We start from the raw sequence: 57,671 nt of genomic DNA on the forward strand, positions 1-57,671 counted from the left end.
TACAGGGCTCCCAAAGCCTCACGTTCTTGAGGGATACCTTGCGGTAGCGGGGGGCGTTTGGGGTTTCTGAGGATTCTGGGCTGGCATGGCAGGCTCTTACAGAAGAGGTGTCTGTCCATTGAAGTCCAGCTCCGGGGTAACGTCAAATTACCGGAGTTCACGCGTAGTTCTGCACTTTGACCGTGTGCAACGTGATGTCGACCACGTCGCCATCGGCGCCGACTTGTGGCATCTCGATCCAGTCGCCGACCCGCAGCATGTCGTTGCTGGTCAGTTGCACGCTGGCAACGAACGACAGCAGCGTGTCCTTGTAGACCAACAGAATCACTGCCGACATCGCACCCAGGCCGGACAATAGCAACAGCGGCGAACGGTCGATCAATGTAGCGACGATGATGATCGCGCCGAACACGTACAAAACCATTTTCGCCAGTTGCACGTAGCCTTTGATCGAGCGTGTACGCGCATGCTCGGTGCGCGCGTAGATGTCGAGCAGGGCGTTGAGCAGTGCGCTGACCGCCAGCAGCAGGAACAGAATGGTGAAGGCCAGCGCGACGTTGCCGAGGAAATTCATCGCGGTTTTGCTCAGCTCCGGCACCAGGTGCAGGCCGAACTGGATCACCAGCGACGGCGTCATCTGCGCCAGTCGTTGAAACACCTTGTTGTGGCGAAAATCGTTGATCCAGTGCAGCGCCGGCTGGCGGCCGAGCATGCGGCTGGCGTGCAGGATCAGGTAACGCGCCACTCGCCCGAGCACCAGCGCGATGACCAGCAGCACCAGCAGCGCCAGTCCCGATTGCAGAAGTGGGTGCTCTTCGAGCGTGCCCCAGAGGCCTTGGGCTTTGAACCAGAGCTGTTTGATATCCATGAGCGAAACGTTTCTTCTGTAAGACGCGAGGGCCGATTAGAGCATTTAAGACGCTGTGTATTGCAGCGAGTGACAAATCGGGCAACAAAAAAACCACTGATTGTCGGCGTTTGCACAAAGAAACTCGGCCTGAGCGCTCGAAACCGGTAACCTATGCAGCTGTTTTTTTGCATATCTTCGAGGTAGCACCCGTGTTTTCCCAATTCGCCCTGCACGAACGCCTGCTCAAAGCCGTGGCCGAGCTGAAATTTGTCGAGCCAACGCCAGTGCAAGCCGCGGCCATCCCGCTGGCGCTCCAGGGGCGTGATCTGCGGGTGACGGCGCAAACCGGTAGCGGCAAAACCGCCGCTTTCGTCCTGCCGATCCTCAATCGCCTGATCGGCCCGGCGAAGATCCGCGTCAGCATCAAGACGCTGATCCTGCTGCCAACCCGTGAGCTGGCCCAGCAGACTTTGAAGGAAGTCGAACGCTTCTCGCAGTTCACCTTCATCAAGTCCGGCCTGATCACTGGCGGCGAAGACTTCAAAGTCCAGGCCGCCATGCTGCGCAAAGTGCCGGACATCCTCATCGGCACCCCGGGACGGATGATCGAGCAACTCAATGCCGGCAACCTCGACCTGAAAGAAGTTGAAGTGCTGGTCCTCGACGAAGCCGACCGCATGCTCGACATGGGTTTCGCCGAAGACGTGCAGCGTCTGGTCGATGAGTGCCCGAACCGTCAGCAGACCATGCTGTTCTCCGCCACCACCGGCGGTTCCGGCCTGCGCGAAATGATCGCCAAGGTCCTGAACAACCCTGAGCACCTGCAGCTCAACGCGGTCAGCCAGCTCAACTCGACGACTCGTCAGCAAATCATCACCGCCGACCACAATCAGCACAAAGAGCAGATTGTGAACTGGCTGTTGGCCAACGAGACCTACCAGAAGGCCATCGTCTTCACCAACACCCGCGCCATGGCCGACCGCATCTACGGCCGCCTCGTGGCTCAGGAATACAAGGCGTTCGTGCTGCACGGCGAGAAAGACCAGAAGGATCGCAAACTGGCGATCGATCGACTGAAACAGGGCGGTGTGAAGATCCTCGTCGCTACCGACGTTGCAGCCCGTGGTCTGGACGTCGACGGTCTGGATCTGGTGATCAACTTCGACATGCCACGCAGCGGCGACGAGTACGTGCACCGCATCGGTCGTACCGGCCGTGCCGGCAACGATGGCCTGGCGATCTCGCTGATCTGCCACGGCGACTGGAACCTGATGTCGAGCATCGAGCGCTACCTGAAGCAAAGCTTCGAGCGCCGCACCATCAAGGAAGTCAAAGGCACCTACGGCGGGCCGAAAAAGGTCAAGGCCTCGGGCAAAGCCGTCGGCGTGAAAAAGAAAAAGACCGACGCCAAGGGCGACAAGAAGAAAACCGCCGCCAAGACGCCGACCAAGCGCAAGAGCGTCAACCGTCCAAAGCCGGATTCTCTGGTGAGCAGCGACGGCATGGCCCCGCTCAAGCGTCGCAAGCCAGCAGAACCTGCGGCTGAGTAAGCTTTAAAACGCGCATAAAAAAACCGGACAATGTCCGGTTTTTTTTCGTCCTCAACTGTCGGCTTTTTTCTCCGCCGATCCCAGTTCCTTCAAACGCTGATCGATCAACTGGCACTTGTCCGGCAGATCGGCGCTGGCCGTGCCCAGATCCATTTTCTGCAACTCGGCGTTAATCTCCTTGGCTTTTTCCGGATTCTGCTCGGTGAGCTTTGAGACTTCCTTGGCCAGTTGTTCGCGTTTGATCGTCGCCTCTTCCGGCGTGCAAGCCCAGACGGGCAGGGCGCAGGCAAGGGTGGCGGCGAGGGAGAGCTTGATCAGGATTTTCATGGGCAGGCCTCAGTTCCGGTTAAGGCGGGTTAACCGGTTGAGGGCTGAAGCGTGGCAAAAGTTCAGTAAGCTTCGCAGGAGGAATGCGGATCAAAGTCCACAGCTACGTTTCAGCTAATTGCAAGATAGCTTTCAACGCGGCCTCTCGCGTCGGCAGCTTGATCTCGCCTTCACAAGCAGACGGAACGAAACCTTCAAGACGCAAACTCGCTGCGAAGTTGGCTTTGCGATGCTTGGCAAACAAGATTTTTTTGGTTTCTAAACTGAGCTTTTGCATTGGCGCCTGTCCATGTCAGAACCTCGTATTATAGCGGACGCACATCCGCAGAGCCCTGTCGGCTTAATACGGCACAAACGATACAGCGTTGAACAACATTTCGACGTGCGTGCCAAATTCCCAACCAGACATTGTTCTCCTTGGGAGCGAGCCTGCTCGCGAAACAGGCGACACGTTAGCACCGCCTTGTCGTGTAATCGTTTTTCGCGAGCAGGCTCGCTCCCACAGGTCCTCGTGTGTTTTCTCCACAGTGAACTCAAGATCGCTGCTCACCATGACAGCAACCCGACTTCGGCACACCGTCATACCGATCATGATGTCGCACCCATTCCATGATCTCGTCTTCATTCCGGCCCTTGGGCGTCAGATCAAGGTAGTGGTAAGCGCCGACCAGCATGTCCAGACCGCGTGCGTACGTTGAATAGGTGTGAAAAATCTCGCCTTCGTCATTGCGATAAAACACGCTCAGCCCCGGCATTTCTTCCTCGGCGCTGTCGGTTTTTTCGTAATTGTAGGTAGCCTTTCCCTCGGCGACGTCTTCAGCCCGGGCGCAGACGCCGAAGTCGTAATTGAAATCGCAACCTTCTGACGAAACCCAGTCGAATTTCCAGCCCATGCGTTGTTTGAACGCCTGAAACTCGCGCAACGGCGCGTGGGAAACGGCGACAACTGCGACGTCGTGATGGGCCAGGTGCTGGTTGGCGCCATCAATGTGGTCACTGAGGAACGAGCAGCCCTGGCAGCCTTCTTCCCAGCCTTCAGCAAACATGAAGTGGTAGATGATCAACTGGCTGTTGTTGCCAAACAAATCGTTGAGCTTCAGTTCGCCGTTCGGACCTTGGAAGTGATAGTCCTTGTCGACTTTCACCCACGGCATGGCGCGGCGCTCGGCGCTGAGGCGATCGCGGTCTCGGGTGAAGGCTTTTTCGCGGGCCAGATGCTGCTGGCGGGCAGCGAGCCATTCTTCGCGTGATACCACCGGATGGTTTGCAACGTTCATGACCATGTCTCCTGCGGGTTGAACCGGCTGTTTCAGACTAGTCGTTTAACCAGCGAGAGAATCGACAGACCGCCGGTCGGTCGCCGCGAAGATATGCGGCTGAACGGCTGCGCAGCGCTTGGGTCACAACCTTTGAAAGCGGCACAAATCACCCGCACCGGAGGTTGAACCAGGATGACAACTTATAACTGGGATTTGATTGAACGTTTGCTGCATGAAGTGCAGAACAGCGCTGGACAGAGCTTCGCTCCCCGCGCTTATGCCGAAGCCTACGCGGCCGAGAAAGCCAGCGCCGGCGAGCCGATCGAGAATCTCGACCATTTGAAAACGCTGGCCTGTGAGTATGAAAGTCTGCTGCTTGACCGTGGTTATATCGAGCCGCGTCCGGATCATGAAGGCAGTACCGGCAACAATTTCATTCTGACGCAGCGCGGCTCCAGCCTGCTGAGCCTGATCGACAGCAGCATCCCCGGCAACGACCACCCGCGTCAGGTGCTGGATGAGCAGGAGGATGCGCTGGATGAGGTGACATTTGATGAAGTCGCTTCAAAGGCTCAAATCGCCTGAGCCAGCGAAATCTCCCTGTGGGAGCGAGCCTGCTCGCGAATACGGTTTGTCAGTGACATTGAACTGTCTGATACACCGCTTTCGCGAGCAGGCTCGCTCCCACATTGGATTTCAGTAATCTCAAGGTTTCTGAGCGGCCTTCAGGCATTTCAGGTCATTGAAGTCCTTGCGCACTCTCTCGATTTTCTTCAACAAGCGCTCACGCTGTTGCGGTGTGCTCTGCGCCATCAGATCGACAAACAGCGAGCGTGCCTGGGCTTCAGTGTTGGCGTAGGCCTTGCGGTAATCTGCTGTCCATAAGCGCTCGCGGTTGACCAGAAGCGTCTCGATGCGTTGTGGGAATTCGGGGCTTTGGCGTTGCGCAACGGCGGCACTGAACTGTTGCTGCCAGTGCGCGCGGTTGGCGATCCATTGGGTGTTCTGGTCGCCCAAGGCATTGGTCCAGGCCACGACGCGTTGTTTCTGTGAATCACTGAGCGGTCCTAGCCAATCGTTCAGGCGTTTTTCCATGCGCTCGCCGCGTTCCTTGATCTGTTGGGCCAACGGCGGTTTCACGTATTCCTGCTGACGTTTGCGCAAATCCTTGGCAAACGCGTCGTTCATTTCTGCCACCTGTCTATCGTCCAGACCTTGTAGCAACTCGATGGCCGAAGGGGTGATTTCCCGGGCGGTTTCGGCAATGGCCTGCTTGGCTTCGGCGGTGCGCTCCTGCAGGGCGGCGTCGCTGACCTGATTGCTCTCGACCATGGCCTGCAATCGGTCCAGCCAGTCGAGGTAACCCGGTAACTGCGTGGTGCAGTGCCAGCTCAGGTGTTCTTTGAGCCGGTCGTTGAACCAGTCTTTCTGCTCGCCGTTCATGTCCACGTAGTCACTCAGCGACCATGGAATAATCACGTCGAGGTTGCGGTAGGCCAGGCCCACGCGGCTGCAAGCGCCGAGGGCGAGGGTGAAGATCAGCAGGGCGGCAATCTGTTTGAACCAGCGAGACATGGGCAAATCCTTGCGAGAGCCTGGCGTCGGAAATCTGATTCTTATGTGATGCAGGATGCGCGCGGCAGTTCAGCCGATCAATAGAACGTGCGTACAGCCTTGAGGGTGACGAGGCCGTCGCACTCGCTGTTGTGCCCGGAATAGGCCGAGCAATCGCTGCCGCTGAGGCTGGAATTGCTGTAGATCAGATCGAGATCGACACCCATGAATGGTCGCGACAGCTTCACCGACCAATCGGTGAAACTGCTGACATAACCACCGTCCACCGCCACCGGTGTGTTCAGTTGATGGGTGGTGTATTTCATGCTCACGCCGATGCCGAACGGCTGATTGCCAGTGAGGTCGGCAAACAAGGTGTTGTTCTGTTTATCCGGGTCGTTGCTCAATGCGATGCCGAAGCGACTGCCGAGCAGAGTCAGACCGCCGAACAGCTCCTGGCTGTCGAGGGTGTCCACGCGGGGATAGCTGTAATGGATCATCCCGACTTCATAGCCGAGCACCTGATCGAAAGGCTGCTTGAAGCCGACGTAGGAATCGATCTCGAGGTTTTTGCCGGGGGTGATGCCCATGCTCGGCGCGTACTGACCGAAATACACGCCGCTGTCGTGGCTCAGGTCGAGGCCGCCGTGAAACGAGCCGACCGCCGCCGGTTTCACCAGACCCTGGGCCATGCTGCGGCTGGGCGTGGTGCCGAGCTTGAGATCGAAGTCGCCCAGTTCACCCTGAAAAACCTGCGCGTGCGCGGTCGCGCCTGACAGCAGGCTGACGAACAATAAACAGGAAAATGGGCGCATGCGTCACTCCATGAACCGCGAGCGCAGGGCGAAGGCCTGCTGAAACGCTTGATCTAGACGCGTGCAAGGATACCGGCGAATAACCGGCATTGATGGCCGTTCGTCGATTTTTGAGGATTATTGTTTAAAGCGAAGGGGGATTGCGCGGTGCCAGTCCAGGCGCTTCGAAGCTCAAAGCGCCTCTGGACGGGGTAAAACCGGTGTTACTTCTTGCCCAGGCTGATCTGCTTGGACGGGCCGAATGTCTGGCCACTGACGCCTTTGGCAATTTGCTGGATCTCGCCGCCGGACTTGAGGAATGCTGCGATCTGATCGTTGATCGATTCGCTGGTTTCAACGGCTGGAGCTGGCTTTGCTTTGCTGGTGGATGCTTTTACACGCATGGCGGCCATTAACCTTTAGAAAAGTAACTCGGCCAGGCATCGTACAGGAATAACTTGACAATAGCTTGGTAAATATCCCCCGGAATAACCAACCGCAGCGCTGCATTATTGCCGGTTCGACACTATTAATGTTTCGCTAACTCCCTGTTTTAAATAAGAACATCGCGCGAGTGTGAGGCGATTGCGCACAGCCGCAAGCCGCCCGACCGGACTGACGAGCGGCACCTCACCGGGCAGTGCTCAAGCAAAATCAACAGGTTGACGCAGATTTTCCGCTGCGAGGATCTGTCGCCCGACGTCTGCGGCAAAAACGGGTAGAATGCCGCCCACGTATTGAGGGTTTCGGAAATGGCTTTAGTCGGGCGTTACAACAGTTTGCAAGTGGTTAAACACACTAACTTCGGTTTATATCTGGACGGCGGTGCCGATGGCGAAATTCTTTTGCCCAACCGTTATATCCCCAAAGATATTCCCAGCGAAGATGAAGACTGGCTCAACGTATTCATCTATCTGGACAGCGAAGACAAACTTCTCGCCACTACGGAAAAACCCAAAGTTCAGGTCGGCGAATTTGCCAGCCTGAAAGTGGTTGAAGTCAACAGCATCGGCGTGTTCCTCGACTGGGGGCTGCCGAAAGATCTGTTGCTGCCGTACTCGGAAGAAAAGCGCCAGATGACCGCTGGCGAATACTGCGTGGTGCACGTCTACCTCGACAAACACACGCGCCGCATCACCGCCACCGCGCGCCTCGATCGTTACCTGGACAAGACCCCGGCCACCTACAGCCCGGGCCAGGAAGTTGATCTGCTGGTGGCCGAAGCCACCGACATGGGCTTCAAGGCGATCATCAACAACAAGCACTGGGGCCTGATCCACAAAAACGAAATCTTCAAGTTCATGCGTTCGGGCATGCGCGAGAAAGGCTTCATCAAGGAAGTGCGCGCCGACGGCAAGATCAGCCTGAGCCTGCAACCGGTTGGCCAGGAAGCGGCGAGCAGCCTGAGTTCGAAGATCCTCGGCAAGTTGCGCGAAAACGACGGCACCCTGGCGGTCAGCGACAAGAGTGATCCGGCGTTGATCAGCAGCCTGTTCGGCGTCAGCAAGGGCAACTTCAAGAAAGCCATCGGCTCGCTGTACAAGGAAGGCAAGATCGTCATTCACGCCGATCGCATTGAACTAACCTGACTCACCGCAGGCCCATGTAGAAGCTGCCGAAGGCTGCGATCTTTTGATCTTGATCTTGAAAGTCGGCGGCTCCCACATCTAAAGGGGTGAGCCAATGAAAAAGGCGCTGATCGCATACGTCTCGACGCTACTGACGTTTCTGCTGCTCGATGGGATCTGGCTCGGGCTGCTGATGGCGCCGACCTATCGCGAACTGCTCGGTTCGCTGATGCTGGATAAACCGCTGCTGTTGCCCGCAGCGGTTTTTTATTGCCTGTACGTTATTGGCTGCGTGGTATTCGTGGTCTTGCCGGCGCTGAGCTGGCAGCGAGCGGCGAAGCTTGGTGCGCTGTTGGGGCTGGTGGCGTACGGCACTTATGACCTGACCAATTGGGCGACATTGCGCGACTGGTCGGTGCAGGTGAGTTTGATGGATTGGGCGTGGGGGACAGTGGCGACGGCCGTTGCTTGCACGGTGGGTTATTTGGTGGCGAAGCGGTTTGCCTGAGCTGCTCCGGCAGTTGTGTTGGCAATGCTGCCTCTTCGCGAGCAGGCTCGCTCCCACATGTTCACCGAACCCTCTGTGGGAGCGGGCTTGCCCGCGAATGACGGCGCAGCCGTCAACCATTCAGCGCTGACGCCACTGACCAAATAAAGGTCTTTTCCAGACGGCTTTTTCCGCGCATCTGATTGATAATCCCCGACACTGTTTCCTGACCAATGGATGGCCTGCCATGTTGTGTGTGTTCGAGGTGTTGCGGTGAGTGCCGAGCGGCGCAATGCCGACGGTTTTGCCCTGCAAGTGATGATCGGCCTGTGCCTGATCTGGGGTGTGCAGCAAGTCCTGATCAAATGGGCGGCGACTGACATCGCGCCGGTGATGCAAGCGGCAGGGCGTTCAGGAATCTCGGCTTTGCTGGTCGGTTTGCTGATCTGCTGGAAGGGCGGTTGGGATCAGGTCGGCAGCACCTGGCGCGGCGGTTTGCTGGCCGGTGCGCTGTTTGGTCTGGAATTCCTGTTCATCGCCGAAGGCCTGCAACTGACCACCGCCGCGCACATGTCGGTGTTCCTCTACACCGCGCCGATCTTCACCGCACTCGGCGTGCATTTCCTGCTGGCCAGCGAGCGGTTGCGCCCGTTGCAATGGCTGGGGATTCTCCTGGCGTTCATCGGCATCGCGATTGCCTTCGCCGGCGGTGTGTCGTGGGACAACCTTGATCGGCGCATGCTGCTGGGCGATGCCTTCGGCGTATTGGCCGGCGCTTGTTGGGGCGCGACCACCGTGGTGGTGCGGGCCTCGCGACTGTCGGAAGCGCCGGTGACATTGACCCTGTTCTATCAATTGCTGGTCGGTTTCATCGGCCTGCTGTTGATCGCGTTGTTCAGCGGCCAGATCACCCACGTCAGCCTGACCACCGTGGCGGTGGCCAGTGTGCTGTTCCAGGGCCTGGTGGTGTCGTTCTTCAGCTACCTGGTGTGGTTCTGGCTGCTGCGCCGTTATCTGGCGGCCAACCTTGCGGTGTTTTCGTTCATGACGCCGTTGTTCGGCGTGACCTTCGGCGTGCTGCTGCTCGGCGAACAGTTGAGCCTGAACTTCGTCATCGGCGCCGTGCTGGTGCTGCTCGGCATCACTTTCGTCAGCGCCGAGCAGTGGCTGCGTCGGCGTTTGCGCAAGGCGCTGGGCCAGTAGCCTTGGCCTGCATCGCCAGCGCGCCGGCCAGCAACAGGCCGGCACCGGCGATCAGCAGCGCCGGCTGCAAACCGCCGCTGAAATGGCTGCTCAGCGCCGCCAGCAGCGGGCCGCTCAGCTGGCCGACGGCGAAGCACGCCGTGAGCATCCCGGCGTTGCGCTGAGTGGCGTGGGGCGCCAGCTCTCGCGAACGCTGCATGACCAGTTGCATGCAGGCCAGAAACGGCGTGCCGCAGAGGATCACCCCCAACGCCAGGCCGAGGCCGCTGCCCAGCAGACAGGCGAACACTCCGGCCGCTTGCAGCCACAACGTCGCCATCAGCCAGTGCCGCGTGGTCTCGGGATCATGTCGGCGCAGACTCACCAACCACACACCGATTGCCGCGCCGAGGCCAAAGCACGGCCAGAACAGATCCGCCTGCCACTGGCCATGAAACTGTGCGTTGGCCATCTGCGACAGGAACGTTGCCGGAATGATATAGCCGATGCCGTACAGCGCATACACCAGCGCCAGCCGGCCAATGCCTCGATTCGCTGTGTTCATATGCATTGTCACTGGCCTCGCAACCGCCGTGGGCTGCGGCAATAATCGCCAGACGCCGAGCATCATCAGCAGCGCAGCCGCCGCGTAAATCAGCCACAGGGTTGCCGATGTCTGCTGCAATCGATGTGAGACCAGCGCCAGCAAGCCTGTGAGAAAAATCCCCAGACCCGGCCCGGCAAAAACCAGGGCACCCCAGCGCGGGCGACCCGCTGCCGCCGCCAGCGGCTGGCTGAGCGAAGTAATCATCACCAGCACCCAGGCACTCGCCACCCCGGTGCCAAAGCGCAACAGCAGGTGCGACCAGAAACCGTTGGCCCTAGACGACGCCAGTGTCAGCAGCACGCACAGCCACAATCCGCCATGCAATCGCCGCTGCACCTGCTGCGGCCGCTGCGCGAACATCGCATCCACAGCACCAAGCAGATAGCCGAGGTAGTTGGCCGCCGCGATCAGCCCGGCGGCGGTGAGGTCGATCTGCCCTTCGCTGAGCAGGTGCGGCATCTGTGGCGTCAGGGCGAAACGGCCGATGCCCATGGCCATCATCAGGGCAACGAAACAGGCGGATAAACGTATCAGCGGCGACATGGTCGGGCTTCCTTCAAAGCAGCAATGACCGTCAGGCTAGGATCGATTGACTTTCTTTAAAATTGAATAATAGTGAGTAACTTGTTCTGTTCAGGAGAAGATTGTGGAATTCAGCCAGCTGCGGATATTTCAGGCGGTCGCCGAGGAAGGCTCGATCACCCGCGCCGCCGAGCGCTTGCATCGTGTGCCGTCGAATCTGTCGACGCGCCTGAAACAGCTCGAGGAGCAGCTGGGTGTCGAATTGTTCGTGCGCGAACGGCAGCGTTTGCAGTTGTCGCCGGCGGGCAAGGTGCTGCTCGACTACACCGGCAAACTCTTCGCTCTGCGCGATCAGGCCAGTGCGGCGGTGATGGGCGGGCAACCGGCCGGGGATTTCGTGCTGGGCACCATGTACAGCACGGCGGCGATCCATCTGCCGGCGCTGCTGGCGCGTTATCACAAGCAATACCCGATGGTGAATTTGCAGGTGCAATCGGCGCCGACCGGCGAACTGCTTGAAGGGTTGCTCACCGGTCGCCTCGACGCGGCATTGGTCGACGGACCGCTGGAACTGGCCGGGCTTGATGGCGTGCCGTTGTGCGAGGAACGGCTGGTGCTGATCACTGAAATCGACCATCCGCCGGTACGCACCGCGCGGGACGTGGAAGGGCGCTCGGTGTTCACTTTTCGCCAGGGTTGTTCATATCGCATGCGTCTGGAAGCGTGGTTCGCCCACTACCATGCCGCAATGGGCCGGCCGATGGAGATCGAGTCGTATCAGGGCATGCTCGCCTGTGTGATTGCCGGCAGTGGTGTGGCGTTGATGGCCGAGTCGATGCTCGCCAGCCTGCCGGGTCGCGAAAGCGTCGCGGTGCATCCGTTGGCCGAGCCGTTCGCGGGTGCGACAACGTGGCTCATGTGGCGCAAGGGTATGGCCGGGGCCAACCTGAATGCCTGGATCGACGTGCAGCAAGCGGTCTATCCCGTGGCTTTGCATGAAGTGCGGGAAACCGCGTGAACCAATCGCAACAGATTCTGTTCAATTCAGTAACAGATCATTGCGGATTTGGCCGAGCATTGCGTAGGACTTCGGACTATTATCAGTGCGAAGCGGCCTCAGAATTCCGGCCGCTCAGCACCACCCTGAAGGGGGCATGACGATGAAAGAGAAAATCCAGAACTGGCTGCACGATTTGGGAGTTGCCCTCGGTTTGATCGAACCGCCTCTGCAACCGGTACCGATTCGCACGGACGACGAACAGCGTCGGCGCCAGCCACGTCGCCGTTAATACCTCCGATCAGAGATTTCAGGATCGCAGCCGTCGGCAGTTTCTACAAATGGTAGGAGCTGCCGAAGGCTGCGATCTTTTGCTTTTCGCCAAGCGAAAAAAACGGGTGTGGCCACCGACGCCACACCCGCTGAAGAAAACATCACCTCGTTACTGTCGATTCACACCGCAGTGGCCACGGTCGCCGGGCGCGGCGAGAACAGGCTGACCAGTACGAAGCTCACCAGGCTGACACCCAGGCTGTAATAGATCGGCGTGTTCGCGTCCATGCCGTCCTTGACCATGAACACCAGCGCAGTGACAAAGCCCAGCGTCATGGCGCTGATCGCCCCGGCAGTAGTCGCACGCTTCCAGAAAATCGCCCCCATCAGCGGAATCAGCATGCCACCGACCAAAAGGTTGTAAGCCAGGGTCAGCGCACTGATCACGTCATTGACGACCAGAGCAATGCCCAACACCGCGATCCCTGTCAGCAGCGTAAACAGGCGGCTGACCGCGATATTGGACTGTTTGCCACCGCGCAGTTTCGGCAGCAGGTCTTCGGTAAGCGTGGTGGACGCGGCGAGCAGGCCGGCGCTGGCGGTGGACATCATCGCCGCCAGTGCGGCAGCGATCACCAGGCCACGGATGCCGTCGGGCAGCGAGACTTTGACGATGGCGGCGAACGCGTTGTTGACGTTGTCCAGATCCGGAATCAGCACATGCGCAGCCATGCCGATCAAGGCGCAGACCAGACCGTAAATGATGCAGTAGATCCCGGCCGAGGTGCCGGCGTACTTGGCGACCTTTTCGCTTTTGGCGGTGAACACCCGCTGCCAGATGTCCTGGCCGATCAGGATGCCGAAGAAGTAGATCATGAAGTAGGTAATGATCGTGTCCCAGCCGATGCTGGTGAAGTTGAAGCTGGCCGCCGGCAGTTGCGCGACCAGTTGATCCCAGCCGCCTACGCGGTAAAGGCAGATCGGCAGCAGCAGGAACATCAGGCCCACCGTCTGGATGCCGAACTGGACGATGTCCGTCAGGGTCAGCGACCACATGCCGCCGATCGTTGAATAAGTCACCACGATACCGCCGCCCAGCAGTACGGAAATCCAGAAGGGCAGACCGAACAACACTTGCAGCACGGTGCCGATCGCCAGAATCGAGGTCACGCCGATCATCAGCGCGTAAGCGAGCATGATCGTCGCACTGGCGGTGCGCGCCATCGGGTTGTAGCGCTTCTCCAGGACCTGGGTGACGGTGAATACCTTGAGTTTCAGCAAGGGTTTGGCGAGGAACAGGTTCAGCGCGACGATGCCGCAGCCCAGTGCCGCGCACAGCCAGAAACCGGAAATGCCATGCACGTAGCCCAGACGCACAGTGCCGACGGTGGACGCGCCGCCGAGTACGGTTGCTGCCATGGTGCCCATGTACAGCGACGGCCCCAGGTTACGCCCGGCAACCAGATAGTCTTCGTGGGTCTTGGCCTTGCGCATGCCGTAGTAGCCGAGAATCAGCATCGCAGCGGCATAAATGAGTACGACGAATAAATCCAAAGCCATGATGGCGTGTCTCCGATTGTCTTTTTTATGGTCAAGCAAATGGGGTCTGCAAGGCTTCCTGTGGGAGCGAGCCTGCTCGCGAAGGCGGTCTGTCAGTCACACCAATGTTGGATGTGCTGAAGTCTTCGCGAGCAGGCTCGCTCCCACAGGGGATTCGTGTCAGGCGGCCTGACGCAGTTGAGGTTTTATTGCGGCTTCGCTGCGCACATCCGTTGGCCCAAACACCTCCCGAGGCTCAGGAAACAAGCGCAGCAGCGTCAGATACACCACCGACGCCAGGCCCAATGTCACCGGCAGGCTGATGTCGATGCCGCCGGCCAATTCGCCCAGCGGGCCGACGAACTGCCCCGGCAGGTTGACGAAGCACAGGCCGACCAGTGCGCTGGGGATCCACGCGCCGAGGCCGCGCCAGTTCCAGCCGTGGTTGAACCAGTAGCGTCCGCCCTGTTCACCGCGGGTGAACACTTGCAGGTCATCCGGGCAGTAGAAGCCGCGCCGTACCACCAGGCCGATGATCATGATCACCATCCATGGGGTGGTGCAGGTGATGATCAGCACGGCGAAGGTCGACACGCTCTGCACCAGGTTCGCCGCAAAACGGCCGATGAAGATAAAGGCGATCGACAGCACGCCGATCAGCAAGGTCGCCTTGACCCGGGAGAGCACGCGCGGGAACACGCTGGACATGTCCAGCCCGGTGCCATACAGCGATGTGGTGCCGGTGGACATGCCGCCGATCACCGCAATCAGGCACACCGGCAGGAAGAACCAGCTCGGCGACACGGCCAGCAAGCCGCCGACATAGTTGTTCGCGGCGATGTAGTCCGGCGCCTTGATCGCGACGATGGTGGCGGTGGCAAGGCCGAACAGGAATGGGATCAACGTCGCCAGTTGCGCGGCGATCACCGCCAGCATGATCCGGCCCTTCGGCGTCTCACGCGGGATATAGCGCGACCAGTCGCCGAGGAACGCTCCGAAGGAAATCGGGTTGCTCATCGCCACCAGCGCCGCGCCGATGAATGCCGCCCAGAACCCGGCCTGCCCCAGCGCCACGCTGCCGGCGTACTGGCTGTCGAAAGCGGGGGCGAAGGCGAAGATGCCGAGCAGGAACAACAGGCTCGCGGCCCACACGGCGATGCGGTTGACCCACAGCATGATGCGGAAACCGTAGATGCACACGGTCAGCACCAGCAGCGCGAACAGACCGTAGGCCAGGCCCAGGGTCAGGTCGGTTTCCGGCAAATCGACGAGGCGTTTGGCGCCGCCGACCAGCGCATCACCCGAGCTCCACACTGACAGCGAGAAGAACGCGATCGCCGTCAGCAACGACAGGAACGAACCGACAATCCGCCCGTGCACGCCGAAGTGCGCACCGGAAGACACGGCGTTATTGGTACCGTTGAGCGGGCCGAACAGGCCCATCGGCGCGAGGATCAGCGCACCGACCACCACACCCAGGACAATCGCCCAGACACCGGCCTGAAACGACAGGCCGAAGAGCACCGGGAAACTGCCGAGCACAGCGGTGGCAAACGTATTGGCGCCGCCGAAGATCAAGCGAAACAGGTCGCTGGGTCGGGCGTCGCGCTCATGATCCGGGATCTGCTCGACCCCGTTTGTTTCGATGCTGCTAAGGCTTTTTTCGTTGTTGTTGTTATTCATGATCTGCTCCGATCATCAGGCGCGCTCATCGTGCGTGAGCGTCACCGTTGGCTAAGGGGGTGGCAGCCCTTCCGGCATTGCGGACAAATGTTCGTGACAGGCCAGCCATAGGCCTTGTTGTTCTAGGCTCGACGCTTGTTTTCTGAAAACAATCGTCTCGCGCTCCTGGCTGAAATGTTGCTCCCCTTGCATGCGCAGCTCGGTGGCCACGTCATGGATGAAAACCGCCACGTCACCCTGCAGGCTGACAAAGGCGTTGCTCGAGGTGCACGACAGCACCTCGAAACCATCCTCGGCACGCCAGCGGTCCCACAACGCCTGATAGGCATCGCGCGACAGCAATGGCTGGTCGAGGGTGTAGAAGACGAAGCTGGCATCGGCGCTGAACGCCCCGAAGTAAGCTTCGCGATCGTTACGCGCAAACGCGGCGACCAACTCGGCGGCCGCGTGCAAAACCTGATCACGTGCGTGCATGACCGACCCTCAGCGATGAACCACGCCAGGCAGTACGCAGAGCATTTCGTACAGCAGGTTGGCGGCCAGCAGCGAGGTGTTGCCGGTGGTGTCGTAAGCGGGCGAGACTTCTACCAGATCGCAACCGATCAGGTCGAGGCCCTGGCAGCCACGGACGATTTCAATCGCCTGAATGGTGGTCAGGCCGCCGATTTCCGGGGTGCCGGTGCCGGGCGCCCAGGCCGGGTCGATGCCGTCGATGTCGAAACTCAGATACACCGGACCGCCACCGACCTTCTCGCGCACTTCCGCCATCAACGGCGCCAGCGACTTGTGCCAGCACTCTTCGGCTTGAACGACGCGGAAGCCCTGGTCGCGGCTCCAGTTGAAGTCGTCAGCGGTGTAACCCTGGGCACGCAAACCGATCTGCACCACGCGATCGCAATCGAGCAGACCTTCTTCGACTGCACGACGGAACGTGGTGCCGTGGGCGATCTTCTCGCCGAACATGTGATCGTTGACGTCAGCGTGGGCATCGATGTGCACCAGGCCAACCTTGCCGTGCTTTTTATGGATCGCGCGCAGGATCGGCAGGGTGATGGTGTGGTCGCCACCCAGTGTCATCGGAACAACGTTGTGCTCGAGAATGTTGTCGTAGGCTTCTTCGATGATGCGCACGGCGTCGAGCAGGTTGAAGGTGTTGATCGCCACGTCTCCGATGTCGGCCACCGACAGCGAGTCGAATGGCGCGGCACCGGTGGCCATGTTGTACGGGCGGATCATCACCGATTCGGTGCGGATGTCGCGCGGCCCGAAGCGGGTGCCGGGGCGCAGCGAAGTGCCGATGTCCAGCGGCACGCCCACAAAGGCAGCGTCGAGGCCGGCAGCGGTCGTTAGATGGGGAAGTCGGAGCATGGTGGCGATGCCGCCGAAGCGCGGCATTTCGTTGCCGCCCAGTGGTTGGTGAAGAATCTTGTCCACGGGTAGGGCCTCATCGTCGTTGTTTTATTTATGCCGGCGCGCCGTTGAGCACAGGTTCGGACGCCGCTGTGGGGCCGATCATGCGAAATGTAGTGATGGGGAAGAATCGCTACGGGCAAAAACTTAGTTCAGATTTTTCTAAACTAATGGGAGAGGTGGGATTAGACTTTGGTGGGTTCGAATGAAGTGTAGGGCTGAAGATTGTTGCCCTCACCCCATCCCTCTCCCAGAGGGAGAGGGGGCCGACCGAGTTGTTGGCGGAATCTGCATCGACCTGAAAAATCGAGTCGAACTCAGGATTTGAAAGCCATGGAGATCGGCTCCCTCTCCCTCGGGGAGAGGGCTGGGGTGAGGGGCTTTTCCCACATACACACAGTTGCAAAGCCCGGAGTAGACATGGCCAACGCTTTACCCGACCTGAAACTCCTGCGCATCTTCGTCAGCGTCGTGCGTCATCAGGGTTTTGCCAATGCGCAGCAGGAACTCAACCTGTCGACCTCGGCGATCAGCACCTACATGAGCCAGCTCGAAACCGCGCTCGGTCTGGTGCTGTGCCATCGCGGGCGCGGTGGCTTCAGCCTGACCAGCAAGGGCGAGCTGTTCCATCAGGAAACCCTGCGCCTGCTCGCCGAGCTTGAAGGCTTCGAGCAATACGCCGCCGCGCTGAAGGGCGAACTGCGCGGCACGCTCAACCTTGGCGTGATCGATTCCACGGTCAGCGACAAGGCCCTGCCGTTTGCCGAAGCCATCGGCGCCTACAGCCAGGAACACCCGGCGGTGCATCTGCACCTGTCGGTGATGAGCCCTTATGAATTGCAACTCGGCGTGCAGGACAATCGCCTCGATCTGGCCATCGGTGCGTTTTCCACGCGCATGAGTGGTCTGGTCTACATGCCGCTGTACCGCGAGCAGCACTGGCTGTATTGCAGCAGTCGTCACCCGTTGTTCAACGAGCGGCGCATCCCCGAGCAGGTCATCACTCAGCAACGAATGGTCGGGCGCGGTTACTGGAGTCAGGCGGAACTGGCCCGGCACGGTTTCAAACACAGTGCCGCGACCGTGGAAAGTATGGAAGCGCAGCTGATTCTGGTGCTCTCCGGCGCCTACATCGGTTATTTGCCGGAGCACTACGCGCAGGCCTGGGCCGACAAGGGCGATCTGCGCGTTCTGCTGCCGGCGACCTTCGGTTATCAGGCGCCGTTTTCGATGATCATGCGCAGGGGCCGCAGCCGCGAGCCGCTGATCCAGACCTTCCGCGATTTGCTCAAAGCGCAGCTCAATCAGGCTTGAGAAAAAAATGTCCCGACCCCAATGCCCGCGCTGCCTGCGCCCCCAGACCCATTGCCTGTGCCCATTGATTCCGCACCTCGATAGCCGCACCCGGGTGTTGCTGCTGCAGCATCCGAGCGAGGTCAGTCACGCGCTCAATACCGCGCGGCTGGCGGCGCTGGGACTGAGCAATGCCGAGCTGATTGTCGGCGAGGTATTCGAAGATTTGCCGAAACTGTTGAACCGGCCGGGTTATCAGGCGCGCTTGCTGTTCCCGGCTGACGATGCGCAGTCGTTGCAGGTTTACGCGCCAAATGATCAGCCAATGTTGCTGGTCGTCCCGGACGGCACCTGGCGCAAAGCGCGCAAGATGCTGCACCTCAATCCGCTGCTGGCAGCACTGCCACGGGTGACCCTGGCCGAGGGCGGCGTGTCGCGCTATCGCCTGCGCAAGGCGCCGGGGCCGGGAGCGCTATCGACTATCGAGGCGATCGTGCAGGCGCTGGAAACCCTCGAAGCACCGACGACGTTTGCGCCGTTACTGAAACCGTTTGAAGCGCTGATCGAAGGGCAGATTGCGGCGATGGGGGAGGAGACCTTCCAGCGTAACCATGGCGACAAATGATCATTGTCTGTGCGGGCCTCTTCGCGAGCAGGCTCGCTCCCACAGGGGAACGCATTCCAATTGTGGGAGCGAGCCTGCTCGCGAAAGCGCCAGATCAATCACCGCAATTCAAAGATCACTAGCGCTCGCGCATCGCCTCGGTCCGCGCTTTCAGCACCGGTTTTAGCAGGTAATCCAAAACGCTTTTCTCACCGGTAATAATGTCCACCGTCGCCACCATCCCCGGGATGATCAGCAGCGGTTTCACGTCGCCGCCCAGGTGATTCTTGTCGGTGCGCACCTGAATCAGATAGAAGCTGTTGCCCTTGTCATCGGTGATCGTATCGGCGCCGATCAGCTCGAGTTTGGCGCTCAGCCCGCCGTAAATCGTGTAGTCGTAAGCGCTGAACTTGACCATGGCTTTCTGGCCCGGATGCAGGAACGCGACGTCTTGCGGGCGGACCTTGGCTTCGATCAGCAGGTTGTCTTCCAGCGGCACGATTTCGACCATGTCGCTGCCCGGCTGGACCACGCCGCCGATGGTGTTGACCTTCATCTGCTTGATCACGCCACGCACCGGCGACGTCACCGTAGTGCGGCTGACGCGATCGTCGATGGCGATGCTCGACGCGGTGATTTTCGACAGGTCGGTGCGTTTCTCATTCAGCTCTTTGGCGGCCTCGGAACGGAAGGTCTGCTCGGATTCGTCGATCTTGCTGCGGATCTCGGCGATCGCCGATTCGGCCCGGGGAATCGCCAGCGTGGTGGCGTTCAGCGAACCACGGATCTCCACCGCGCTGCGCCTGAGCCGGAGGATTTCCACTGGTGACACGGCGCCGGTTTTTACCAGCGGTTCGGACATGTTCATCTCTTGTTGCAGCAGCGCCAGGCTCGAGCTGAACTGGCCTTGCTTGGAACGAAACTCGGCCAGTTCCTGGGTTTTCTGCCGCAATTGTTCGCTGAGGGTGCGCTGTTCGCTGGCCAAGCGGCGTTGGCGTTGCTCGTACAGCGAGCGCTCGTCCTCGGCGACTTGCGGCGCCTTGGCGATGACTTCAGCGGAGAGTTTGAAGGGGCGTCCCTCGGCCTCGGCTGACAGCCGTTCAACCTGTGCGGTCAGCGCGTAACGGTCGGCCTCGCTCTCGCCCTTGTTCGAGCGAAAGCGCGTGTCATCCAGACGCAGCAGGGTGTCGCCCTTGCCGACCATCTGGCCTTCGCGAACGAAAATCTCGGTGACGATGCCGCCCTCAAGGTTCTGGATTACCTGAACCTTGCTTGACGGAATCGCTTTGCCTTCGCCCATGGTCACTTCTTCGAGCACGGCGAATTTGGCCCAGACCAGGGCGGCGATCAGCAGCGCTGCCGCCAGCCATACGGTGATCCGCGATTTGCGCGGCGAATCCTGCAACGCCGCGCCGGCGGTTTCCGGCATGAACTCGGCTTCGGCACTTTTGCCGAAGCTGTCGAAGTAACCGCGCTTGTTGCTATCGGAGGAAGCAGGCATGGCGTAACTCCTAGACCGCCGCCGAGCCGACACGGCCCTTGCGCAGTGCATCGATGACCGCTTCTTTCGGGCCGTCAGCGACGACCCGGCCGTTGTCCAGCACCAGCAACCGGTCCACCAGGCTCAGCATTGAGGTGCGGTGGGTGACCAGCAGCAGGGTTTTGCCTTGCACCCAGCCATGCAGTTTCTGCCGCAGCGCATCTTCGCTGCTGTTGTCCATGGCGCTGGTGGGTTCGTCGAGCAGCATGATCGGTGGATCGAGCAGTAACGCGCGCGCCAGCAACACCGCCTGGCGCTGGCCGCCGGAAAGCAATTGCCCGCGTTCGCCCACCGGTCGGTCGAAACCTTGCGGGTGTTGCCGGGCCAGTTCAGTGACGCCGGTGAGTTCGGCGACTTCGAGCATGCGTGAGTCGCTGATGTAACGCGCGCCCAGGGTCAGGTTGTCGCGCAGGCTGCCAGCCAGCAGCGGCAGGTCGTGGGCGACATAACCTATCTGCTGGCGCAGGTCAGCTACGTCCAGTTGGCGCAGGTCGAGGCCGTCGAGCAGCAGTTGGCCTTCCTCAGCTTCATAAAAGCCCATGACCAGCCGCGCCAACGTGCTTTTGCCCGAACCGCTGCGGCCGATGATACCGACCCGCTCGCCGGCTTTCAGGCTGAAGCTGACCTCGCTCAGCGCCGGCGCATTCTGGCCGTTGTAGTGAAACGTCACGCCGCTGACGTCCAGTGCGCCTTGCAGCTGCGTGCGTTCCAGTGGCCGTTGTTTGCCGTCGCGTTCCTGCGGCAGGGCCATCAGCGCATCGGTGCTTTTCATCGTCAGTTGCGCTTGCTGGTAGCGGGTGATCAGCCCGGCGATCTGGCCGAGCGGGGCGAGCACGCGGCTGCCGAGCATGTAAGTGGCAACCAGCGCGCCGACGCTGAGGTTGCCGGCAATGATGCTGTAGACCCCGGCAACAATCGTCGCCATCCCGGAAAACTGCTGGATGAACAGCGTGCCGTTGGTGGCCAGCGCCGACAGGTTGCGCGCATGGCTGTCGAGGCGGGTGAGGGCGCCGTGGGTGCTTTCCCATTTGTGCTGACGCTCGCTTTCGGCGCCGCAGGCCTTGAGGGTTTCCAGGCCACCGAGGGTTTCGATCAGCACCGCCTGACGCTCGGCGCCGAGGCTCAGGCTTTTCTGCACGGTGTCACGCAGGCGCACCTGAATCACCATGGCGAAAATGATCGTGATCGGAAACGCCAACAGTGGAATCACCACCAGCCAGCCGCCGAGCAGGCCGATCACCACCAGCATCAACACCACAAAGGGCAAGTCGATCAGGCTGGTCAGGGTCACGGCAGTGAGAAATTCACGCAGGCCCTGGAAATCGTGAATGCTCTGCGCAAAGCCGCCGATGGTCGCCGGCCGCGCTTTCATCGACATCCCGGTGATGCGCTCGAACAACGTCGCCGAGAGGATCACGTCGGTTTTCTTGCCGGCGGTGTCGAGCAGGTGCGCACGGACCACGCGCAGCACCAGTTCAAAACCGGTGCCGATCAACAGGCCGATCGACAGCACCCACAGCGTCGAGGTCGCCTGATTCGGCACGACGCGATCATAGGTCTGCATGACGAACAGCGGCACCATCAGGCCGAGCAAATTGATCAGAAAACTGGCGAGGATCGCATCGCTGTACAGCCATTTCGACAGTTTGAGAGTGTCGCGAAACCACGCATTTACCCGTGGCACCAGCGGCGCGCGCAGGTCTTCGAGTTCGTGACGCGGACGGGCGAACAAGGCCTGGCCGCTGTAGTGTTCGCCAAGCTCTTCGCGGCTGACCCATTGCTCGCCGCCGTCGGCTTCGCTGGGCAGCAGCAGGGCTTTGCCATCCTCGCCAAACCGCCGCAGCACAGCGGTGCGGCCGTCGTTGAGCAGCAGCAGGATCGGCAGGTTCAGCGGTGAAATGTCTTTCAGGTCACGGCGCAACAACCGCGCCTGTAATCCGGCCCGCGCTGCTGCGCGGGGCAGCAGATCGAGGCTCAGGCGTTGTTTGTTCAGGGGCAGCCCGGCGCTCAGGCTGGCACGACTGACCGTGGCGCCATGCAGTTTGCAGAGGATCAGCAGGCCGTCGAGTAACGGGTCGTCGAAGCTCAGGCGCGGATCGACCCCGGTGGCGCCGGGTTCCATGCTGGTCATAGTGATTGCCTCTGTTGAACGGGCTCGGTTATCGGATCGTTCCCACGCTCTGCGTGGGAATGCAGCCCGTGACGCTTCGCGTCACTGGACGCGGAGCGTCCCTTGAGGCATTCCCACGCAGAGCGTGGGAACGATCAGGGCAAAGTCAGTTCCTGCACCGTTTATTTCAGTTCCGGCAGGCGCGCCTGGTTTTTCACTTCGGTCGTGGCAATCGCATCAGCCGGCAGCACCACGCGTTGCTTGCTCAGCAACTGGCCCATGTTCGCCAGCACGCGGTACATCGAGTATTCCTCGGTGTAGCGGATTTCGGTGTAGCGACGGTTGGCGTTGTACAGCTCGTTTTCGCTGTCGAGCAGGTCGAGCAGGGTGCGTTGGCCGAGGCCGAACTGGTCCTGATAAGCGGCGCGCACGCGTTTGGTGGTTTCGGCGTATTCGCGGGCCGTCGGCGTCTGCTTCTTGGCGTTCTCCATGGCGTTCCAGGCCAGGCGAATGTTCTCGTTGAGCTGACGCAGGGCGTTGTTGCGGATGTCCATCGCCTGATTGATGTCGTGGGCATTCGCGGCCAGACGTGCCTTGTCGCTGCCGCCACGGAACAGGTTGTAGTTCATCACCACACCGACACGCCATTCGTTGTCGTGGCCTTCGTCGCCCTGCACGTTGTTGTTCGCGCCCACTGCCGCTTCCGCGTCGAAGCGCGGGTAGAACGGCGACTTGGCCACTTCGTACTGGCTCTCGGCGGACTGCACGTCAGCCTGGGCGGATTTCAGGTACGGGTTGTTATCGACCATGCTCTGCTGCGCTTCACGCAGGTCCGGCGGCAGCTCACCGCGAGTCGAGGCCGGGGTTTCCAGTTCGTCGGGCATGCGTCCGACCACGCTGTAGAAATTCGATTCGGCGTCAGCCAGATCGACTTCGGCGGTGTCGAGGTTGTTCTGCGCCAGTGCACGACGGGCAACCGATTGATCCGAGTCTGCAGTGCTGCCGATGCCGCGCTCGGTGCGCAGGCCGATCTGATCGTTGACGCGCAAGTGCGCCTGCAAATTGTTCTTGGCCAGCGTCACCAGTTCCCGACGCTTGAGCACTTCGAGGTAGACCTCGATGGTGCGCAGGGCCAGATCCTGCGCGGTGCCTTGCGCGTAGTAGGCGCGCGAGTTGGACACGCCCTTGGTGCGCTCGACCTCGTTGGCGGTGTTGAAGCCGTCGAAGATCATCTGCCGCAAGCGCAGCTCCGACTGGGTGTAATTGAGGATTTCGGTGTTGTGGTTACCGAAAGCGCGGGTATTGGTGTTGTCGCTGTAACCGCGACCGTAGGCAGCGTTCAGATCGACCGACGGATAAAACCCGCCCTTGGCCACTTTCACTTGTTCATCCGCTGACAGGCGGGCGTCCACGCGCGACGCCAGTTCCGGGTGAGTGGCGATGGTGCTTTGAATCGCCTCGGTGAGGTTCATCGCCTGGGCTTGGGAAGTGCAAGCCATGGCCAGCAAAACCGCGCTGCAGAGGGGGGTTAAAACGCGCATGGGTGCATCTCCCTGGATCTCAATGTTGTGTTACCGTCGCCAAATATTTGACGTAAATTTTGGGTATAAGCGTTTCACTCTTGTAACAACAGAGCTAAGAACATCCTAGAGCGTAGCTAAGAAAAAATTTTCATAAGGTTTATTCCAAAAAAACTTATGCGGTTTTTCAAAAGCAGCACATTGTTCAGCTCGAAAGCCTTTGTTTTATGCGCTTTAGGGAGCTCGAAAAGGCTTGAGGAAAGTTCCATTCACTTTGCGAGACACTGCGAAGTACTGCTGAAGGGGAGGGACGCGTAACGGCGAATGAGCGACAGATTTTTGTCACTCGGGTGATTCACCACCGTTACGTAGCGCTAGTGGGTCGGCGGATTGAACAGGGTTGGCAAGTGCTTGATAGCGCTGACAATTCACCTCAAACCGGGCCTGCGAAACGAACTGTCGAGGGTGCGAGCGTCGCCCCCGGCAACCCGATTGAGCCATGGGCTGCTTCGCGAACCTGTGCCGACGGTGGTCGGCAGCGGAGGATTTCACATGGCAGCGCTCATCGGTACGGTCACAAAAGTCATTGGTCAGGTGTTCGCTCAAGCGAGCGACGGCATCAAGCGTCCGTTGTTCGAAGGCGATCGTTTGTACGCTGGCGATCAACTGATCACCGGCGCGGAAGGCGCGGTGGCAGTGAAACTGCAAAACGGCGAGGAATTGACCCTCGGTCGGGGCAGCAGCATCACCATGACCGGGCAATTGCTGGCCGACCAGGCTGTGCCGGTGAACGTCGACGAAGCGCAGACCCCAAGCCAGGCGCAACTGACCGATGTCGAGCAAATCCAGCAAGCCATCGCCGCCGGTGAAGACCCAAGCAAAACTGCCGAAGCCACTGCGGCCGGCCCCAACGCGCCCACCGGCAATACCGGTGAACTGGGCGGCGGGCACAGTTTCGTTCTACTGACCGAAGTCGGTGGCCGGGTCGATCCGATCATTGGTTTCCCCACCGCTGGCTTCAACGGCATTCCCGAATTTCCCGAGTATCGTCGCGACGCGGACATCGACAATGGCGACGACACGCCAGCGCCGGTCGTGGTGCCACCGCCTCCGGTGAACAATCCGGTCATCCTCAACGGCCTCAATGGGGCGGATGGCGAGCTGAACCTCAATGAAGCCAATCTGCCTGACGGTACAGCGGCCAATCCAGGCGCGCTGACGCAAAGTGGCAGCTTCACGGTCTCGGCAGCGGATGGTTTGAACAGCCTGAGCATCGGCGGCATCAACGTGATTGTTGGCGGCGTGCCGATCGGCTTTCCCCAGTCGATCACCACGCAACTGGGCAATACCCTGACCATCACCGGTTATAACGCGGCCACTGGCACGGTCAACTACAGCTACACCCTCAACGGCAACGAAACCCACGCGGCCGGCGACGGCGTGAACAATCTCAGCGAACAGTTCACCGTGATCGCCACCGACAGCAATGGCGACAGCGCCACTGGCACGCTGGACGTGAATATCACCGACGACGTGCCCAAAGCGTTTGACGACGCCAACGGTATTGCCTCGGAAACCTTGCTGACCCTGACCGGAAACGTGCTTACCAACGACGTGCAAGGCGCCGACCGCGTACCGACAGGCCCGGTTACGCCTGGCACATTCACCGGTACTTACGGCACCTTGGTTCTGAACGCCGACGGCACCTACACCTACACCCTGAATACCAGCGATGCCGATTTCAAAGCCTTGACCGGCGGCGGCAACGGCACAGAGACCTTCGCCTACACCATCACCGATGCCGACGGCGATACCAGCAGCGCCAATCTGGTTCTGCAGATCCACAACAACGACGATCCAGTCATCATCGACGGCCTGAACGTCGCCGGTGGCGAGCTGACGATCTACGAGAAAAACCTCAGCGACGGCAGCGCCCCGGACGCCACCGCGCTGACGCAGAACGGCACCTTCACCATCACTGCACTGGACGGCGTCACCACGCTGACCGTCGGCGGCATCGCCGTGGTGACCAACGGCGTCGCCGCAGGCTTCCCGCAATCGATCACCACACCACTGGGCAGCACGCTGACCATCACTGGTTTCAACGCTGCAACCGGCGTGGTCAGTTACAGCTACACCCTGGCCGACAATGAAGCGCATCCGAACGCCAACGGCGCGAATAATCTGCCTGAGCAGTTCGCAGTCACGGTGGTCGATGACAACGGCACGACGGCCACCGGCACCCTCGACGTCAACATCGTTGACGACCTGCCGAAAGCCAACGACGACAGCAACGGTACCGCCTCCGAAAGCCAACTGACCCTGACCGGCAACGTCCTGACCAACGACATTCAAGGCGCTGACCGCGTACCCACCGGTCCAGTCACGCCCGGTACATTCACCGGTACCTACGGCACCTTGGTTCTAAACGCCGACGGCACTTACACCTACACCCTGAACACCAGCGATGCCGATTTCAAAGCCTTGACCGGTGGCGGCAACGGTACAGAGACCTTCGCCTACACCATCACTGATGCCGACGGCGATAGCAGCACTGCCAATCTGGTTCTGCAGATCCACAACAACGACGATCCAGTCACCATCGATGGCCTGAACGTCGCCGGCGGCGAGCTGACGGTTTACGAGAAGAACCTTGGCGACGGCAGCGCCCCGGATGCTGGTGCGCTGACGCAGAACGGCACGTTCACCATCACTGCACTGGACGGCGTCACCACGCTGACCGTCGGCGGCATCGCCGTGGTGACCAACGGCGTCGCCGCAGGCTTCCCGCAATCGATCACCACACCACTGGGCAGCACGCTGACCATCACTGGTTTCAACGCTGCAACCGGCGTGGTCAGTTACAGCTATTCCCTGGCCGACAATGAAGCGCATCCGAACGCCAACGGCGCGAATAATCTGCCTGAGCAGTTCGCAGTCACGGTGGTCGATGACAACGGCACGACGGCCACCGGCACCCTCGACGTGAACATCGTCGACGACCTGCCGAAAGCCAGCGACGACAGCAACGGTACCGCCTCGGAAAGCCAACTGACGCTGACTGGCAATGTCCTCACCAACGACATACAAGGCGCCGATCGCGTACCGACCGGCCCAGTCACGCCGGGTACTTTCACCGGTACTTATGGCACGTTGATGCTGAACGCCGACGGCACCTACACCTACACGCTGAACACCAGCGACGCCGACTTCAAAGCCTTGACCGGCGGCGGTAACGGCACGGAAACCTTCGCCTACACCATCACCGATGCCGACGGCGATACCAGCACTGCCAACCTCGTTCTGCAGATTCACAACAACGATGATCCGGTGCTGCTCAATGGCCTCGACGTCAACGGTGGCGAACTCACCGTCTACGAAAAAAATCTCAGCGACGGCACCAGCCCCAACACCCCAGCGCTGACCCAGAACGGCACTTTCACCGTCAGTGCTCTCGATGGTCTGCAGACCCTCACGGTTGGCGGCATCGCGGTGATCACCAACGGCGTGGCCGCAGGTTTCCCGCAATCGGTGATCACACCCCTGGGCAGCACGTTGACTATCACCGGTTATGACCCGGCAACCGGTGTAGTCAGTTACAGCTACAGCCTGGCCGACAACGAAGCTCATCCAACCGCTAACGGCGCCAACAGCCTCACCGAGAACTTCGACGTGGTGGCGACTGACACCGATGGCAGCACCGCCAGCGGCCAGATCAACGTCAACATCGTTGATGATTTGCCGACCGCGCATGCGGACGCGGCTTCGGTGGCCGAGGGTGGCACCGTCAGCGGCAATGTGCTGGATAACGATATCGGCGGCGCGGATGGTCCGGCGATTACCGGCGCAGTCGTCGGCGTGCGTGCCGGTGCCGACACCTCGACTTCGGCCATCGGCGGACTCAATTCGCAGATCAACGGCACCTACGGCTACCTCACGCTTGATGCCAACGGTAACGCCGTTTATCACAGCAATCCCAACGCGGTGAACGGTCCGGGTGCGGTGGATGTGTTCACCTACACCGTGCGCGATTCCGATGGTGATGAAAGCACCACGACGATCACCATCGACGTCTATAACAGCTGCCTGAAAGCGGTCAGCGACACTGACGTCACCGTCTACGAAAAAGCCCTCGACCTGAACAGGGATGGCCAGGATCTGGCGGCGGGCAGTGTGGTCGGCAGCGATCCAAACAGCACTGGCGAAACCGCTTCCGGCACCCTGGTCGGCTCGGTCACCGGTGCAGTCGGTGCGATCAGCTATGCACTGGTCGGCAGCGCCACCGGTAATTACGGGCAGATCGTCCTCAATGCCAATGGCACTTACACCTACACCCTGACTTCGCCAGCGACCACCACGCCGCATGCTGACGACGGCGCCAACAGCCTGAGCGAAACCTTCACCTATCAGGCCACCGATTCGCTGGGCAATGTCGTCACCAGCACGATCGTTGTGAGCATCGTCGATGACGTGCCGAAGGCGCTGAATGACAGCAATGCCGTCAGCGCAACCGAAGCCCAGTTGACCCTGACCGGCAACGTCCTCGACAACGACGTGCAGGGCGCCGACCGGGTCGCCGGCGGCCCGGTAACCGCCGGTACTTTCACTGGCACTTACGGCACGCTGGTGCTCAACGCCAACGGCACTTACACCTACACGCTGGACGCCAATGACGCCGACTTCAAAAACCTCCAGGGCGGCGGCAACGGCACGGAAACCTTCGCCTACACCATCACCGATGCCGACGGCGACACCAGCACCGCCAACCTGGTGCTGAACATCCACAACAATGACGATCCGGTGTGCCTCGACGGCCTCAACGTGAAGGGCGGCGAAATCACTGTTTACGAGAAAAACCTCAGCGACGGCAGCAACCCCGACACCTCGGCGCTGACCCAGAGCGGCAGCTTCACCGTGACCGCCCTCGATGGCCTGCAAACCCTCACGGTCGGCGGCATCGCCGTGATCAGCAATGGCGTCACCGCCGGTTTGCCGCAATCGGTGGTCTCGCCGCTGGGCAGCACCTTCACCATCACCGGTTACGATCCGGCCACCGGCGTGGTCAGTTACAGCTACACCCTGGTCGACAACGAAGCTCATCCGAACGCGAACGGCGCCAACAGCCTCAGCGAGAGCTTCGATGTGGTCGCCACTGATACCGATGGCAGTTCGGCTAGCGGTCAGATCAACGTCAATATCGTCGATGACTTGCCGACTGCCAACGCCGATACCGGCTCGGTAGCGGAGGGCGGCACGGTCAATGTCAGTGTGCTCGGCAATGACCTCAGCGGCGCCGATGGTGCCGCCACGGTGGTCGGCGTGCGCGCCGGCAGCAACACCGCGACATCAGCCAGCGGCGGGCTCAACAGCAACATCAACGGCAACTACGGCTACCTGACCCTCGACGCGGCGGGCAATGCGGTTTACCACAGCAACCCGAACTCGGTGAGCCCGCCGGGCGCGACCGACACGTTCACCTACACCATCCGTGACAGCGATGGCGATGAAAGCACCACGACGCTGACCATCAACGTCGCCGACAGCAAACTGGTCGCCTCGGTCGATCAGGATGTGACGGTCTATGAAAAAGCCCTCGACCTGAACAAGGATGGCCAGGATCTCGCCCCCGGCACAGTCACCGGCAGCGAACCGGGCAATACCGGTGAAACCGCCAGCGGCACGCTGGTCGGTTCGGTCAGTGGCGGCAGCGGCGCGATCACTTACACCCTGGTCGGCAACGCCACCGGTAGCTACGGGCAACTGCTGCTCAACGCTGACGGCACCTACACCTACACGCTGACCTCGGCGCCGAAAACCGCGCCGAACGCCAACGACGGGCCGAACACCCTCAGCGAAACGTTCACCTACAAAGCCACCGATGCACTGGGCAACAGCACCACCAGCACCCTCGTGGTCAACATCGTCGACGACATACCGAAAGCCGTTGCCTCGGATCGCTCGGTAACCGCAGTGGAGATCGATTCGAACATTCTCATCGTCCTCGACATCTCCGGCAGTATGGCTGATGCCTCTGGCGTGCCGGGCCTGTCGCGGCTGGCACTGGCCAAGCAGGCCATTGGTGCCTTGCTCGACAAGTACGATGATCTGGGCGATGTGAAAGTGCAGCTGGTGACGTTCAGCAGCAATGCCGCCGACCGCACCACCGTGTGGGTGGATGTCGCCACCGCCAAGACACTCCTCGCCGGTCTCAACGCTGGCGGCGGCACCAACTACGATGCTGCCGTAGCAGTGATGCAGACCGCGTTCAACACCTCCGGCAAACTCACCGGGGCACAGAACGTCGGCTACTTCTTCTCTGACGGCAAGCCCAACGAGGGCGACATCGGCACGGCTGACGAAGCCGCGCTGAAAAACTTCCTCGACGCCAACAACATCAAGAACTACGCCATTGGTCTGGGCAGTGGCGTGAGCAACGCCAACCTCGATCCGCTGGCCTACGACGGCATCAACCACACCAATACCAATGCGGTGGTGGTCACCGATCTCAATCAGCTCAACTCGGTATTGTCCGGCACCGTGCAGGGCGCGCCGGTCACCGGTTCGCTGCTGGGCGAGGGCGGTTCGTTCGGCGCCGATGGCGGTTTCATCAAGTCGATCGTGGTCGACGGCACCACCTACACCTACGATCCGAAAGCCCTCAGTGGCCAGGGTTCGTTGACCGCGAGCGGCGGCGCCAATCACGGCACCTTCAATACCGCCAACAACAGCGTCAGCATTGCCACCAACAACAGCGGCACGCTGGTGGTCAATCTTGATACCGGCGAATACAGCTACACCTCGCAGAAAACCACCGCCGTGGTGATCACCGAAAACATCGGCTTCACCGTCAGCGACAACGACGGCGATCTGGCCAGCTCCACCCTGACGGTGAAAGTGATCCCCAACGCGCCACCGGTAGCGATGGACGACCACGTCATCACCAACGTGCTGTCAGGCAACATCGTGGTGCCGGGCGAGCTGTTGCTGGCCAATGACACCGATCCGAACGGCGACACCCTCAACGCCACACCCACCAGTTTCAATACCGGTTGGGTGTCGAAAGCGGCGGACTTCACCGGCAGCGGCCTGATCGGCTTCACTGGGCAGACCAATAACGCAGCCAACCAGAATCTGGCCAATGTGCGCAGCGCCTTCAGCGCCAATGCCGCGACCATGACCGCCGTGCTGGTGGTCAGCGGTTATCTGGGCATGGTGAGCAACAGCAATGCCAACGATGAAGACCGCATTACCGTCAATCTGCGTCAGGGCGAAACCCTCAATCTGGATCACAATCTGGGTGCCGGTAAGATCAGCATGGAGTATTCGCTCAATGGCGGTGCCTGGATGGCGCTGGCGGATGGCCAGACCCTCAGCGCCTCGGCGGACGGCGTCTACCAGATTCACATCACCAACATTGGTAATGGTGGCGGCAACCCGAATGCGGCGGAGAACTACCAGCTGACCATGACCCTCAACTACGCCGCGGCCCACGACATCACGCCGGACTACCACGGCACTTACGCCGCCAACGACAACCACGGCGGCAGCGACACGGCCAACGTCAGCATCAGCTATCAGGACGGCCACACCCTGACCGGCACTGCTGGCGACGATGTGTTGGTGGCGGGCAGCGGCAACAACGTGATCAATGCCGGCGACGGCAACGACGTACTCACGGCAGGCTCCGGCAATAACGAAATGCACGGCGACGCTGGCAACGACTTGCTCTACAGCGGCGCGGGCAACGATCTGCTCGACGGCGGCACTGGCAGCGACACCGCCAGCTACGCCCACGCCACGGCCGCCGTCACCGTCAATCTCGGCCTGCTCGGTGCGCAGAACACCCTCGGCGCCGGTACTGACACGTTGACCGGCATCGAAAACCTGCTCGGCTCGAACTTCAACGACAGCCTCACCGGCGACGGCAACAACAACGTGATCAACGGTGGCCTCGGCAACGACTTCCTCAATGGCGGCGCTGGCGATGACTTGCTGATCGGTGGCATGGGCAACAATACGCTGACGGGCGGGGCAGGGGCGGACACCTTCCAGTGGCTCAAGGGCAACAGCGGCCATGACCTGATTACCGATTTCACCCCCGGTACCGACAGGCTCGATCTGTCGCAACTGCTGCAAGGCGAAAACGCCAGTACCGCGTCGCTGGACGACTATCTGCACTTCACCGTCAGCGGCAGCGGCGCCTCGGTGATGACCAGCATCGACGTCAGCGCCATGGCCGGCGCCGCGCCGAGCCAGACCATCGACCTGGCCGGCGTCAACCTCGCTAGCCACTACGGCGTGACACCGGGCGCAGGCGGCATGATTGCCAACGGTCACGACACAGCGACGATCATCAGCGGCATGCTCAATGATCATTCGTTGAAGGTGGATACGGTTTGAGCTGAGGTCTGAAATGACAAAACCCGCCGCCCCGGTTGATTCGGGACGGTGGGTTTTGTCTGTCTGTAGAGACGTGTTGTCTTTAAGTCAGCCTTCGCGAGCAGGCTCGCTCCCACAGGGGAGAGCGGTGAAACTGTGGGAGCGAGCCTGCTCGCGAAGAGGCCGGTTTATCCGTAAATGGGATAGATACACCATGGAGCCCATCGGGCGTTCAGGTCCGAATGGCAATAAATTCCGCCGTTGGCATGTCCATATATCGCTCGCAGGTTGCCAGGACAACCGCTTTCATCACACATCCTGTAGATCCCTCCAGCGGCTATTGGCCAATAAGGATCGGGACCATATACAACTTGCATGGCGTGCAGTGCTCTGCTCATCGGTTCTGCGCCCGGAATGCTGTATCGCCAGTTGAGCGCCTCTTGGTGTGTCATGCCGTAGCCGCCGATAGCCAACTGATAAACATTCGTCACACTGACGTAATAAGAAAATGAGCTGAATCGGTCCTGTACGGTAATGTACGTATTGCCGTTACGTATGCCCGTGACTTTCCCGTTGCCGTCGACATAAGCCACGTTCGGATTACTGCTTCTGTAGGTGATCGGGTGGACGCCTGTAGACGGGACGGCGGCGCGGATTTGGGTATTGTTTGGAAAATCTGCACTGTGAGTGTGGCGCCATGCATAAACTCTCAGTCCTGACAGGGCCATGGCGCTGTTGTTGACTTGCAGCGCTTTGCGCAGCGTGAACGAGCGTAAAGGAGAGAGAAGACCGTCGCCATAGAGTGCTCGAATCTGCACGACTGTCAGTACATCGACAACGAGCCCCTTCAATAGCGTTGAAAATTTCCCGTCCTTGTCTGTGGTCAATGTCTCTATCGACTTGCCATTCACCAGAACTTCAACCTGCTGTTCTACGCTCGCAGTTCCCTCGATCGTGACATTCGGATCAACCGTCAGGTCGCTATGCGGAATCTCCCTGTTCTGCGAGTCCTTAATCAGTGTGATGACCGGCTGCAACTCAACCAGAGATTCGATCTGATAGGTCTGGTGGGGAAATTCCACTGGATTGCCGCGCAACCCCAGGCGCACGGAAAATATCAATGTCGCCGTACTGCCGCTTTTGAGATTTTTCAACACTTCCAGCGTCGGCGTTGACAGTTCCCGTATCAGCCCGGCGCTGGTGACGCTCGCCTCCGCGTTCATGATGACGTGGCGAACAGGGTTGTCTTTGCTGTCGATGCCGATCAGCACCAGCGTCATGCTCTGGCCCGGCCGTTGTCCGTGCCAGAGGTTGACCGCCAATTTGTCTGCGCTGGTCAGTTTTTTTACGTCCAGGATTGCGTTATCAATGCCAATGATTCGCGGTCTCGGAAACCTGGGATCCTGATCAGCGATCAGTTTGAAAGAAATCTCAGTTTCCGGAGAAGATCCGATTTTCTTGCCGTCCTGATTCAGGTTGAATTTGAATCGCACGGTTTCACCGTGAAGCGCCACAATGAGGCGCCTGTCGAACGTAAAGCGGGCTTGTTTGGCCGAATCCAGATCTACCAGCGGGAAGCGATCAAATCCCAAGGGCAGTGGTGTGCACACCAGGCGAACCTTCTCGGTCTTGGCATCGAGATATTCCACCAGCATGCTCGGCAGCGCTGCCAAGGGATCAAGCGGATTAGTGAAAGGCGATACCAGTGAGGGCGGCGTGAGGACAAGCTCCTTGGGATCGCCGATCTTCAACTGCGCGATATCGGAAAAGACTTCACTTTCGCCGGGATTGGTGATGGTGGCCTGCACGGCCAGTCTCGCGCTGGCGTAGGGCTTGATGTACTCGTTCTCGGCCTCGAAAACGATGGGCTTTGAAGGATCCGTTACAAGCTGTCCCCAAGTAAACCGTACCAACTTGCCGTTGATGTCTGTGGTCTGCCAATGCAGCTTGACCTCTGCCCCTTGTTTCAAGGGCCAGAAACTGGCGACATTTATAAAGGCTTTGGCAGTGTCGACTGCCAGCTCACCTTCCACCAGTGGGGTGACCTCCGGTGCTCCCAGTGGCAAGGATTTACCCGCAACGGTGACGTCAGCAGGTTTGGAAAGTTTGGACTGACCTGCTCTGGTCAGAATATAAGTTGCCCGTAAACTTCCACCTATCACATTTTGAATGCGGAAATTTTCCACGGGAAAGTTCAGTGTCTTGCTGTCTACGGTCACCGTTAAAGAATAGGTATGAGTGACTGGCACGTTGTTTCGGGTGAATCCTTCCAGTGTCAGGGCGATCACATCGTTGATCGCAAAACTGCCCGTCAGGAGAATGTTCGTCGGGCCGCCTGCAAGCCAGTCATGGTGTATTACGTCGTCGGCATCGGACTGCTCGAAAATCGGCGCGGTCAGCAGGGTTATTACGGGCTTGAACGGCAGAATGAGCGGTTCCGAAAAACCACTGGAGTTCTCGACAATGTCATAAACGCTCCAGCGCACCACCAGATTGCTGGTTTGTTGCAATTTGCCGAGCAAGTCAGGCGTCAGCTTGAAAACGATGTCGGCCGAGTCGTCGGTAACGACAAAGTCCAGCCGCAGCGAACCAAATGTCAGCACGACCGTATCGCCGATCTGCTGATTGAAGTAATGCTTGACCGTGACTTCCATGCCCTCATCGATGACGTTCTGATCGACGATACTTTCCGATGCGATCGGCAGCTTGAGGCCCTGATTGGAAGGCTTGCCGCCGTCAATGTCCGCTTCGCCCGGAGCGGGATGTTTGAACCAGAGTTGTGAGTGTGGCGATTCCCCCGGGTTGCCGCTCAGTCTCGTGACTTTAAACCAGCAATCCAGCCTGACGTCGGTAAACGGCAGGAATTTCTCCTCGAGGGTTTCAGCTGTAATGTAAAAAAGTACGGTTTTAGGGGTCTTTCCATCGGCCTCAAAATCGTCCTCTGTAAGGGCGAAATCAATCACGGACGAAGGGGTGGTGACATCGGGTCTATCGAGGAAGACTTCGATACGGTCACCGAGGGCTTGAGACAGATACGCCGGGAGACTGAAGCCCAATCCGTTAATGTTCTGAGCAATCATGGCGATGTTGATACCGTAGCTCTGGTCAGTTTGCAGCTTGTGCAGAAGTGGTTGCGGCGGATAGAGGGCCAGCACACCGATACCGGAACGCGGCGCAGGAGGGAATATCAGGTATTGTGAGCTGGTCATGAATTTTCGCCTTCCATACGGGGCGCTTACCTGGGCTGTCAGCGCCGATACGGAAGAATTAAGCATGCGACGTTAAAGCGCGCACCTGTCAACTCTGACAGGTGCGGACGGATATCGGATGAACGGTTGTGCCGCCGACGGTGGAGCAATCAGCGTTTTTTCAAGGTCTTCTGCCGCACAATATAAACCGTCACCAACACCGCACTGGTCAGCATGAACCCACGCGCCCAAACCAACGGCACCAGATAACACGAGAACAGAATGCTCACCCACATCAGGCCGATCGCGTAGACCTTGCCTTTGAGCGGGATGCCGTTGCCTTCGAGGTAGTCGCGAATCCATGGCCCCAGCCGTGGATGTTCGACCAGCCAGCGATAGAAGCGCGGAGAGCTGCGCGCGAAGCAGGCCGCGGCGAGCAGGAGGAAGGGGGTGGTGGGCAGGACCGGCAGGAAGATACCGATCACCCCCAATGCGACGCTGAGCCAGCCGATGGCCAGCAGGACGTAGCGCAACATCAGGGGGCGGTTGCCTATGGGGTTGTCCATAGGCCGGGTCTTAGTGATGACGGGGCTTGAGGATCGCCGGTTTTTCTTCGGGGGCCTGGCACAGCAGGTACAGCGCGGTCAGGGCTTCCGGGATCTGAACGATCATGTCGTCCATCAGGTTGGCGTCCTTGGCGATGTCTTCGAACTCAGGCTGCTCGTCGAACAGGCCGGAACCGACCATGATCGGCAGGAGCATTTCGCTGACTTCCTCTTCGGAGGCTTCGAACCAGGCCGCTTCGCGCAGGAACACGCCTTCCATGAAACCGATGCACCAGCCGCGCAATTCGGAATCGTCCGGCTCTTCGCCCAGATCCAGTTCGCACGGCAATTCGAATTCTTCATCCGAGGCCAGTTGGCGAGCGATGTGTGCTTTGAGGCCGATCAGTGTGGCTTCGATTTCGGCACGCTGGGCTTCGTCGGCGTAATGCGGCTCTTCGGCGAACAGCGCGTCGATCCACTCGCGCTCCGGAACGTCTTCGGAGCAGATAGACAGCGCGGTCAGGTAACCGTGGGCGGCGACGTAATCCAGCGCCTCGTCGTGCAGCTCGTCGGCATCGAGGAAGACTTGCAGGCGGGTCAGTTGCTCAGCGAAGGACATTACGGGGCTACCTTGGGGAATAAACAATGCGGGAATTCTAGGCTTTCTTGCGCGCTCTAGCCAGCCGCTTGGCAGATTTGCCCGAATTACCGGCCTCACTGGAAAGATGAATAACCCTGTGGGAGCGAGCCTGCTCGCGAAGGCGGTGTATCAGGCACTTTTGCATCGACTGACAGGTCGCTTTCGCGAGCAGGCTCGCTCCCACAGGGTTTTGTGTGTGGCAGGTTTATCAGGTGTCTTCTCAGCGGCACCCTGTGCGGCGAAGGCCTCGGGTATACTGCCGCGTTTTGCGATCCCTGCTGGCGCTGCGCTGGTCATGCAATGTGTTCTTACGTTTTGTTTAAGCAGCCGAAGCTGCTCTGAACCAGCCTGAGCAGGGATGTATCGGTAGATTTTTGGAGTTTTTATGCTCGAACAGGCTCAACGCGTCCTCAAGGACATCTTCGGCTACGACAGTTTCCGTGGCCGTCAGGGTGCGATCATTGAGCGCGTGGCCAGCGGCGGTGATGCGCTGGTGCTGATGCCTACCGGTGGCGGCAAGTCGTTGTGCTTCCAGGTGCCGGCACTGTTGCGCGAGGGCCTGGCGGTGGTCGTTTCGCCGTTGATCGCGCTGATGGACGATCAGGTCGCCACCCTTGAAGAACTGGGCGTCGCCGCCGCTGCGCTGAACTCCACGCTGAGTGCCGAGCAGCAGCGTGATCTCGCCCTGCGGATCAAGCGCGGCGAAGTGAAAATGCTCTATCTCGCGCCCGAGCGTCTGGTGCAGCCACGCATGCTGGCGTTCCTGCAAAGCCTGGAAATCGCCCTGTTCGCCATCGACGAAGCGCATTGCGTGTCGCAATGGGGCCACGATTTCCGTCGCGAATACCTGCAACTGGGTCAATTGGCCGAGCTGTTCCCCAACGTTCCGCGCATTGCCCTCACCGCGACCGCCGACAAGCGCACCCGCGAAGAAATTGTCGATCGCCTGCACCTGCAGAACGCCGAGCGCTTTCTGTCGAGTTTCGACCGCCCGAACATCTTCTATCGCATCGTGCCCAAGGAGCAGCCGCGCAAACAGTTGCTGGCGTTCCTCGCCGAGCGGCGCAGCGATGCCGGCATCGTTTACTGCCTGTCGCGCAAGAAGGTCGAAGAAGTTGCGGCGTTCCTCAGCGAGCAGGGCTTCCCGGCGCTGCCGTATCACGCCGGTCTGCCCAACGATCTGCGCGCCTATCACCAGAAGCGCTTCCTCAACGAGGAAGGCCTGATCATGGTCGCCACCGTGGCGTTCGGCATGGGCATCGACAAGCCCAACGTACGCTTTGTCGCGCACCTCGATCTGCCGAAATCTCTCGAGGCGTATTACCAGGAAACCGGGCGCGGCGGCCGTGACGGGCTGCCGGCGGATGCGTGGATGGCCTACGGTCTGCAAGACGTGGTGATGCTCAAGCAGATGCTGCAGAACTCCGAAGGCGACGAGCGGCACAAGCGTCTGGAGCAGCACAAGCTCGACGCGATGCTCTCGCTGTGCGAAGAAACCCGCTGCCGCCGGCAGGCGTTGCTGGCCTATTTCGATGAAGACATGCCTGAGCCGTGCGGGCATTGCGACAACTGTGTCGACGGCGTGCAGACCTGGGACGCCACCGAACCTGCTCGTCAGGCCTTGTCGGCGATTTTCCGCACCGGCCAGCGCTATGGCGTCGGTCATCTGGTCGACGTGTTGCTGGGCAAGGACAACGAAAAGGTGCGCAGCTTCGGCCATCAGCATTTGTCGGTGTTCGGCGTTGGCAAGGCGTTGAGCGAGAGCGAGTGGCGCTCGCTGTTCCGCCAGCTGGTGGCGCGTGGGTTGGCCGATGTCGATCACGAGGGTTATGGCGGTCTGCGTCTTAATGACAGTTGCCGGCCGCTGCTCAAAGGCGAAGTGAAGCTGGAACTGCGCCGCGACCTGAAACCGCAAGTCACTGCCAAAACGGGCAGCAAGAGCCAGGCCAGCCAACTGGTGCGCGGCGAGGAACGCGAACAGTGGGAAGCCTTGCGCGCACTGCGGCGCAAATTGGCCGAAGAACACGGCGTGCCGCCGTACGTCATCTTCCCCGACTCGACGTTGTTGGAAATGCTCCGCAGCCAGCCGACGTCTCTGGCGGAAATGGCCCGGGTCAGCGGCGTCGGCGCACGCAAGCTGGAGCGCTATGGCGAAGCCTTCCTCGAAGTGCTCGGCGGCGAGGCGGAGGCGCCGAAGGTGGTCGCCGATGTCCGTCACGAGCTGATCACCCTGGCCCGCGCCGGCATGACCCCGCTGCAGATCGCCGGGCAGTTGCAGTGCTCGGAGAAGAACGTCTACGCCATGCTCGCCGAAGCCATCGGCAAGCAGCAGTTGTCGCTGGAGCAGGCGCTGGATTTGCCTGAGGAATTGATGGGCGAAGTGCAGGACGCGTTTCTCGATGGCGAGGGCGAGTTGCCGTCCGTCGCCGAAGTCGCCGAGTTGTTCGCCGGACGTGTTCCTGAAGGCGTGCTTTATTGTGTGCGGGCGGCGTTGCAGTCTGAATTCGAGATGTAATCTGGCCGTTCCCTAACCCCAGCTCTCTCCCACAGGGAGAGGGAGCCGACCGCGGTGTCTGGCGGCAGACTCGACCTGCAAAACCGAGTCGATTATGGATTCAGCGAGCGCTGTCGGGTCGGCGAATTTTCAAAGCATCCCCCGCTCAGTTCCCTCTCCCTCTGGGAGAGGGCTAGAGTGAGGGGCTTTTGATCTTCGCGCGGTTGTAACGATTCAGTACAGAGCCACTCTTGCCTATAACTGCCGCCCATGCTTAGCTGACTAATAATTAGATTTTCCGTATTTTCAGTCTAACCGTGAGTGTTTTATGCCGTTAACCGATCAACATCGCTTTGGTATGCAACTGGCCCAGATGTCCCGTGGCTGGCGTGCCGAACTGGATCGTCGCCTCGCCGGGCTGGGCCTGTCGCAGGCGCGCTGGCTGGTGCTGCTGCATCTGGCGCGTTTTGAAGAGGCGCCGACCCAACGCGAACTGGCGCAGAGTGTCGGCGTCGAAGGCCCGACCCTGGCGCGCTTGCTCGATAGTCTGGAGAACCAGGGACTGGTGCAACGCCAGTCCGTGATGGAAGACCGCCGGGCGAAAAAAATCGTGCTCTGCGCACCTGCCTTGCCCCTGATCGAACAAATCGAAACCATTGCCACGCAACTGCGTCACGAACTGTTCGAAGGTGTCGACGAGGCGGATCTGAAGGTGTGCATGCGCGTGCACGGGCACATTCTGGCCAACCTGGAAAAATCTTGAGGCACATCCCGGCAGCGATTTTTTGAGAGATCGCGCTGAGCCGACTATAAGAACTACTGGGCAATATCGTGTTCGTACCGGATGTGCGAACGCATAGAAACCGGTTTTGCTTATTTAAGGGATGCTCATGCTCGCAAGTCGGCACGTGCTGCGCGGGGGCGCCAAATGGCTGCTGCTCGCTGGCGTATTCAGCTATTCGACCTGGTCGATGGCGTTGGGGTTGGGCGAAATCACTGTTCACTCAGCCCTCAATCAGCCGTTCAAGGCCGACATCGCGCTGGTCGATGTCGGTACGTTGACGCAAAACGATCTCTCGGCCAGCCTGGCTTCGGCGGATGAATTTGGCCGGGCCGGCGTCGAGCGGGTGTTCTTTCTCAACGATCTCAAGTTCACTCCGATCCTGCGCGGCAGCCGCCAGATGATCCGGGTGACGTCCGGCAAACCGGTCAACGAACCTTTCCTGAATTTCCTCGTGCAGCTGGATCAACCCAACGGCCGTCTGCTGCGCGAGTACACGGTGTTGATCGATCCACCGGGTTCGCCGGGCATCGTACCCGCTACTGACGAGCCGGATCCGCGCCCTCAATCCTCCGAATTTCCAGCTGTCGAACCGGCTACCGCGCCGCCCCAGGCGGCCCAAGGCAAACGCCCTGCGGCGCCTGTGCCGCCAACGCCGGCGCCGCCTGCCAATGATGCGCAGGCCGAGCAACTGGCCGCCAGCGTGCTGCTCACCCAGCAACTGCAAAAGACCCTCGACGAACAGAACCTCAGGCTGCAAGAGCAGCAAGTGCAGATAGCCGACGGCAAGAAGCAGATCGAGGATTTGCAAACCCGCTTGGCCGAAGTGCAGAAAGCACCGCCACCGCCCGTGGTCGCTCCGGTTCCGGCCGCTGTTTCAGCTCCGGTCGAGGCGGCAGACGATGGCGTGAACTGGCCGCTGCTCGGCGGACTTCTATTGCTGCTGGGCGTGCTGGCTGCGTTGCTCATACGTCGCCGTCAGCAACGTTCGACAGCAGATGGCACGCCGACGCCGCTATTGCCTGTGAGCGCCGAAGACAACGTTGATGAGCCTGAACTTCAACAATCTGTCGGTGCGCACGCGGCCACCGATCATCGCGACGAACCCGGTGCCGGCGATGTGCTGGAGGCCGTGGGCATTTATCTGGCCTACGGCCGGCTCAGCGAAGCCGCCGGGCTGCTGCGCGATGCCTTGCACAAGGAACCTGAACGCACCGATCTCGGTTTGCAGTTGCTGGAGGTTCTTGGGCGCCAAGGTGACAGCGCCGCTTACGAACAGCAGGAAAACCGCCTGCGTGCGCTTGGCGTCGATGAGCGCGAACTGATTGAAACCCGCGCTCGCCATCCCAAACTGGCAGGCGCCGCACCGGCGGCATTTGCAGCAACGCCAATCGCGCCTGATCTGCCCGTGGCCACGGCAGCGACCGCAGCGACCGCAGCCGCGCCGCTTGCATCGTCGCCCGGCGCTCTCGAGGATGATTTCGAATTGAATCTGGGCGAGCTGTCGATGGATTCAAATTGGGATCTGAACGACAGCCGCACCGATTCCGCCGCACCGCCAATCGATGATCCAGAGCTGGGCACCAGCCTGTCGGTGTTACCTGTCGATTTCGAACTGCCACAGGCTGCATCTGCCGAAGAAGCCGAACTCGAATGGATCCCCGAACCCGACGCCCAGCCGCTCGACGATGACTTCCTCAATGAGTTCGGCGATCCCGAGTCGTCACTGGCGCTGCAACCTCTGGATCTGCAATTGCCCGAGTCCACCGACGCTGACACCGAGGCCGCCGGCAAGCTCGAACAGGCACAAACCTGCATCGACGATGGCGACATCGACAGCGCGATCGCGCTGCTCAATGAATTGCTCAGGGAAGGGGATGAGCCGTTGAAGCAGACGGCAAGGACGTTGTTGGCGGGGATTCGCTGAGCGCCAACGGATTTCGCGTTCATCCGAGACCGCTTTCGCGAGCAGGCTCGCTCCCACAATGGAATGCGCTCTCCCTGTGGGAGCGAGCCTGCTCGCGAAGGCGTCAGATCGGCCAACACCTCTCAGGTCAGAACGTCTGCCCCAGATTCAGGTAAACCGCCTGCTCATCCGCATCATTCAACCCATACGTGAAGTTCAACGGCCCCAGTGGCGTGTCGAAGCCGATAAACACACTCGCGGCATTGATGTAGCCGCTGTCGAATTCATTGTCGTTGTTCCACGCCCGACCGCGCTCCAGCGAGGCGCCGGCGTACAGCGGGAAGTCCAGCGGCAGGTACGAGCGCGGCGTCAGGCGGCGGTAGTACACAGCGCGCATCAGGCTGACATTCTGCCCGGACAGCGCATCCTCACGGAATCCTGACAACTGCCGCGCGCCGCCGAGCAGGAAGCTCGATGTCACCACATTGGCATCGTCCAGCGTGCGGCCGTACCGTCCGCCGAGAATCAGCGTATCCGGCCCGTGGCTCATGGCCTTGTCGAAATTCAGTTCCCACTGGCGATAGCGCGTGTCCGAGCTCAGCCCCGGTTCGAACTGGGTGAAGGTCAGGCTGACGTCCTTGCCCTCGTGCGGAAAGTAGACGTTGTCCAGCGAGTCGTAGGAATACTTCACGGTATAGAAGCCTTCGTTGAAACTCTCGCTCGGCAGATCCTGATCGCCGATGCGTACGTCAGCTTTGCCCCAGGCCTGGCCGACGCCGAGTCGCACTTCACCGTTGTTGCCGATCTGCCGGCCGAGGTTGAGGCCGAAGCCGTAACGCTCGACGCGATACTGGGCGATCGGATCGTTATCCAGCACCGAGTCAACGTTCTGCGCCTCGAACGACCCGTAGGGCGCGACGAAGTAACGTGAGCCGACATCCAGCGGTTGATAGAACTCGCTGTACAGCTCCTGCTTGTCGCCGATCTGCGCGCGGGTCAGCCATTCCGCACCGAGGCGGTTGATGCCGTTGACGCGATAACTGGCACCAAGGTTGAAAGCACTGTCGCCGCGCATGTCGTCCGACAGATTGAGGCCTACCCGCAAGTAATCGGTGCCGCTGCGCTTGCCGCTGGCACTGATGACCAAGGTGTGATCCTGGCCTTTGTGCACCACGCGGTAACGCACTTGATCGAAGTAATCGAGGCCGTACAGCGTGCCCATGTCCGAATGCAGGCGGCCCAGGTCCAGCGGCGCGCCGATCGGTTGGCGGATGTAATAGCGAATCACGTCATCGTCGACCTTCGAGTCATTTTCGACGCGGATCCCGGTGATGATCGGCGTGCGCTGGCCCGGCTGACGGGCGGCGTTCAGTTCCGCGTCCTGGGTTTGAGTCGGCTTGAGTTGCGCCAGCCGCGCATCGAGGATCCGCGTGGCGCGGTAACCGGCGTCGATCATCTCCTGAGCCTTGCCGAAATCGGTCACGCCGAACGCGGCCAGCGCAGGCTGGATCAACACGTCATTGGCATGCAGAGTCGCCAGTTGTTCTTCGGAGTTGCGCCGGGTCATCAAGGTGATCGACTGATTGAGCACATCGACTACTGTGGTCAGTTGCTTGCGATTGCGCAGAGGTGTGCCGATATCGACGACGATGGCGATGTCGACGCCCATCTCCCGCGCGACATCCAGCGGGATGTTGTCGGTCATGCCGCCGTCCACCAGCAGGCGCCCATCGAGCTCGACCGGGGCGAACACCGCCGGGATCGACATGCTCGCACGGATCACTTGCGGCAGGTGACCTTTGCGAAACACCACTTTTTCGCCATTGGCGATGTCGGTGGTCACGGCCCGAAACGGGATCGGCAGTTTGTCGAAGTCGCGGGTGTCGCTGGTGTGCGCCAACAGGCTTTCCAGCAACAGTGCGAGGTTCTGGCCCTGAATCACCCCCAATGGCAGGCCGAGACTGCCGTCGTCGCGGAAGCTGAATTTCTGCTTCACCAGAAAATCGCGGTCGTCCTGCTTGCGTCGAAATGGCACGTCCTCACGCGGCGGCGCGTCGGACAGCGCCGCTTGCCAGTCGATGCTCAGGGCGAGTTTTTCCAGTTCGTCGATCTTGTAGCCCGAGGCGTACAGGCCGCCGACTACCGCGCCCATGCTGGTGCCAGCAATCGCGTCGATCCTGATGCCTTGTTCTTCCAGCGCCTTGAGCACGCCGATGTGCGCCAGCCCGCGCGCAGCGCCGCCGGACAGCACCAGGCCGACTTTCGGTCGTGGCGCTTCACTGGCGTGAACCAGCAGGGGAAGGAAACCAAGCAGCAGGCAGAACAGCAAACGGCGCATTGTGAGTCTCGGGGCAAGCGGTAAAGCCGGCTATTATAGCGGCGCCCTCTGTCTCAGGAGTTTCAGCGATCATGACCGTCGCCAAAGCCGAAGTTGTCATCACTTATTGCACTCAATGCCAGTGGCTGCTGCGCGCGGCGTGGCTGGCTCAGGAACTGCTCAGCACCTTCGCTGACGACTTGGGCAAAGTGTCGTTGGTGCCGGGCACCGGTGGGGTGTTTCATATCACTTGTGCGGGTGTGCAGATCTGGGAGCGCAAGACCGACGGTGGTTTCCCTGAGGCCAAGGTATTGAAGCAGCGTGTGCGCGATCAGATCGATCCTGACCGCGACCTCGGCCACAACGACCGCACTCAGTGAGAGGCGGCCTCGGCGGCGACGGTTGTCTTGTCGCTGCCGCCTGACATCCGCGCCGACACCACAATCGCGACGATGATCAACGCGCCACCGATGAGCATCCGCAGGGTCGGGGTTTCACTGAACAGCAGCCAGGCGAGGGTGATGCCGTAGACCGGCTCCATGGCGAACACCACTGCCGCCGTGCGTGCCTTGATCACCGCCAGACTGGCGACGAACAGGCTGTGCGCCACGCCCGTGCAGAACACCCCGAGCAGGGCGATCCACAACCAGTCCAACGCTTGAACCTGACTCAACTGCGGCGCCGCGACCGGCAACAGACACAATGCCACGACGACGTTCTGGCACAACGCCGCCTGCACCGCCGGGATGCGCCCGGAGCTGGCGCGGTTGGTCAGCGACAGCAGGGAAAACAGCAGGCCGGACAACACGGCCCAAAGCAAGCCGACGGTGGCGCCGCTGCCCAGATCAAATGCGGGCGTCACCAGCACCAGACCGATGCTGACCAATACCACCAGGACGATTTCATTGGCACGGATGCGTTCGCGGAAGATCAGTCCTTCGAGAATCACCGTGAACGCCGGGAAACTGGCAAAGCCCAACGTGGCGATGGCCACCCCGGCGATCTTCACGGATATGAAGAAACTCACCCAGTGCCCAGCCAGCAACACGCCGCTGAGGGCGAGGCGCCGCCAGTCCACGGCCTGAAGTTTCTGCCAACCATGCTGGCTGAAGAAACGGGCGAAAAATGCCAGTGCGAGCACGGCGAAAGCCGCACGTCCAAATACGATCACAGCAGGGGATGCGGCAGCGAGTTTGCCGAACACACCGGTCAGGCCAAACATCAAAGCGCCAATATGCAGAGCGCCCAGGGCGGTACGCGGAGTCATTGCATTCCTTTTTTCAGGTTCAACTTCATGGGGCCATTGAACCGCGTCTCGGCCTGCAAGTCTGTCGGCAGGCTATCGTCTTTTGTCGTAGGAATCGCGCCGGAGATGTCCGGGCGACGAGCCGAACTCACGTAGGACTGCGGCCGAGAACGCACTTTGCGAGCTGTAACCGACGCGACTGGCTACTTCACCAATCGGCAATGCAGTGTCGCGCAGCAGTTGCACCGCGAGATGCAGGCGTCGACTGCGGATGTAATCCATCGGCGTCTGTCCGCATTCGGCCATGAACCGAGCGTGCAGGCGCGCGCTGGACAACCCGGCCACGCGCGCCAGGTCGGCCACTTGCAGCGGATAGGCGGCGTATTGCTCGATGTGCGCATCCAGCGCGGCGTAGGGCAAGCGACGCGCGCGGAGTTCGGCAGGTTGCGCGTGATTGAGACTGGCCAACAGCAACACCGCGCCTTGCTGCGCGATCAACGGATCGCTGACCGGACTGTTCGCCAGCCAGTTGACCAATTGGCTCTGCCCCGAGTCCAGCGACAGCCGCCCCGGATGATCGAGTAAGCGGCGACTGGCCTCGGCATGCGCGCCCAGCGAATCCTGCACCCATTGCCCTTCAGGGATGTCGAGCACCAGGCAGCTGCTGCCTTGGGGACTGTCGCAGGCATGATGAGCGCCGGACGGAACCACCACGACACTCTGCTGACGCACTTGGCTGCCACAGCCCTCGACCTCGAAATCCAGCGCACCGGACAGCCCGAACACCAACTGCGGGTGCTCGTGGCTGTGCACAATCAAGTCGTGGGTGTACTGACGCAAGGTGAGGATCGGTCGCATGGCAGGTTGTCTCCGAAGTGGCCCTCAGTCTACACCGCCGTACGCCGGATGCGTTGTCACACGACTGACTCACGCTTGTCACGGTCGATTAACCCGGCGCGCGCAAGCTGGCGAAAACATCGCAGAGGGTTGCCCATGACCAGCGCCGAGCTCGCCCGACCCAGTCGCAAACAACGGGTGCGAACCCTGTGGATCTCCGATGTGCACCTGGGCACCCGGGATTGCCAGGCCGAGCACTTGTCGCAATTTCTCAAGGGCTACCACGCCGACAAGGTCTATCTGGTCGGTGACATCATCGACGGCTGGAAACTGCGCAGCGGCATGTACTGGCCGCAAGCCCACACCAACGTCATCCGCCGCCTGCTGACCATGAGCAAGCGCGGCACCGAGGTGATCTATGTCACCGGCAACCATGACGAATTCCTGCGGCGCTATTCGAAACTGATTCTGGGCAATATCCAGTTGGTCGACGAAGTGGTGCATGTCACCGCCGATGGCCGGCATTTGCTGGTGATTCACGGCGATCAGTTCGATGTGATTACTCGCTATCACCGCTGGCTGGCGTTTCTCGGCGACTCCGCCTACGAATTCACCCTGACCCTCAACCGCTGGCTCAATCACTGGCGTGCCCGTTATGGCTACGGTTACTGGTCGCTTTCGGCGTACCTGAAACACAAGGTCAAGACCGCCGTCAGTTTCATCAGCGACTTTGAAGAAGCCATCGCCCACGAATGTGTGAAGCGCGAACTGCATGGCGTGGTTTGCGGGCATATCCACCATGCCGAAATTCGCAAGGTCGGTGGGGTGGACTATCTCAACTGCGGCGATTGGGTCGAGTCGTGCACGGCGTTGATCGAGCATTGGGACGGCACGATCGAGTTGTATCGACTGGCGGATGCGCAGGCGCGAGAGGCGGAGTTGAAAGCTGCCAAAGTTGCCGAGATCGCCTGAGCGAAAGATCACCCTGTGGGAGCGAGCCTGCTCGCGAAGGCGTAGTGTCAGACAAAGCTTATGTGCCTGATACAGCGCTTTCGCGAGCAGGCTCGCTCCCACATGTGTTCTCAGGCCGGGCTGTGTTCTCGCATCGCGGCTTTGTAGATCGAGTTCTTCGGCTGCGCAAACAGCCTTTCCATCATTGGCTCGAAGAAACTCAGCGGCAGCGTGTCGTACGCCGGATCAAACGCCGCCGCGTCGTATTTGGCGCAGAACTCGGCAGTGGCGTGGAACTGCGGATGATCCTTGAATTGCTCGCGCAAGTGCCGATCCATGCCGAGGTGATGAAAGAAGTAATAGCCCTGAAAGATGCCGTGCTTCTCCACCATCCACAGATTTTCCGCACTCACGAACGGCTTGAGAATCGCTGCGGCGATGTCCGGATGGTTGTACGAACCGAGAGTGTCGCCAATGTCATGCAACAGCGCGCAGACCACGTATTCCTCGTCACGCCCGTCGCGAAAGGCGCGGGTCGCGGTTTGCAACGAGTGGGTCAGGCGATCCACAGGGAAACCGCCGAAGTCGCCCTCAAGCAGCTTCAGATGCGCGAGGATCCGCGACGGCAGTTGTCTGGCATAGGCACTGAAATCGGCGGCGATGATCGCCCAGTCTTCCTCGGTGCCATCCTTCATATGGGTGAAGCGAGCATGGGCATTCATGGGTAGACCCTCATTCAGAACGCCACGCGACCGAGAATCATGTCGCGGTACATGACGAAATCGCCGAGCAGGCTGTACAGCGGATGCTGAAACGTCGCCGGGCGGTTTTTCTCGAAAAAGAAATGGCCGATCCAGGCAAAGCTGTAACCGGCCACAGGCAATGCCAGCAACAATAACCAGGCGCTCTTGGCGATGCTCAGGGCGAGAATGAAGATGACCAGAGACGTGCCGATGAAATGCAGACGACGGCAGGTGCTGTTGCTGTGCTCGGCGAGGTAAAAGGGGTAGAACTCGGCGAAGCTGTTGAACTGCTTGATGTTTTCCACGACCGCGCTCTCTGTGGTGATTGTTCTGGCGACAAGTTGTTCGGCGGGGAGCTTATTTGAGTCTAGAGTGATCATTGGCGTGGGCCAGTGACAATCGGCGCCACTTTAGTATCCTTCGCAAATAGGGCGGTTATCTGCAGCCCGTCATGTAAAAGAATAACAACCATGAGCGAACGAACGACTTCTGCAAGCTGGGCGATGGGGATTGTCAAAGCACTGGAGATGGACGGCCTGGATTGCCGGGTTCTGTTCAGGCAACTGGGGCTGGATTTCAGCGCCCTTGAAGATCCGGATGCACGCTTCCCGCAGGACTCCATGACCCGGCTCTGGCAGCGCGCGGTCGAGGTTTCCGGCAACCCGGCGATCGGCCTGAACATGGGCAAAGTGGTGCGCCCGGCCTCGTTTCATGTCGCCGGCTATGCGCTGATGTCGAGCAATACCCTGGCTGAAGGCTTCCAGCGTCTGGTGCGCTATCAACGCATCATTGCCGAAAGCGCTGACCTGAGCTTTCGCCTGCTCGACGAAGGTTACGCGCTGATTCTCACCGTGCACGGCGATCATCTGCCGCCGACCCGGCAGAGTGCCGAAGCGTCACTGGCCTGCGCGTTGGCGCTGTGCGGCTGGCTGACCGGGCGTCCGCTGCACCCGGTCAAAGTGTTGGTTCAGGGCGATCAGCCGACAAATCTGCAACCTTATAAAGAAGCGTTTCACGCACCGCTGGTGTTCAACGCGCCATACGACGCGTTGATCTTCGAACGGGCCGATATGGAGGCGCCGCTGCCGACCGCCAATGAAGCCATGGCGCTGTTGCATGATCGCTTTGCCGGGGAATATCTGGCGCGGTTCTCCGAGAGCCGCGTGACGCACCGGGCACGCCAGGTGCTGTGCCGTTTGTTGCCTCAAGGTGAGCCCAAGCGCGACACCGTGGCGCAGACGCTGCACCTGTCGCAGCGCACTTTGCAGCGGCGCTTGCAGGAGGAGGGCACCAGTTTTCAGCAGTTGCTCGACGACACCCGCCGCGAGCTGGCTGAGCAATATCTGGCGCAACCGAGCATGACCTTGCTGGAAATCGCCTACCTGTTGGGCTTTGCCGACCCGAGCAACTTCTTCCGCGCTTTTCGCCGCTGGTTCGACACCACGCCCGGCGAGTACCGCTTGCGCCTGGCGCAGGTGCCAGATGCGGTCAATGACGCCAGAACGCCGGAATACACAGCACAAACACCGTAATGATCTCCAGTCGGCCGAGCAGCATGCCGAACGACAGAATCCATTTCGCCGCATCCGGCAGGGTCGCGAAGTTGCCGGCCGGGCCGATGGTTTCGCCCAGGCCCGGGCCGACGCCGGACACGGTGCTGGCGGCGCCGGTCAGTGCGGTCATCCAGTCGACTCCGAGCAGCGACAGCAGCAGGGCGATCACGCAGATGGTGATGGCGAAGAAGAACGAGAAGGTCAGGATCGAACGGACAATTTCTTCGTCGAGGCGGTGACCGTTGTACTTCTGTTTGATCACCGCGCGCGGGTGGATCAGCTGATTAAGGTTGGCCTTGAGCAGGATATAGGCGACCTGGAAACGGAAAATCTTGATCCCGCCCGCCGTCGATCCTGAGCAGCCGCCGACAAAACCCAGATAGAAAAACAGCATCAGCGAGAAGTTGCCCCACAGGCTGTAGTCACCGAGGGCGAAACCGGTGGTGGTGACCACCGAGGTCACGTTCAGCGCCACATGCCGCAGCGCTTCCAGCCAATGCAGCTTGGTGGTCCACCAGTACCAGGTGCCGAGCACCAGCCAGGTCACCAGCAACATTGCCAGCAAACCCTGCACCTGTTGATCCTTGATCAACGCCCGGCGGTTGCCACGCAACGTCGCCACGTACAGGGTGAACGGCAGGCTGCCGAGGATCATGATGACGATCGCCACCCAGTGCACCGCCGGTTGTGTCCACTTCGCCAGCGACTGGTCAGAGGTCGAGAAACCACCGGTGGAAATCGCCGACATCGCGTGGTTGATCGCATCGAACGGGCTCATCCCGGCCCACCAGAACGCCAGGCTGCCGAGAATGGTGATGCCGACGTAGGCCGCCACAATCAACCGCGCCACCATGTGCGAACGCGGCATGACCTTCTCCGAGCGGTCCGAGGATTCGGTCTGGAACAGGCGCATGCCACCGATGCGCAGCAGCGGCAGAATCGCCACCGCCATGCCGATGAAGCCGATGCCGCCGATCCAGTGCAGCAGCGACCGCCACATCAGAATCCCCGGCGACATGTTGTCCAGGCCGTTGAGCACCGTGGAACCGGTGGCGGTGATGCCGGACATGCTTTCGAAGAACGAGTCGGTGTAGCTGATGTGCTGGGTCAGCAGAAACGGCAGCGCGGCGAAAATGCACACTACCAGCCAGCTGCTGACCGTCAGCAGGTACATGTCGCGCGGGCGCAGGTGAATGTGTTCCGGTCTGCCGGGTATCACCAGAGCGAGGCCGGCGACAAAGGTGATCATGCTCGCCCAGAGGAACGACGGCAGATCGCTGGTGCGCTCGAAAATCACCAGCGTGGCCATCGGCACGACCATGGCCACAGCCAGGGTTATCAGGAAGATGCCGATGATAAAACCAATGATCCGTAAGGTCGGCAACGCCATGAAATCCGCTCGGGCTGATTGAACAAGGGCGCCATTCTACCTGCGGGGCAAGGCATGTAAACCGGCAGGCGCTGCGCAGTTGCAGCTAGAATAGCTGCACATTTTTCAAAGGAGGTGGCCGATGCAGGCTCTCGACGCGTTGCTCAACCGTGTTTCCGTTCCCCGCCTGGTCGAACCGGCCCCTACTGCCGAGCAGCGCGAAGCCCTGTTCGGCGCGGCCTTGCGTGCCCCGGATCACGGGCACTTGCAGCCGTACCGTTTTTTGACCGTCGAAGGCGCAGCGCGTGAGCAAATGGGCGAATTGCTGGCCGAGGCGGCCCGCCAGCAAGCCGGCGAAGTCACCGAAGCGATGATCGACAAGGCGCGCAACGGCCCGTTGCGGGCACCGCTGGTGGTCGTGGTGATCGCGAAATTGCAGGAACACGTGAAATACCCGAAGGCCGAGCAACTGCTCACGGCCGGCTGTGCGGCCCACGGGATTTTGCTCGCGGCGTATGCGCAGGGGATTGGCGCGGTGTGGCGCACCGGGGATCTGGCGTACTCGAAGCATGTGGCCGAAGGCCTGGGGCTGGTGGAAGGCGAGGAGGTGATCGCGTTCCTCTATCTCGGCACGCCGCAGAAAGAGCCGCGCGTGGCGGAGAAGGTTGATCTGGCTGAGTTCGTCAGCGCCTGGCCAGGTAAGGTCTGAAGATCAAAAGCCCCTCACCCTAACCCTAACCCTCTCCCAGAGGGAGAGGGGACTGATTGGGGGATGCTTTGGAATTACACCGACCTGAGCGTCCTTCGCTGAATCCAGCGTCGGGATACCGGACGTCTGGTTTCTGCGAATCCATAAGGTCGATGCACAACGGCAGACAACTCGGTCGGCCCCCTCTCCCTCCGGGAGAGGGTTGGGGTGAGGGGCTTTTTCAGGGCTGGACCACGACTCCCGGTACCAGCGGCAATTCCAGACTCGCCACAAAGCCGCCCTGCGGATGATTGGCCAGCGTCAGCGTGCCGCCATGCCGTTCTGCCGCGCGTTTGGCAATCGCCAGCCCCAGGCCATGCCCGGCAGCGGTCTGCCCCGGCGCCCGGTAGAACGGCTCGCCCAACTGACTCAGATGTTCGGTCTGCACCCCCGGCCCGTGGTCGCGCACGCTGATGACAATCCGCTCTCCCTGCCGCGCAGCCTGCAATTCGATCGGCTGATCGCTCGGGTTGAAGCGCTGGGCGTTGCGCAGCAAATTGTCCACGGCGCGCTCGATCATCGTCGGCCAGCCTTTGAGATTCAGCTGCGGCTCGGCTTGCAGGCGTACGGTCTGCTCGGGGGAGCTGAGCTGCGCATCCTTTTGCAGCGTGGCGAGCAACGCATTCAGGTCCACTTCTTCAGCGCTGGCGTTGTCGGCATCGACTCGCGCCAGCACCAGAATTTCACTGATCAACGCCTCCAGCCGATCGCATTCGCGGGTCAGGCGTGGCCACAGTTTTTCGCGCTCTTCAGGGTTGGCGCGCTCGGCCAGAGCCAACGCGATGCGCAGGCGCGCCAGCGGGGAGCGCAATTCATGGGAGACATCGCGCAGCAACTGGCGCTGACTGCCGATCAGGCTTTGCAGGCGCGCGCCCATGCGGTTGAAATCGGTGGCCAGCACGCCGAATTCGTCACGGCGGTTGGCCAGTTTCGCCAGACTGTTCTGCTGATAAGTCGTCTGCCCCAGATCATGCACCGCGCCGCGCAAGCGACTGAGCGGGCGGGTGATGGAGAAAGTCACGAGCAAACTGAACAGGGTCAGCACCACCAGCGCAATACCCAGCGCACTCAGTGGCCAGAGCAGACTTTCGCGGTGCCAGGCGTCGAGTTCCGGGTGCGGGATGCGGTAGATGAACAGGTAGGTGTCACCGGTTTTTTCGCTGGTGATTTCGTCGGTCAGGCGGCGCCACGGCAGACGGCGATCGTCGTTGTTCTGCCGCGCCTCGAACGCGGCGGCGCGGCGCGGGAAGGTGCCACGCACCACCGGATCGCCGGTTTCGTTGAGCACCTGAACGTCGATGTGATACTGGCGTTTACGTTGTTCGAGGATGTCCTGGGCGGCTTCTTCGCCTTGGGTTTCGTAAGTCTGCGTCCATTCCGCCGCCAGCGTGTTGAGGCCGGGATGGCGGCTGAGAATCCATGCGTCCTGATTGAGCATGTGCCCGAGCAGAATCGACAGCCCGGCTACCAGAGCGATGGCCAGCCAGAAGCTGGCAAGAATCCGCCAGAACAGTGAACGCACAGAAACTCCTCGAAAATCACACCGTTCAAATGTGGGAGCGAGCCTGCTCGCGAAGGCGTAGTGTCAGTCAATCAATCGCTGGCTGATACACCGCCTTCGCGAGCAGGCTCGCTCCCACATTCGATTTGAATGGAACAGGCCCGACGAGGTAAGTCGTCGGGCCCAGGGTCAAGCCATTATTGCGCCTTTTGTGCCTGCTGCGCTTTCCAGGCCTTGAACTCGGCCCACTCGGCGCGGCGTTCGGCGCGTTTCTTCTGGATTTCGTCGAACTGCTTCTGTTGCTCGGGTTTGAGCAGTGCGCGGACATCGGACTCGGCTTTCTTGTGGTTGGCCGCGATCTCGTCCTTCATGGCTTTCTGGTCGGCCGGCGAGAGTTTTTCCAGGTACTTGTCGACCACCTGCTTACGCTCCTGCATCTGCTCGCCCATGATCTTGCGAATCTGCTCGCGTTGTTCGCGGGTCAGGTCGAGCTGGCTGTACGGGCCTTTGTCGTGCATGCCACCGTGCATCTGACCGCCGTGGCGCGGGCCATCCAGCGGACCACCCAGCGGACCGCCATCCTGCGGCATGGCCATGGCCACGGTTGGCAGAGCGGCAGCGAACATCAGAGCGATAAGAGTCTTGCGCATGGTGTATCTCCTTGTCTCGTTCCCGGTACGTTCCGGATGAGTGCAGATTACGCAGATCAAGGTCAGCGGCGGTCAGCGCAGCGTAAAGCTTCGGTAAAGACGTTTCGTGCCCGGCCTTACACATATCCAGTGCAGGAGGTGCTGAAGGCTGCGATCTGATCGTTCCCACGCTCTGCGTAGGAATGCAGCCGAGGACGCTCTGCGTCCTGCAGCCTGAAGATCGCCGCCTTGGGCAGCTCGTACACGGAACAAGATGGTTTTACAGGCTGTAGTAGTAACCACGGCTACGCAGCGCGACGATGCGTGGGCGGCCGTCGGGGTGGGGGCCGATTTTTTTGCGCAGGTTGCTGACGTGCATGTCGAGGCTGCGGTCGTACAGGGTCAGCTTGCGGCCGAGGGCCAGTTGCGCCAGTTCCTGTTTGTCCAGCGGCTCGCCCGGCTGTTTGAGCAGGGCTTCGAGCAGGCGGCTTTCGGAGACGGTCAGGGTCAGTTCTTTTTCGTCGATGCTGACCACGCCGCGCACCGGGCTGAAACTCAGGTCGCCCAGCTCAAGTTGTGTTGACACAGCGGCGGGATGGCTGCGGCGCAACACGGCACGCAGGCGCGCGGTCAGTTCGCGGGGGTCGCAGGGTTTGGCCAGATAATCGTCGGCGCCCAGTTCGAGGCCGAGGATGCGGTCCAGCGGTTCGCCACGGGCTGACAGCATCAGCACCGGCAGGTCGGCGTGGTCGTTGCGCAATTGCTTGAGCAGTTCCAGACCGCTGCCGTCGGGCAGCATCACGTCCAGCACCACCGCCGCCGGGGCGGTTTCGGCCAACGCCTTGCGGGCGCTCTGGCCGTCGTGGCAGGCGCGCACCTGGAAGCCTTCCTGGCTCAACCAGCTACTCAGGAGTTCGCACAACTCCTGGTCATCATCAATCAATAACAGCTCGCTCATGACTCACTCAATTTAGCCATTGCCGACGTTTTCGGCTTGCACCGCTGGCAAAGATACCGCAGAGCAGCGCCAATAGCGCTACTCCAGCGCCAGTGACGAACCACTGCTGTTGATCGGTCAGCAAACGCGGCAGCGGGCTGGCCTGGGCTTCCTTGAGTTGCAGCTTCAGACGCTGGTTCTCCTGGCGCAGCCGGGCGAGCTGGGCGCTTTCGCGAGTGTTGTCGGCATTTTGCAGTTGTTTGTTCAGTTCTTCGCGCTGCTGCTCACTGGCCTTGAGCCGCTGTTGCAGCTCGGTGATCTGGCTGCCGGCGCTCAATGACAATGGCGTGGAGCTGCCGCTTTCGGTGGTTTCCTCACCATGGGCGGGGGCCATGATCGACAACGTGAGCAACATCAGACACAACGGACCCTTGCGCATCGCGACACCTGTTTCCAAATGGATATTGGGCAGGTTGTCGGCAGGCAAACGGGAATAATGAGCGATTGAGAGCGCGATGAACCGAGAAGGTTCATCGCGTGGCAGGACTTAAGGCAGGACTTGCTTGAACGGCTTGACGATCACATTGGCGTAGACGCCGGCGGCAATGTACGGGTCGGCATCGGCCCAGGCCTGTGCGGCGCTGAGGGAATCGAACTCGGCGACGATCAGGCTGCCGGTGAAACCCGCTGCGCCCGGATCATTGCTGTCGACTGCCGGGTGCGGGCCGGCCAGCACGATGCGGCCTTCGCCCTTGAGCGCTTGCAGGCGTTCCAGATGCGCCGGGCGCGCGGACAGGCGAGCTTCGAGCGAGTTGGCAACGTCGGTGGCAATGATGGCGTAGAGCATGTCAGTCCTCGGTTTTTGGCGTTGTGGTATCGGTGTCATGCAGATGGCGCGACAGGTAAACGCCCTGTGCGACCAGGAACAGCACGGTCATGCCCAGGCTGCCGAACACCTTGAAGTCGACCCAGATGCTCTGAAAGGTGAAAGCGACGAACAGGTTGGCGGCGCCGCAGAACAGGAAGAACGCGATCCAGGCGATGTTCAGGCGGGTCCAGACCGGGTCGGGCAGGGTCAGCGCGTGACCCATGATGCGTTTGATCAGCAAGCGATCGCCGATGAAGTGGCTACCGATGAACGCCGCAGCGAACAGCCAGTTGACCACCGGCGCTTTCCATTTCAGGAAGGTTTCGCTGTGGAAGGCCAGCGTCAGGCTGCCGAACACCAGACAGGCGATCAGCGTCAGCCACTGGCTCTTTTCCAGCTTGCGCTGCTTGATGAACAACGCGCCGTACACCACCAGGGAACTGATGATCAGCATCGCCGTGGCGCTGTAGATACCGCCTACGGTCACTTGCTGGCCGGCAATGTCGACGACCCGTGGATCAAGTTTGTAAACGATGAAGAACAGCAGAAGCGGGATGAAATCGATGAATTGTTTCACAGTGAGAGCCAGAAGCTGGATGTGGCGGCATAATAACAAACATATGGGCGCGCGATAGCGCCAGCTGATTTGAGGTTACAACTCCCCGTGAATGTTGATTTGCACTGCCACAGCACGGCCTCCGATGGCGCCCTGGCGCCTGCGGTTCTGGTTGCGCGTGCGTTCGAAAACGGCGTGCGAGTCCTGGCGTTGACCGACCACGACACTCTTGAGGGGCTCGCCGAGGCGCGTGCTGCCGCCACCGAGTTGGGCATGCAACTGGTCAACGGCGTCGAATTGTCCTGCACCTGGGGCGGGGCGACTATTCACGTGCTGGGTTACGGCTTCGACGTCAACGCTGCGCCGTTAGTGGAAGCGATCGCCAAATTGCACGATGGCCGCTGGCTGCGGTCGGAAGAAATAAGCCGCAAGCTCGCACTCAAGGGGATGCCCGGTGCCCTCGACGGCGCCCGGCAGATCCAGCAGGAACTGGGCGACAGCGGCAACGCGCCGGCCCGGCCGCATTTCGCCGACTGGATGGTGCGAGAAGGTTATGTAAAGGATCGCGCCGAGGCGTTCCGCAAATGGCTCGGCGCCGGCAAACTCGGCGACGTCAAACTGCACTGGCCGACGCTGGAAGACACTGTCGGCACCCTGCGCGCCGCCGGTGCCTGGGTCAGCCTGGCGCATCCATGGCACTACGATTTCACCCGTAGCAAGCGCCGAAAGCTGATTGCCGACTATATTCAAGCAGGCGGGCATGCTATCGAGGTGGTCAATGGCCATCAGCCCGCAGAACAGGTGGGCAGCCTGGCGATCCTTGCCCGTGAGTTCGGTCTGCTGGTCAGCGCCGGCAGTGACTTCCATGGCCCTGGCGGCTGGTCCGAGATCGGCCAGTACCGGCCGGTTCCCGAGGACCTTCCACCCCTGTGGTGTCGGTTCAAACATGACACAGATATTGCCGCCGTCTGAACAGGTAGAGAATGTGAGTCAATTTTTCCAGATACATCCGGAAAACCCGCAAGCGCGCCTGATCAAACAGGCGGTCGAGATCATCCGCAAAGGCGGGGTGGTGATTTATCCCACGGACTCGTCCTACGCCATTGGTTGCCAGATCGGCGACAAGACCGCCATCGAGCGTGTGCGACGCCTGCGTCAGCTCGATGAAAAGCACAACTTCGCGCTGATCTGCAGCGACCTGTCGCAACTGGGCAATTACGCCAAGATCGACACCGGCACCTTCCGCATTCTCAAGGCGCACCTGCCGGGGCCTTACACCTTTATTCTCAACGCCACCCGCGAAGTGCCGCGCCTGTTGCTGCATCCGAAAAAACGCACCATCGGCCTGCGCGTGCCAAGCCATCCGATCGCGCTGGCGCTGCTGGCCGAACTCGGCGAGCCGCTGATGAGCGTGACGCTGATCATGCCCGGCGATGAAGACCCACTTACCGATCCCTACGAAATGCGCCAGTTGCTCGAGCACCAGGTCGATCTGATCATCGACGGCGGCTTTGGCGGCATCAAGGCCTCGACGGTGATTGACCTGACTGGCGACGACCCGGAAGTGGTCCGCGTCGGTTGCGGCGATCCGACGCCGTTCATGGTCGAGGCCTGAATGTCCGCAGTGGAAACCGTGGTCGATCCCCAGGCCGGCGCCCAGCAGGAACTGCCGTTCGCGATGGTCTATGGTCAGGCGGTCATGGAAATGCCGCTGGACCTGTACATCCCGCCGGATGCGCTGGAAGTCTTCCTTGAAGCCTTCGAAGGCCCGCTCGACCTGCTGCTGTACCTGATCCGCAAACAGAACATCAACA

Annotated in this window: 49 protein-coding genes and 1 pseudogene (1 of these 50 cut by a window edge); 20 read left to right on the forward strand and 30 right to left on the reverse strand. The window is 60.5% G+C overall.

Annotation, left to right across the window (positions count from 1 at the left end):
• Positions 1-163: 163 nt before the first annotated feature.
• Positions 164-868 (reverse strand): annotated as a pseudogene (locus AB4N85_RS02370) (mechanosensitive ion channel family protein); the annotation flags it as partial.
• A gap of 191 nt (positions 869-1,059) precedes the next feature.
• Here AB4N85_RS02370 and AB4N85_RS02375 point away from each other — a divergent pair.
• Positions 1,060-2,400 carry a DEAD/DEAH box helicase gene (locus AB4N85_RS02375; RefSeq protein ID WP_024012040.1) on the forward strand — a complete coding sequence of 447 codons (1,341 nt, stop codon included), beginning with the start codon at positions 1,060-1,062 and terminating at the stop codon, positions 2,398-2,400.
• A gap of 51 nt (positions 2,401-2,451) precedes the next feature.
• Here the strand turns inward: AB4N85_RS02375 and AB4N85_RS02380 are convergent, their stop codons facing one another.
• The 3 genes from AB4N85_RS02380 to AB4N85_RS02390 all read right to left on the reverse strand — a co-directional run bounded on the left by AB4N85_RS02380 (position 2,452) and on the right by AB4N85_RS02390 (position 4,004).
• The gene (locus AB4N85_RS02380) at positions 2,452-2,727 is read right to left on the reverse strand and encodes a hypothetical protein (RefSeq protein ID WP_041478956.1); all 276 of its coding nucleotides are present in this window, start codon (positions 2,725-2,727) and stop codon (positions 2,452-2,454) included.
• A gap of 103 nt (positions 2,728-2,830) precedes the next feature.
• Positions 2,831-3,004 (reverse strand): YhfG family protein, encoded by a 174-nt coding sequence (locus AB4N85_RS02385; protein ID WP_460066842.1) that lies wholly within the window; start codon positions 3,002-3,004, stop codon positions 2,831-2,833.
• Positions 3,005-3,260: 256 nt separating this feature from the next.
• Positions 3,261-4,004: a DUF899 domain-containing protein gene (locus AB4N85_RS02390; RefSeq protein ID WP_460066845.1), complete on the reverse strand. Its 744-nt coding sequence runs from the start codon at positions 4,002-4,004 to the stop codon at positions 3,261-3,263.
• A 174-nt stretch (positions 4,005-4,178) separates the two neighbouring features.
• Between AB4N85_RS02390 and AB4N85_RS02395 the strand changes: the two genes are divergently transcribed.
• Complete coding sequence (locus AB4N85_RS02395) at positions 4,179-4,571, forward strand: transcriptional regulator (RefSeq protein WP_095180673.1); 393 nt, start codon at positions 4,179-4,181, stop codon at positions 4,569-4,571.
• Positions 4,572-4,691: 120 nt separating this feature from the next.
• Here AB4N85_RS02395 and AB4N85_RS02400 read toward each other — a convergent pair whose 3' ends face one another.
• The 3 genes from AB4N85_RS02400 to AB4N85_RS02410 all read right to left on the reverse strand — a co-directional run bounded on the left by AB4N85_RS02400 (position 4,692) and on the right by AB4N85_RS02410 (position 6,747).
• Positions 4,692-5,561 carry a DUF6279 family lipoprotein gene (locus AB4N85_RS02400; RefSeq protein WP_252868975.1) on the reverse strand — a complete coding sequence of 290 codons (870 nt, stop codon included), beginning with the start codon at positions 5,559-5,561 and terminating at the stop codon, positions 4,692-4,694.
• Between the two features lie 77 nt (positions 5,562-5,638).
• A complete protein-coding gene (locus tag AB4N85_RS02405; RefSeq protein ID WP_236167948.1) occupies positions 5,639-6,355 on the reverse strand; it encodes a TorF family putative porin in 717 nt (238 codons plus the stop codon).
• A 203-nt stretch (positions 6,356-6,558) separates the two neighbouring features.
• Positions 6,559-6,747 (reverse strand): hypothetical protein, encoded by a 189-nt coding sequence (locus AB4N85_RS02410; protein WP_016985943.1) that lies wholly within the window; start codon positions 6,745-6,747, stop codon positions 6,559-6,561.
• Between the two features lie 339 nt (positions 6,748-7,086).
• Between AB4N85_RS02410 and AB4N85_RS02415 the strand changes: the two genes are divergently transcribed.
• From AB4N85_RS02415 to AB4N85_RS02425, 3 genes are all read left to right on the forward strand, one after another.
• Positions 7,087-7,923 carry a CvfB family protein gene (locus AB4N85_RS02415; protein ID WP_016771157.1) on the forward strand — a complete coding sequence of 279 codons (837 nt, stop codon included), beginning with the start codon at positions 7,087-7,089 and terminating at the stop codon, positions 7,921-7,923.
• Between the two features lie 94 nt (positions 7,924-8,017).
• Complete coding sequence (locus AB4N85_RS02420) at positions 8,018-8,410, forward strand: DUF2177 family protein (RefSeq protein WP_150636587.1); 393 nt, start codon at positions 8,018-8,020, stop codon at positions 8,408-8,410.
• Between the two features lie 252 nt (positions 8,411-8,662).
• Positions 8,663-9,592 (forward strand): DMT family transporter, encoded by a 930-nt coding sequence (locus AB4N85_RS02425; RefSeq protein ID WP_041478962.1) that lies wholly within the window; start codon positions 8,663-8,665, stop codon positions 9,590-9,592.
• On the opposite strand, the gene AB4N85_RS02430 is transcribed toward AB4N85_RS02425, so the two are convergent.
• Positions 9,540-10,721 carry an MFS transporter gene (locus AB4N85_RS02430; RefSeq protein WP_460066851.1) on the reverse strand — a complete coding sequence of 394 codons (1,182 nt, stop codon included), beginning with the start codon at positions 10,719-10,721 and terminating at the stop codon, positions 9,540-9,542. The two genes, AB4N85_RS02425 and AB4N85_RS02430, sit on opposite strands and share 53 nt — an antisense overlap.
• A gap of 103 nt (positions 10,722-10,824) precedes the next feature.
• Between AB4N85_RS02430 and ptrR the strand changes: the two genes are divergently transcribed.
• Together ptrR and AB4N85_RS02440 are read left to right on the forward strand one after the other, a co-directional pair.
• Entirely contained in the window at positions 10,825-11,718 is an 894-nt protein-coding gene (gene ptrR / locus AB4N85_RS02435) for a putrescine utilization regulator PtrR (RefSeq protein ID WP_252877673.1), read from the forward strand.
• Between the two features lie 142 nt (positions 11,719-11,860).
• The gene (locus AB4N85_RS02440; RefSeq protein ID WP_003184145.1) at positions 11,861-11,989 is read left to right on the forward strand and encodes a PA1414 family protein; all 129 of its coding nucleotides are present in this window, start codon (positions 11,861-11,863) and stop codon (positions 11,987-11,989) included.
• Positions 11,990-12,150: 161 nt separating this feature from the next.
• Here AB4N85_RS02440 and AB4N85_RS02445 read toward each other — a convergent pair whose 3' ends face one another.
• From AB4N85_RS02445 to speB, 4 genes are all read right to left on the reverse strand, one after another.
• Complete coding sequence (locus AB4N85_RS02445) at positions 12,151-13,530, reverse strand: sodium:solute symporter family protein (RefSeq protein WP_460066854.1); 1,380 nt, start codon at positions 13,528-13,530, stop codon at positions 12,151-12,153.
• Positions 13,531-13,689: 159 nt separating this feature from the next.
• Entirely contained in the window at positions 13,690-15,192 is a 1,503-nt protein-coding gene (locus tag AB4N85_RS02450) for a purine-cytosine permease family protein (RefSeq protein ID WP_041478966.1), read from the reverse strand.
• Positions 15,193-15,243: 51 nt separating this feature from the next.
• Entirely contained in the window at positions 15,244-15,666 is a 423-nt protein-coding gene (locus tag AB4N85_RS02455; RefSeq protein ID WP_460066857.1) for a YybH family protein, read from the reverse strand.
• A 9-nt stretch (positions 15,667-15,675) separates the two neighbouring features.
• Positions 15,676-16,626, reverse strand: coding sequence for an agmatinase (speB, locus tag AB4N85_RS02460; RefSeq protein ID WP_460066861.1), 951 nt, complete (start codon positions 16,624-16,626; stop codon positions 15,676-15,678).
• Between the two features lie 396 nt (positions 16,627-17,022).
• Here speB and AB4N85_RS02465 point away from each other — a divergent pair, with 396 nt between their 5' ends.
• A complete protein-coding gene (locus AB4N85_RS02465) occupies positions 17,023-17,916 on the forward strand; it encodes a LysR family transcriptional regulator (protein WP_095180681.1) in 894 nt (297 codons plus the stop codon).
• A gap of 7 nt (positions 17,917-17,923) precedes the next feature.
• Entirely contained in the window at positions 17,924-18,520 is a 597-nt protein-coding gene (locus AB4N85_RS02470; RefSeq protein ID WP_460066864.1) for a tRNA-uridine aminocarboxypropyltransferase, read from the forward strand.
• Between the two features lie 118 nt (positions 18,521-18,638).
• Here the strand turns inward: AB4N85_RS02470 and AB4N85_RS02475 are convergent, their stop codons facing one another.
• From AB4N85_RS02475 to AB4N85_RS02485, 3 genes are all read right to left on the reverse strand, one after another.
• Positions 18,639-20,000 (reverse strand): HlyD family type I secretion periplasmic adaptor subunit, encoded by a 1,362-nt coding sequence (locus tag AB4N85_RS02475; RefSeq protein ID WP_039761043.1) that lies wholly within the window; start codon positions 19,998-20,000, stop codon positions 18,639-18,641.
• A 10-nt stretch (positions 20,001-20,010) separates the two neighbouring features.
• A complete protein-coding gene (locus AB4N85_RS02480; protein WP_460066867.1) occupies positions 20,011-22,170 on the reverse strand; it encodes a type I secretion system permease/ATPase in 2,160 nt (719 codons plus the stop codon).
• Positions 22,171-22,331: 161 nt separating this feature from the next.
• Complete coding sequence (locus AB4N85_RS02485; RefSeq protein ID WP_039761048.1) at positions 22,332-23,690, reverse strand: TolC family outer membrane protein; 1,359 nt, start codon at positions 23,688-23,690, stop codon at positions 22,332-22,334.
• A gap of 531 nt (positions 23,691-24,221) precedes the next feature.
• Between AB4N85_RS02485 and AB4N85_RS02490 the strand changes: the two genes are divergently transcribed.
• Positions 24,222-32,069, forward strand: a complete 7,848-nt coding sequence (locus AB4N85_RS02490; RefSeq protein WP_460066870.1) for a retention module-containing protein — start codon at positions 24,222-24,224, stop codon at positions 32,067-32,069.
• 167 nt (positions 32,070-32,236) lie between these two features.
• Here the strand turns inward: AB4N85_RS02490 and AB4N85_RS02495 are convergent, their stop codons facing one another.
• From AB4N85_RS02495 to AB4N85_RS02505, 3 genes are all read right to left on the reverse strand, one after another.
• The gene (locus AB4N85_RS02495; RefSeq protein ID WP_460066872.1) at positions 32,237-35,257 is read right to left on the reverse strand and encodes an Ig-like domain-containing protein; all 3,021 of its coding nucleotides are present in this window, start codon (positions 35,255-35,257) and stop codon (positions 32,237-32,239) included.
• Between the two features lie 149 nt (positions 35,258-35,406).
• Positions 35,407-35,802, reverse strand: coding sequence for a YbaN family protein (locus AB4N85_RS02500; protein WP_056783699.1), 396 nt, complete (start codon positions 35,800-35,802; stop codon positions 35,407-35,409).
• A 10-nt stretch (positions 35,803-35,812) separates the two neighbouring features.
• Complete coding sequence (locus AB4N85_RS02505) at positions 35,813-36,400, reverse strand: YecA family protein (RefSeq protein WP_310214883.1); 588 nt, start codon at positions 36,398-36,400, stop codon at positions 35,813-35,815.
• 406 nt (positions 36,401-36,806) lie between these two features.
• Between AB4N85_RS02505 and recQ the strand changes: the two genes are divergently transcribed.
• The 3 genes from recQ (at position 36,807) to AB4N85_RS02520 (ending at position 41,623) form a co-directional block, all read left to right on the forward strand.
• Positions 36,807-38,936 carry a DNA helicase RecQ gene (gene recQ, locus AB4N85_RS02510; protein ID WP_024012058.1) on the forward strand — a complete coding sequence of 710 codons (2,130 nt, stop codon included), beginning with the start codon at positions 36,807-36,809 and terminating at the stop codon, positions 38,934-38,936.
• A 307-nt stretch (positions 38,937-39,243) separates the two neighbouring features.
• Positions 39,244-39,678 (forward strand): MarR family transcriptional regulator, encoded by a 435-nt coding sequence (locus tag AB4N85_RS02515; RefSeq protein WP_016771142.1) that lies wholly within the window; start codon positions 39,244-39,246, stop codon positions 39,676-39,678.
• A gap of 127 nt (positions 39,679-39,805) precedes the next feature.
• A complete protein-coding gene (locus AB4N85_RS02520; protein WP_460066877.1) occupies positions 39,806-41,623 on the forward strand; it encodes a FimV/HubP family polar landmark protein in 1,818 nt (605 codons plus the stop codon).
• A 127-nt stretch (positions 41,624-41,750) separates the two neighbouring features.
• Here AB4N85_RS02520 and AB4N85_RS02525 read toward each other — a convergent pair whose 3' ends face one another.
• Complete coding sequence (locus AB4N85_RS02525) at positions 41,751-43,940, reverse strand: patatin-like phospholipase family protein (RefSeq protein ID WP_460066879.1); 2,190 nt, start codon at positions 43,938-43,940, stop codon at positions 41,751-41,753.
• Between the two features lie 71 nt (positions 43,941-44,011).
• Between AB4N85_RS02525 and AB4N85_RS02530 the strand changes: the two genes are divergently transcribed.
• Positions 44,012-44,299, forward strand: a complete 288-nt coding sequence (locus tag AB4N85_RS02530; RefSeq protein WP_076566525.1) for an Rdx family protein — start codon at positions 44,012-44,014, stop codon at positions 44,297-44,299.
• Here the strand turns inward: AB4N85_RS02530 and AB4N85_RS02535 are convergent.
• Together AB4N85_RS02535 and AB4N85_RS02540 are read right to left on the reverse strand one after the other, a co-directional pair.
• Complete coding sequence (locus AB4N85_RS02535; RefSeq protein WP_460066882.1) at positions 44,293-45,186, reverse strand: DMT family transporter; 894 nt, start codon at positions 45,184-45,186, stop codon at positions 44,293-44,295. The two genes, AB4N85_RS02530 and AB4N85_RS02535, sit on opposite strands and share 7 nt — an antisense overlap.
• 72 nt (positions 45,187-45,258) lie before the next feature.
• On the reverse strand, positions 45,259-46,023 hold the full coding sequence (locus tag AB4N85_RS02540) for an AraC family transcriptional regulator (RefSeq protein ID WP_353187800.1): 765 nt from the start codon (positions 46,021-46,023) through the stop codon (positions 45,259-45,261).
• Between the two features lie 135 nt (positions 46,024-46,158).
• Here AB4N85_RS02540 and AB4N85_RS02545 point away from each other — a divergent pair, with 135 nt between their 5' ends.
• Positions 46,159-46,974, forward strand: a complete 816-nt coding sequence (locus tag AB4N85_RS02545; RefSeq protein ID WP_460066886.1) for a UDP-2,3-diacylglucosamine diphosphatase — start codon at positions 46,159-46,161, stop codon at positions 46,972-46,974.
• Positions 46,975-47,084: 110 nt separating this feature from the next.
• Here AB4N85_RS02545 and AB4N85_RS02550 read toward each other — a convergent pair whose 3' ends face one another.
• Positions 47,085-47,675, reverse strand: a complete 591-nt coding sequence (locus tag AB4N85_RS02550) for an HD domain-containing protein (protein WP_460066888.1) — start codon at positions 47,673-47,675, stop codon at positions 47,085-47,087.
• Positions 47,676-47,689: 14 nt separating this feature from the next.
• Positions 47,690-48,001, reverse strand: coding sequence for an Mpo1-like protein (locus tag AB4N85_RS02555; protein ID WP_310214896.1), 312 nt, complete (start codon positions 47,999-48,001; stop codon positions 47,690-47,692).
• A 165-nt stretch (positions 48,002-48,166) separates the two neighbouring features.
• Between AB4N85_RS02555 and AB4N85_RS02560 the strand changes: the two genes are divergently transcribed.
• Entirely contained in the window at positions 48,167-49,228 is a 1,062-nt protein-coding gene (locus AB4N85_RS02560; RefSeq protein ID WP_217850574.1) for an AraC family transcriptional regulator, read from the forward strand.
• On the opposite strand, the gene AB4N85_RS02565 is transcribed toward AB4N85_RS02560, so the two are convergent.
• Positions 49,185-50,639, reverse strand: a complete 1,455-nt coding sequence (locus tag AB4N85_RS02565; RefSeq protein ID WP_038363735.1) for a TrkH family potassium uptake protein — start codon at positions 50,637-50,639, stop codon at positions 49,185-49,187. The genes AB4N85_RS02560 and AB4N85_RS02565 overlap by 44 nt on opposite strands.
• Positions 50,640-50,760: 121 nt before the next feature.
• Here AB4N85_RS02565 and AB4N85_RS02570 point away from each other — a divergent pair, with 121 nt between their 5' ends.
• On the forward strand, positions 50,761-51,327 hold the full coding sequence (locus AB4N85_RS02570) for a nitroreductase family protein (protein WP_350571617.1): 567 nt from the start codon (positions 50,761-50,763) through the stop codon (positions 51,325-51,327).
• 220 nt (positions 51,328-51,547) lie between these two features.
• Here the strand turns inward: AB4N85_RS02570 and AB4N85_RS02575 are convergent, their stop codons facing one another.
• The 6 genes from AB4N85_RS02575 to AB4N85_RS02600 form a co-directional block, all read right to left on the reverse strand.
• On the reverse strand, positions 51,548-52,888 hold the full coding sequence (locus AB4N85_RS02575) for a sensor histidine kinase (RefSeq protein WP_130929585.1): 1,341 nt from the start codon (positions 52,886-52,888) through the stop codon (positions 51,548-51,550).
• A 176-nt stretch (positions 52,889-53,064) separates the two neighbouring features.
• Positions 53,065-53,517, reverse strand: a complete 453-nt coding sequence (locus AB4N85_RS02580) for an LTXXQ domain protein (protein WP_460066893.1) — start codon at positions 53,515-53,517, stop codon at positions 53,065-53,067.
• Positions 53,518-53,776: 259 nt separating this feature from the next.
• Complete coding sequence (locus AB4N85_RS02585) at positions 53,777-54,454, reverse strand: response regulator transcription factor (protein ID WP_016771129.1); 678 nt, start codon at positions 54,452-54,454, stop codon at positions 53,777-53,779.
• Between the two features lie 7 nt (positions 54,455-54,461).
• Positions 54,462-54,872, reverse strand: coding sequence for a translation initiation factor 2 (locus AB4N85_RS02590; RefSeq protein ID WP_016771128.1), 411 nt, complete (start codon positions 54,870-54,872; stop codon positions 54,462-54,464).
• 108 nt (positions 54,873-54,980) lie between these two features.
• Entirely contained in the window at positions 54,981-55,280 is a 300-nt protein-coding gene (locus AB4N85_RS02595) for a YciI family protein (protein WP_016771127.1), read from the reverse strand.
• Between the two features lies 1 nt (position 55,281).
• Positions 55,282-55,878 carry a septation protein A gene (locus AB4N85_RS02600; RefSeq protein ID WP_024012071.1) on the reverse strand — a complete coding sequence of 199 codons (597 nt, stop codon included), beginning with the start codon at positions 55,876-55,878 and terminating at the stop codon, positions 55,282-55,284.
• A gap of 87 nt (positions 55,879-55,965) precedes the next feature.
• Here AB4N85_RS02600 and AB4N85_RS02605 point away from each other — a divergent pair, with 87 nt between their 5' ends.
• The 3 genes from AB4N85_RS02605 to AB4N85_RS02615 form a co-directional block, all read left to right on the forward strand.
• Positions 55,966-56,829, forward strand: a complete 864-nt coding sequence (locus AB4N85_RS02605; RefSeq protein WP_252868989.1) for a PHP domain-containing protein — start codon at positions 55,966-55,968, stop codon at positions 56,827-56,829.
• A 13-nt stretch (positions 56,830-56,842) separates the two neighbouring features.
• The gene (locus AB4N85_RS02610; RefSeq protein WP_041478985.1) at positions 56,843-57,472 is read left to right on the forward strand and encodes an L-threonylcarbamoyladenylate synthase; all 630 of its coding nucleotides are present in this window, start codon (positions 56,843-56,845) and stop codon (positions 57,470-57,472) included.
• Between the two features lie 123 nt (positions 57,473-57,595).
• Positions 57,596-57,671: the 5' portion of a segregation and condensation protein A gene (locus tag AB4N85_RS02615; RefSeq protein WP_172828192.1), read on the forward strand. Its footprint extends 623 nt past the window's final position; 76 of the gene's 699 nt are visible here — the first part of the coding sequence; its start codon is at positions 57,596-57,598; the stop codon falls past the right edge of the window.

Source organism: Pseudomonas sp. H1_G08 (assembly GCF_054681355.1).

What these genes read in the sequence shown, in the direction of transcription:
- AB4N85_RS02525 (WP_460066879.1), bottom strand. Translation starts at nt 43,940, where the DNA reads ATGCGCCGTTTGCTGTTCTGCCTGCTGCTTGGTTTCCTTCCCCTGCTG.
- AB4N85_RS02565 (WP_038363735.1), bottom strand. Translation starts at nt 50,639, where the DNA reads ATGGCGTTGCCGACCTTACGGATCATTGGTTTTATCATCGGCATCTTC.
- AB4N85_RS02410 (WP_016985943.1), bottom strand. Translation starts at nt 6,747, where the DNA reads ATGGCCGCCATGCGTGTAAAAGCATCCACCAGCAAAGCAAAGCCAGCT.
- AB4N85_RS02550 (WP_460066888.1), bottom strand. Translation starts at nt 47,675, where the DNA reads ATGAATGCCCATGCTCGCTTCACCCATATGAAGGATGGCACCGAGGAA.
- AB4N85_RS02405 (WP_236167948.1), bottom strand. Translation starts at nt 6,355, where the DNA reads ATGCGCCCATTTTCCTGTTTATTGTTCGTCAGCCTGCTGTCAGGCGCG.
- AB4N85_RS02420 (WP_150636587.1), top strand. Translation starts at nt 8,018, where the DNA reads ATGAAAAAGGCGCTGATCGCATACGTCTCGACGCTACTGACGTTTCTG.
- AB4N85_RS02495 (WP_460066872.1), bottom strand. Translation starts at nt 35,257, where the DNA reads ATGACCAGCTCACAATACCTGATATTCCCTCCTGCGCCGCGTTCCGGT.
- AB4N85_RS02585 (WP_016771129.1), bottom strand. Translation starts at nt 54,454, where the DNA reads ATGAGCGAGCTGTTATTGATTGATGATGACCAGGAGTTGTGCGAACTC.
- AB4N85_RS02540 (WP_353187800.1), bottom strand. Translation starts at nt 46,023, where the DNA reads ATGCGACCGATCCTCACCTTGCGTCAGTACACCCACGACTTGATTGTG.
- AB4N85_RS02475 (WP_039761043.1), bottom strand. Translation starts at nt 20,000, where the DNA reads ATGCCTGCTTCCTCCGATAGCAACAAGCGCGGTTACTTCGACAGCTTC.
- AB4N85_RS02490 (WP_460066870.1), top strand. Translation starts at nt 24,222, where the DNA reads ATGGCAGCGCTCATCGGTACGGTCACAAAAGTCATTGGTCAGGTGTTC.
- AB4N85_RS02595 (WP_016771127.1), bottom strand. Translation starts at nt 55,280, where the DNA reads ATGCTCTACGCCATCATTGCCACCGACGTTGCCAACTCGCTCGAAGCT.
- AB4N85_RS02570 (WP_350571617.1), top strand. Translation starts at nt 50,761, where the DNA reads ATGCAGGCTCTCGACGCGTTGCTCAACCGTGTTTCCGTTCCCCGCCTG.
- AB4N85_RS02500 (WP_056783699.1), bottom strand. Translation starts at nt 35,802, where the DNA reads ATGGACAACCCCATAGGCAACCGCCCCCTGATGTTGCGCTACGTCCTG.
- AB4N85_RS02455 (WP_460066857.1), bottom strand. Translation starts at nt 15,666, where the DNA reads ATGCACGCACGTGATCAGGTTTTGCACGCGGCCGCCGAGTTGGTCGCC.
- AB4N85_RS02580 (WP_460066893.1), bottom strand. Translation starts at nt 53,517, where the DNA reads ATGCGCAAGACTCTTATCGCTCTGATGTTCGCTGCCGCTCTGCCAACC.
- recQ (WP_024012058.1), top strand. Translation starts at nt 36,807, where the DNA reads ATGCTCGAACAGGCTCAACGCGTCCTCAAGGACATCTTCGGCTACGAC.
- AB4N85_RS02395 (WP_095180673.1), top strand. Translation starts at nt 4,179, where the DNA reads ATGACAACTTATAACTGGGATTTGATTGAACGTTTGCTGCATGAAGTG.
- AB4N85_RS02445 (WP_460066854.1), bottom strand. Translation starts at nt 13,530, where the DNA reads ATGGCTTTGGATTTATTCGTCGTACTCATTTATGCCGCTGCGATGCTG.
- AB4N85_RS02515 (WP_016771142.1), top strand. Translation starts at nt 39,244, where the DNA reads ATGCCGTTAACCGATCAACATCGCTTTGGTATGCAACTGGCCCAGATG.
- AB4N85_RS02430 (WP_460066851.1), bottom strand. Translation starts at nt 10,721, where the DNA reads ATGTCGCCGCTGATACGTTTATCCGCCTGTTTCGTTGCCCTGATGATG.
- AB4N85_RS02545 (WP_460066886.1), top strand. Translation starts at nt 46,159, where the DNA reads ATGACCAGCGCCGAGCTCGCCCGACCCAGTCGCAAACAACGGGTGCGA.
- AB4N85_RS02530 (WP_076566525.1), top strand. Translation starts at nt 44,012, where the DNA reads ATGACCGTCGCCAAAGCCGAAGTTGTCATCACTTATTGCACTCAATGC.
- AB4N85_RS02470 (WP_460066864.1), top strand. Translation starts at nt 17,924, where the DNA reads ATGTCCCGACCCCAATGCCCGCGCTGCCTGCGCCCCCAGACCCATTGC.
- AB4N85_RS02450 (WP_041478966.1), bottom strand. Translation starts at nt 15,192, where the DNA reads ATGAATAACAACAACAACGAAAAAAGCCTTAGCAGCATCGAAACAAAC.
- AB4N85_RS02480 (WP_460066867.1), bottom strand. Translation starts at nt 22,170, where the DNA reads ATGACCAGCATGGAACCCGGCGCCACCGGGGTCGATCCGCGCCTGAGC.
- AB4N85_RS02560 (WP_217850574.1), top strand. Translation starts at nt 48,167, where the DNA reads ATGAGCGAACGAACGACTTCTGCAAGCTGGGCGATGGGGATTGTCAAA.
- AB4N85_RS02520 (WP_460066877.1), top strand. Translation starts at nt 39,806, where the DNA reads ATGCTCGCAAGTCGGCACGTGCTGCGCGGGGGCGCCAAATGGCTGCTG.
- AB4N85_RS02390 (WP_460066845.1), bottom strand. Translation starts at nt 4,004, where the DNA reads ATGAACGTTGCAAACCATCCGGTGGTATCACGCGAAGAATGGCTCGCT.
- AB4N85_RS02535 (WP_460066882.1), bottom strand. Translation starts at nt 45,186, where the DNA reads ATGACTCCGCGTACCGCCCTGGGCGCTCTGCATATTGGCGCTTTGATG.
- AB4N85_RS02440 (WP_003184145.1), top strand. Translation starts at nt 11,861, where the DNA reads ATGAAAGAGAAAATCCAGAACTGGCTGCACGATTTGGGAGTTGCCCTC.
- AB4N85_RS02465 (WP_095180681.1), top strand. Translation starts at nt 17,023, where the DNA reads ATGGCCAACGCTTTACCCGACCTGAAACTCCTGCGCATCTTCGTCAGC.
- AB4N85_RS02380 (WP_041478956.1), bottom strand. Translation starts at nt 2,727, where the DNA reads ATGAAAATCCTGATCAAGCTCTCCCTCGCCGCCACCCTTGCCTGCGCC.
- AB4N85_RS02415 (WP_016771157.1), top strand. Translation starts at nt 7,087, where the DNA reads ATGGCTTTAGTCGGGCGTTACAACAGTTTGCAAGTGGTTAAACACACT.
- AB4N85_RS02590 (WP_016771128.1), bottom strand. Translation starts at nt 54,872, where the DNA reads ATGCGCAAGGGTCCGTTGTGTCTGATGTTGCTCACGTTGTCGATCATG.
- AB4N85_RS02400 (WP_252868975.1), bottom strand. Translation starts at nt 5,561, where the DNA reads ATGTCTCGCTGGTTCAAACAGATTGCCGCCCTGCTGATCTTCACCCTC.
- AB4N85_RS02505 (WP_310214883.1), bottom strand. Translation starts at nt 36,400, where the DNA reads ATGTCCTTCGCTGAGCAACTGACCCGCCTGCAAGTCTTCCTCGATGCC.
- AB4N85_RS02485 (WP_039761048.1), bottom strand. Translation starts at nt 23,690, where the DNA reads ATGCGCGTTTTAACCCCCCTCTGCAGCGCGGTTTTGCTGGCCATGGCT.
- AB4N85_RS02385 (WP_460066842.1), bottom strand. Translation starts at nt 3,004, where the DNA reads ATGCAAAAGCTCAGTTTAGAAACCAAAAAAATCTTGTTTGCCAAGCAT.